General features: G+C 36.6%; 39 protein-coding genes and 1 pseudogene (1 of these 40 running past the window's edge). 23 read left to right on the top strand and 17 right to left on the bottom strand.

Going from position 1 to position 57,671, the window contains the following annotated elements; translation table 11 throughout:
• The 4 genes from QWY87_RS06095 to QWY87_RS06080 form a co-directional block, all read right to left on the bottom strand.
• Positions 1-554 carry the 5' portion of an adenylate/guanylate cyclase domain-containing protein gene (locus QWY87_RS06095; protein WP_290289491.1) on the bottom strand. It extends 1,144 nt beyond the left edge of the window, so 554 of the gene's 1,698 nt are visible here — the first part of the coding sequence; the start codon lies at positions 552-554; its stop codon lies off the left edge, out of view.
• A 2-nt stretch (positions 555-556) separates the two neighbouring features.
• Positions 557-934 (bottom strand): response regulator transcription factor, encoded by a 378-nt coding sequence (locus QWY87_RS06090; protein WP_290289489.1) that lies wholly within the window; start codon positions 932-934, stop codon positions 557-559.
• A gap of 35 nt (positions 935-969) precedes the next feature.
• The gene (locus QWY87_RS06085; protein WP_290289487.1) at positions 970-5,328 is read right to left on the bottom strand and encodes a response regulator; all 4,359 of its coding nucleotides are present in this window, start codon (positions 5,326-5,328) and stop codon (positions 970-972) included.
• Between the two features lie 117 nt (positions 5,329-5,445).
• Positions 5,446-6,333: an AraC family transcriptional regulator gene (locus QWY87_RS06080; protein WP_290289485.1), complete on the bottom strand. Its 888-nt coding sequence runs from the start codon at positions 6,331-6,333 to the stop codon at positions 5,446-5,448.
• Between the two features lie 229 nt (positions 6,334-6,562).
• On the opposite strand from QWY87_RS06080, the gene QWY87_RS06075 reads away from it, so the two are divergent.
• The 7 genes from QWY87_RS06075 to QWY87_RS06045 all read left to right on the top strand — a co-directional run bounded on the left by QWY87_RS06075 (position 6,563) and on the right by QWY87_RS06045 (position 15,660).
• Complete coding sequence (locus QWY87_RS06075; RefSeq protein ID WP_290289483.1) at positions 6,563-7,663, top strand: glycoside hydrolase family 26 protein; 1,101 nt, start codon at positions 6,563-6,565, stop codon at positions 7,661-7,663.
• A 29-nt stretch (positions 7,664-7,692) separates the two neighbouring features.
• Positions 7,693-8,868 carry a glycoside hydrolase family 130 protein gene (locus QWY87_RS06070; protein WP_290289481.1) on the top strand — a complete coding sequence of 392 codons (1,176 nt, stop codon included), beginning with the start codon at positions 7,693-7,695 and terminating at the stop codon, positions 8,866-8,868.
• A 27-nt stretch (positions 8,869-8,895) separates the two neighbouring features.
• Positions 8,896-10,131: an AGE family epimerase/isomerase gene (locus tag QWY87_RS06065; RefSeq protein WP_290289479.1), complete on the top strand. Its 1,236-nt coding sequence runs from the start codon at positions 8,896-8,898 to the stop codon at positions 10,129-10,131.
• A complete protein-coding gene (locus QWY87_RS06060) occupies positions 10,128-11,501 on the top strand; it encodes an MFS transporter (protein WP_290289477.1) in 1,374 nt (457 codons plus the stop codon). Before QWY87_RS06065 ends, QWY87_RS06060 begins: the two co-directional genes overlap by 4 nt.
• A gap of 43 nt (positions 11,502-11,544) precedes the next feature.
• On the top strand, positions 11,545-13,338 hold the full coding sequence (locus QWY87_RS06055) for an arylsulfatase (protein WP_290289475.1): 1,794 nt from the start codon (positions 11,545-11,547) through the stop codon (positions 13,336-13,338).
• A gap of 15 nt (positions 13,339-13,353) precedes the next feature.
• Positions 13,354-14,664, top strand: coding sequence for a glycoside hydrolase 5 family protein (locus QWY87_RS06050; protein ID WP_290289473.1), 1,311 nt, complete (start codon positions 13,354-13,356; stop codon positions 14,662-14,664).
• Positions 14,665-14,727: 63 nt separating this feature from the next.
• A complete protein-coding gene (locus tag QWY87_RS06045) occupies positions 14,728-15,660 on the top strand; it encodes an ABC transporter ATP-binding protein (RefSeq protein ID WP_290289472.1) in 933 nt (310 codons plus the stop codon).
• Between the two features lie 98 nt (positions 15,661-15,758).
• Here the strand turns inward: QWY87_RS06045 and QWY87_RS06040 are convergent, their stop codons facing one another.
• From QWY87_RS06040 to QWY87_RS06030, 3 genes are read right to left on the bottom strand one after another with little or no spacing between them, the layout of a single operon-like run.
• On the bottom strand, positions 15,759-16,709 hold the full coding sequence (locus QWY87_RS06040) for a hypothetical protein (protein ID WP_290289470.1): 951 nt from the start codon (positions 16,707-16,709) through the stop codon (positions 15,759-15,761).
• A gap of 58 nt (positions 16,710-16,767) precedes the next feature.
• Entirely contained in the window at positions 16,768-17,415 is a 648-nt protein-coding gene (locus tag QWY87_RS06035) for a hypothetical protein (protein ID WP_290289468.1), read from the bottom strand.
• Positions 17,402-17,947, bottom strand: coding sequence for an RNA polymerase sigma factor (locus tag QWY87_RS06030; RefSeq protein ID WP_290289465.1), 546 nt, complete (start codon positions 17,945-17,947; stop codon positions 17,402-17,404). Before QWY87_RS06030 ends, QWY87_RS06035 begins: the two co-directional genes overlap by 14 nt.
• 328 nt (positions 17,948-18,275) lie before the next feature.
• Here QWY87_RS06030 and QWY87_RS06025 point away from each other — a divergent pair, with 328 nt between their 5' ends.
• From QWY87_RS06025 to QWY87_RS05995, 7 genes are all read left to right on the top strand, one after another.
• Entirely contained in the window at positions 18,276-18,911 is a 636-nt protein-coding gene (locus QWY87_RS06025) for a (2Fe-2S)-binding protein (RefSeq protein ID WP_290289462.1), read from the top strand.
• 1 nt (position 18,912) lies between these two features.
• Positions 18,913-21,255 (top strand): xanthine dehydrogenase family protein molybdopterin-binding subunit, encoded by a 2,343-nt coding sequence (locus tag QWY87_RS06020; protein WP_290289460.1) that lies wholly within the window; start codon positions 18,913-18,915, stop codon positions 21,253-21,255.
• Positions 21,256-21,294: 39 nt separating this feature from the next.
• Entirely contained in the window at positions 21,295-22,311 is a 1,017-nt protein-coding gene (locus tag QWY87_RS06015; RefSeq protein ID WP_290289458.1) for an FAD binding domain-containing protein, read from the top strand.
• Positions 22,312-22,322: 11 nt separating this feature from the next.
• Positions 22,323-22,529, top strand: coding sequence for a hypothetical protein (locus tag QWY87_RS06010; protein WP_290289456.1), 207 nt, complete (start codon positions 22,323-22,325; stop codon positions 22,527-22,529).
• 349 nt (positions 22,530-22,878) lie between these two features.
• Positions 22,879-23,451, top strand: a complete 573-nt coding sequence (locus QWY87_RS06005; RefSeq protein ID WP_290289455.1) for a hypothetical protein — start codon at positions 22,879-22,881, stop codon at positions 23,449-23,451.
• Positions 23,426-24,277 (top strand): hypothetical protein, encoded by an 852-nt coding sequence (locus QWY87_RS06000; RefSeq protein WP_290289453.1) that lies wholly within the window; start codon positions 23,426-23,428, stop codon positions 24,275-24,277. The genes QWY87_RS06005 and QWY87_RS06000 overlap by 26 nt, the downstream gene beginning before the upstream one ends.
• 18 nt (positions 24,278-24,295) lie before the next feature.
• Positions 24,296-26,470 carry a caspase family protein gene (locus tag QWY87_RS05995; RefSeq protein WP_290289451.1) on the top strand — a complete coding sequence of 725 codons (2,175 nt, stop codon included), beginning with the start codon at positions 24,296-24,298 and terminating at the stop codon, positions 26,468-26,470.
• Between the two features lie 16 nt (positions 26,471-26,486).
• Here QWY87_RS05995 and QWY87_RS05990 read toward each other — a convergent pair whose 3' ends face one another.
• A complete protein-coding gene (locus QWY87_RS05990; RefSeq protein ID WP_290289450.1) occupies positions 26,487-28,268 on the bottom strand; it encodes a hypothetical protein in 1,782 nt (593 codons plus the stop codon).
• 280 nt (positions 28,269-28,548) lie between these two features.
• Here QWY87_RS05990 and QWY87_RS05985 point away from each other — a divergent pair, with 280 nt between their 5' ends.
• Positions 28,549-31,677, top strand: coding sequence for a thrombospondin type 3 repeat-containing protein (locus QWY87_RS05985; protein ID WP_290289447.1), 3,129 nt, complete (start codon positions 28,549-28,551; stop codon positions 31,675-31,677).
• 74 nt (positions 31,678-31,751) lie between these two features.
• Here QWY87_RS05985 and mnmE read toward each other — a convergent pair whose 3' ends face one another.
• Positions 31,752-33,158: a tRNA uridine-5-carboxymethylaminomethyl(34) synthesis GTPase MnmE gene (mnmE, locus tag QWY87_RS05980; RefSeq protein WP_290289445.1), complete on the bottom strand. Its 1,407-nt coding sequence runs from the start codon at positions 33,156-33,158 to the stop codon at positions 31,752-31,754.
• A 98-nt stretch (positions 33,159-33,256) separates the two neighbouring features.
• On the opposite strand from mnmE, the gene QWY87_RS05975 reads away from it, so the two are divergent.
• Entirely contained in the window at positions 33,257-33,595 is a 339-nt protein-coding gene (locus QWY87_RS05975) for a DUF4870 domain-containing protein (RefSeq protein ID WP_290290954.1), read from the top strand.
• Positions 33,596-33,598: 3 nt separating this feature from the next.
• Here QWY87_RS05975 and QWY87_RS05970 read toward each other — a convergent pair whose 3' ends face one another.
• Positions 33,599-34,180 (bottom strand): MiaE family protein, encoded by a 582-nt coding sequence (locus QWY87_RS05970; RefSeq protein ID WP_290289443.1) that lies wholly within the window; start codon positions 34,178-34,180, stop codon positions 33,599-33,601.
• A gap of 125 nt (positions 34,181-34,305) precedes the next feature.
• Between QWY87_RS05970 and QWY87_RS05965 the strand changes: the two genes are divergently transcribed.
• Positions 34,306-36,507 carry an amino acid permease gene (locus QWY87_RS05965; RefSeq protein ID WP_290289441.1) on the top strand — a complete coding sequence of 734 codons (2,202 nt, stop codon included), beginning with the start codon at positions 34,306-34,308 and terminating at the stop codon, positions 36,505-36,507.
• A 1-nt stretch (position 36,508) separates the two neighbouring features.
• Here QWY87_RS05965 and QWY87_RS05960 read toward each other — a convergent pair.
• Positions 36,509-38,261, bottom strand: a pseudogene (locus QWY87_RS05960) (DNA polymerase III subunit gamma/tau).
• Between the two features lie 203 nt (positions 38,262-38,464).
• On the bottom strand, positions 38,465-40,243 hold the full coding sequence (locus QWY87_RS05955) for an AMP-dependent synthetase/ligase (protein WP_290289440.1): 1,779 nt from the start codon (positions 40,241-40,243) through the stop codon (positions 38,465-38,467).
• 205 nt (positions 40,244-40,448) lie between these two features.
• Between QWY87_RS05955 and pheT the strand changes: the two genes are divergently transcribed.
• The 3 genes from pheT to QWY87_RS05940 all read left to right on the top strand — a co-directional run bounded on the left by pheT (position 40,449) and on the right by QWY87_RS05940 (position 45,021).
• Positions 40,449-42,881, top strand: a complete 2,433-nt coding sequence (gene pheT / locus QWY87_RS05950) for a phenylalanine--tRNA ligase subunit beta (protein WP_290289438.1) — start codon at positions 40,449-40,451, stop codon at positions 42,879-42,881.
• Positions 42,882-43,050: 169 nt separating this feature from the next.
• Positions 43,051-43,920, top strand: a complete 870-nt coding sequence (locus tag QWY87_RS05945) for a hypothetical protein (RefSeq protein WP_290289436.1) — start codon at positions 43,051-43,053, stop codon at positions 43,918-43,920.
• Positions 43,921-44,007: 87 nt separating this feature from the next.
• On the top strand, positions 44,008-45,021 hold the full coding sequence (locus QWY87_RS05940) for a quinone-dependent dihydroorotate dehydrogenase (RefSeq protein WP_290289435.1): 1,014 nt from the start codon (positions 44,008-44,010) through the stop codon (positions 45,019-45,021).
• 7 nt (positions 45,022-45,028) lie between these two features.
• Here QWY87_RS05940 and QWY87_RS05935 read toward each other — a convergent pair whose 3' ends face one another.
• The 5 genes from QWY87_RS05935 to uvrA form a co-directional block, all read right to left on the bottom strand.
• Positions 45,029-45,778 carry a murein L,D-transpeptidase catalytic domain family protein gene (locus QWY87_RS05935; RefSeq protein ID WP_290289434.1) on the bottom strand — a complete coding sequence of 250 codons (750 nt, stop codon included), beginning with the start codon at positions 45,776-45,778 and terminating at the stop codon, positions 45,029-45,031.
• Positions 45,779-45,931: 153 nt separating this feature from the next.
• Positions 45,932-48,382 carry an alpha-ketoacid dehydrogenase subunit alpha/beta gene (locus QWY87_RS05930; protein WP_435389513.1) on the bottom strand — a complete coding sequence of 817 codons (2,451 nt, stop codon included), beginning with the start codon at positions 48,380-48,382 and terminating at the stop codon, positions 45,932-45,934.
• Positions 48,383-48,503: 121 nt separating this feature from the next.
• A complete protein-coding gene (locus QWY87_RS05925) occupies positions 48,504-51,311 on the bottom strand; it encodes a gluzincin family metallopeptidase (protein WP_290289430.1) in 2,808 nt (935 codons plus the stop codon).
• Between the two features lie 31 nt (positions 51,312-51,342).
• Complete coding sequence (locus QWY87_RS05920) at positions 51,343-52,056, bottom strand: LOG family protein (RefSeq protein ID WP_290289429.1); 714 nt, start codon at positions 52,054-52,056, stop codon at positions 51,343-51,345.
• A 28-nt stretch (positions 52,057-52,084) separates the two neighbouring features.
• Complete coding sequence (gene uvrA, locus QWY87_RS05915; protein WP_290289428.1) at positions 52,085-54,925, bottom strand: excinuclease ABC subunit UvrA; 2,841 nt, start codon at positions 54,923-54,925, stop codon at positions 52,085-52,087.
• Between the two features lie 99 nt (positions 54,926-55,024).
• Here uvrA and QWY87_RS05910 point away from each other — a divergent pair, with 99 nt between their 5' ends.
• The 3 genes from QWY87_RS05910 to QWY87_RS05900 all read left to right on the top strand — a co-directional run bounded on the left by QWY87_RS05910 (position 55,025) and on the right by QWY87_RS05900 (position 57,213).
• Complete coding sequence (locus tag QWY87_RS05910) at positions 55,025-55,252, top strand: PspC domain-containing protein (RefSeq protein ID WP_290289427.1); 228 nt, start codon at positions 55,025-55,027, stop codon at positions 55,250-55,252.
• A gap of 69 nt (positions 55,253-55,321) precedes the next feature.
• A complete protein-coding gene (locus QWY87_RS05905) occupies positions 55,322-56,284 on the top strand; it encodes a potassium channel family protein (RefSeq protein WP_290289426.1) in 963 nt (320 codons plus the stop codon).
• Positions 56,285-56,295: 11 nt separating this feature from the next.
• Positions 56,296-57,213: an SDR family oxidoreductase gene (locus tag QWY87_RS05900; RefSeq protein WP_290289424.1), complete on the top strand. Its 918-nt coding sequence runs from the start codon at positions 56,296-56,298 to the stop codon at positions 57,211-57,213.
• The last annotated feature ends 458 nt before the right edge of the window (positions 57,214-57,671 follow it).

Here is a 57,671-nt window from a genome sequence, read left to right as displayed (position 1 = left end):
ATGAGCTCTTTTAAAAGATGATTTTGCTCCTCGATGTTTTTGGCTCTTTTAGCATCTTCCCCAAAGGCTGATAGAATGATAACTTTGTCAATATCTGTATCCAATAAAAGAAACATACCATGTGTGGTGTCAATGATCTGAGAAGCTTCTGTCAGGGCCATTTCTGCAATTGACTTCACTTCAATTTTTTCAGATAATTTTTCACTAAAATCATAGATCATATTGATTTCACGATACAAACCCAAGACTTCATTTCCAATATTTTTTTTCTCAAGGTCTTTTGATACCAATGTATTCAATAGGTTAACAATGATACTTGCTTTTTCTTCATTGGCTACTACCTGCCCATAATCAAGATCATGATCTTTGAGTGTCAGGTGTAGTGAATAATTAGTATCGTTACCCCACATTAAAACAGCATTGATATCAAGGATGCTGAATTCCAAGTCTAATTCTTTAGACAATTGTTTCAGCAGCGTATCAGTTCTAATATCCTTTAAGATATGTTTGAGCGCTCTTACTCTTGTTCTTACTTTTTTATCGAGGGTTATCATGTTTATATTTTCAGTACTTCTTCAGCAATAGAGAGCATCTCATCTGGATCAAAGGGCTTGGTCATATAGCGGTCAGCTCCCATTTCTAATCCTTTTTGCCGGTCTACTTCTTGTCCTTTAGCCGTCAGTAAAATGATATAGACATGAGAAAGTTTTAATTCTTTTTTTACTTTTTGACACACTTCCATGCCATTCATTTTTGGCATCATCACGTCTAGAAAAACAAGATTTGGTTCTTCTTTTTGTATCAGCTCCAGGGCTTGTTCCCCATTTTCGGCAAGCAAAAGTTCCACTCCTTCATCTTCGAGATCCTCAAGAGTTTGTTCAATGAGCATTCGGATATGTGCTTCATCATCTACGATTAATATTTTTTGGTCCATGTGCAATTCAATTTTTATTTGTTTTAGTTTTTCTTTTATTCATAAATAAAGAACATTGTGTTTTCCATGCCTTTTTGACCTTTTAGGTCTTTGATAATCTTTTGATCGGCATTATGAACAGAGTTTAGCATGATGATATCTGGCTTTGATTCAGTGGCATTTTTCAACAGGTTCTTGGGGTCACTTTCCATAACCTTATAGCCTCTGGCACTCAGTACGTCAGAAAGTGTCTTAACCGCCGATGTATCGTCATCAACTACTAATACTTTTTTCTTGGACACACCTTGTTCAAGTAGTTCATCTACTTCATGGAAGAGCTGCTCCGTGTTAATCGGTTTGGTAAGGTATCTGTCAACCCCAATTTTTAATCCACGCTCTTTGTCTTGAACAATAGATAAAATAATGATGGGAATGTCCATGGTTGCCGGATCGTTCTTCAAAACCGCTGCCACGTCAAAACCATTAATTTCAGGCATCATAACATCTAATATAATTAGATCAGGTTTTGAAAGCCTTACCATGTCAAGAGCTGCTTTTCCATTGGCCGCTTCTTTTACCTGATATCCGGCATCACCCAATTCTTGCCTCAAAAGAGACCTGATTGGGGTGTCATCATCAACCACTAAAATGGTAGGCACCTGCTTAACATTAGTCAGAGAAGAATGCTTGATTTGTTTTTTCAGGCTATTAAGAATTCTATCGAGTTGTATGGGTTGCTCACTGCTACCTTCACCCATCACTGGCATGGTAAAGAAGAATGAACTCCCAACACCATGTTCACTTTTCATCCAGATAATACCCCCATGATGTTCTATAATTTCACGACAAATAGGTAGGCCAAGTCCGGTGCCTTTTGGTTTGTCGGTAAGCGTGTCTCCGGCCTGACGGAATCTTTCGAATATTTTATGTCGGTCTTCTTCTGCTATTCCAATACCAGTGTCTTGCACCTCAACCATGATTTGTGCATTATCGATATAAGCTTCAACTGTTACTTTACCTTTGTCGGTAAACTTAACAGCGTTTGAAAGCAGGTTAATTACAACCTGGATTAATTTATCTTCATCTGCACTAATCAGCGGTAAGTCTGGAGAAATGTTTTTTACCAATTTCAGGCCTTTTTCCTCAAAAAGGGCAGACGTGCTTGCAATGGCCCGGCTGATTACATCCTGAAGGAAAATAGGCCGCATATGCCATTCCATTCTTCCTGATTCAATCTTAGCAAGATCAAGCACATCATTAATTAGGTTTGTCAAACGTTCTCCTTCAGAAACAACAACATTCAGGTTTTCACTGACCTGTTTCATAGTGCGTTTTATCTTTTGGTCATCAACAGTTACCGCCGGGAAAACTTTATCTTCTAAACGCTTTCTAATGATTTTAGCAAACCCCAAAACAGAAGTTAGTGGTGTTCTTAACTCGTGACTTACCGTTGATAAAAAGGCCGATTTCGCCTCATTGGCATCTTCAGCTTTCGCTTTGGCCTCTTTCGCTTCTTCATATAATTCAGCATTGTGCAAAGCCACTCCAACATTAATGGCAATAGTACTCAACAATCTTTCGTCTTCACTCGTAAATCGGCTGGCCTGTTTGGTGCTTTGGACACTTAAAACGCCAATAATGTTATCTTCAACAGGAATAGGTACGCCTAAATAAGACATAACATTCTTTCCAGTTTGTTCCACGCCAATTTTATCATACGTCGCGCTAATATCAGTATCGTGATTAATGAGCATAGAGTCTCCCGTTTTAATGATACTAGAAGTAAGGCCCTCTCCGTATGGCATAGGAGGCATGGCATCACCCTCTTGGTAAGGGAAATTTATAAACTCTTTGTCAGTATCCAATAAGGCCAAATAGGTAATGTCTGATTTAAAAAGATTTTTCATTTGGTTACCCACCATTTGGATTAATTCACTAAGCTCCAATTTTTGCGTTAATGCCTGGCTTACTTCATTTACTGTTGCTAATTCATCCAGTCTTTGATGAACTTCTTCCGTTCTTTGGTTCACCTTATCTTCTAGAACCTTTTGTTGGTTGACCAGTATTTTTGTTCTAGACCTGACGATGGTATAGATTAGTAAAATGAACCCAAGAATATAAAGAGCGTAGGCCCATAAAGTTTTATACCAAGGCGGCGTAATAGAAAAACTAGCCATGGCTTCATCGCTTATATCACCAAATACATTTTTGGCTTTGACTTTAAAGTCATAATCACCAGGAGGTAAATTGATGTATTCCCGTGTAGCCTTTTTAGTCCATTCTGACCATTCCTTATCTAGCCCAGCCAAATTAGTGCTGTATTGCATGTCTTTTTGGCTAATAAAGAATGGTGCGGCATAGTCTATAGAAACTGAGTTTAAATCAGCGGTAATTTTCAATTTATCTGGAAAATCAATTGAACCTGCATAAATAAGAGAGTCCCCGGCAATTGTCACGCTTCTGATAGCGACATCGAATTTGCCTGTAAAGTTTTTTTTGAGATCGCCTTCATAGCGAACCACTCCATCCGGACCTGAAAACCAAGCAATAGTATTCGATTCAGTAGAGGAGGGGTCGACATAGATGGAATAGATGTTCCTGTTTTTTAGTTCTTTAAAAGATTGTGTATTAAATTCGTAAGTATCGTCATTGTTTTTAGTCGCCACAGTGATTCCATGACCTATACTAAACCAGCGACGACCGAGGTGATCTGTATGTAAGGGAATTCCATCTCCTCTTTCTCCTTCCCATTTTATGAGTTCATCGAAGTATAACTTTTTTTTCTCGAAAACATCTTTTTCTGAATTATAAGTATAAGTACTTTTTGAGTCCCTATCCATCACAGCAATTTCATTTTCTGTATAACCCCAAAAGCCAAAATCTGAATCTGGAAGCCCTTTATCCGCACCATAAACGATTGTATCAGATTTTGAAAAATCCATTTTCCCATCTGTCATAATAGGTAATAAAAGATTTATTTCCCCGTCATTATCAGAATTGACCCAGATTCCTCCTTGTTTCCTTTCTAAAATATCTCGTCTTCCTCTGTAAGGGATGTATGATTCTTCCTCAAATTCCTGTGATTTATCATTAAAGTAAAAACTGGCCAAGCCGTCATTGGTGCGAATCAATAGTCTTTTTGGGTCTGAAACAGATAATTTTAAAAAGTTGACTCTAAAATCATAATTGTCATTACTTCTAATGGTTCTAAAAGATTTACCTATAATTTCGATGAGTCCAAGGCTACCTGAACCACTATAAAGCCTCCCATCTTTTTCTAAAAAATTAGCAAATTGACCTGCAGTACCTTCAACCAGAATCAGTTCTTTATTCTTTTCATCTAAATAAAACACGCCATTATTTGTGCCTAAATACAGCATCCCTTTAAATCGATAAGTAGAAAAAACCACCTTTGTAGATAGCCCCATGTTTGTGTCAAGTACCGTTATGGAAGAATTGAGGTTCACTTTTGAAATACCATTAAACAAAGGCATCCAAAGCACGCCTCTTGAATCCAGATAAACGTAACTCGTACTCCCATCTTGTAGTCCATTTGCTGTGGTATATTTTTGGATAAGTTTTCCGTTATGATCTATTAGGTAGGTTCCCTCCGCAAAAGTGTTGACGATGAAATTACCATTTTCAAGGGCAATACCTGGCAAATAAATAGCTTGTAGTACCTCTGGACTTAGATCTGTTTTGAAAGGTTTGAATGATTTTCCATCATATAAAAAGAACCCCATTAATCTGGAACCAAGGAGCACTTGATGGTCATCATAGGGTAAGATTAAATAGACTCTCTCATTTGCAAACATTTCACCTCCCGGTACCACTTCAAAAGTGTCATCTTCAGTCATATAGCACAATCCTCTATTCCAAATTCTGATATAATAAACATCATGAACGATCTTCCCTACATGAAATGCATCCTCCGAAACAATCACTTTCATTTTATCGCCATCCCAAATGTAGAGTCTGTTGGTCGTTCTGAAAATGATACGATTTTTATAATAATCTACCTCCCAAACAGTTCCAAATGATTGATATTCTTCTGGGATTTTATCTTTTAGTGAAATAAATTTCATTTCACCTTTAGAATCAGGTTCTAAATATCCAAGATCTCCTTGGCCTCCGGCATACATAATTCCGTTATCATCGTAAACCATGCATCTCGCGCCTCCTGTTGATTCAACAAGTTTCCAGTTGACACCATCATATTGCAATATTCCATCACCATTTGCAAAATACATATTACCTTTCTTATCTTCTAAAGCCCACCAGTTAACTGGAGCCGCTTCATAATTCTGATACGAGTAATTCGTAACCATTGGTCGGCCTATTTGTTCTTGCGCAAGTAAAAAATTACTGGAAATCAGGTATAATAATAAGGTTAATGTGAGCACAACATGTCTCATGAATTTGAGGTTAGTCGAATGTATCATAGGTAGAGAGAGAAGAAGATTAGGTTAATTGATTGCTTCTAATGCTTACTAAAATACAAATTTATTTCTTATGGTTTGGGACTGAACGTTTTAATACACATTCTTCACACCGCTGAAGCTTGTTCTAAATTCTGATGGGGTACAGTTTTGGTATTTTTTAAAAATGCGATTGAAGTTTGAAATATTATTAAATCCGCAGTCGTAACAAATGGTCGTGATATTTTCATTACTCTCAATCAACATTCTCGTGGCTGACCCTAATCTAATTTCAATCAGAAATTCCACAAAAGACTTTCCTGTTCTTTGTTTAATTAACCTACTGAATGAAATGACCGTCATATTAATTAATGCTGCCACTTCTTCAATTTTAATTTTTCGGTGATAGTTCTCTTTTAAAAAACCATATACTTTCTCTATTCGTTCACTATTGTAAAAGTCATTTTGATTTTGAAAAGACATGTTTGTAAGATAGGTCTGATCTCTTGAAATAGCCAGATCATATAGCAAGGATTGGAATTGAAGGAAACTGTCAAACCCGTTTGTTTTACTCAAGTTATGGATCTTTTTTTCTACTTGAACTATTGTTTGTTTAGAGAATAATATGCCGCGATTTGCATTCTGTAAAAGCGTTTTCACAACCTTTAATAGATTTCTGTCTAAGAGGGTTTCACCGAAAACATCTTTTGAAAATTGAATTGTTATTTCATGAAAATCTTGCTTTCCAGAATTCTTATAGTTCTCCCATCCATGATACAAGTTTGGCCCGGTTAACACCAATTCCTTTTGAGCAATTTCATCTATATGATCCCCGACAATTCTTCTTGCACCTTTAGCATTTTGGATATAATTTAATTCAAATTCTGGATGGAAATGTATAGGAAAATTAAACACTTTTCGCTTCCGATCGAATATCAAAAAACAGTCGTTTTTTTTTAGTGGCGTGATCTCTCGATGGATATTTTCTTTTAAGTCGCTCATAATTAATTATATACTAAACGATTTGTGCACCTTTCCATTAGAAGCTTTGTTTTTTATAAAAAAACGCATTTTAAAAGCATAAGAATAGTGGGTTGTAATAGTATTATTTTGTGTTGTAAAACTACTTGTTTGCGACGGGATTCAGGTCTAAATTTGAATAAAATTTTGAGAAAAGCACTTTGAAATCAATTTAAGGGGCTTTGAATCAAATCATTCTATAATTATGATTTTGAAATACAATATCAAAACAAGCTACTATTTACTATTGATCCTTTTTTTATCAAGTCAACCTTTCAGAGGGCAAAACGATGATTCAGCAGATAAGCATAGTTTGCGAAGTGATTTACAGATGATAAAAGGCAAAGGCATACTTTTCGGTCACCAGGATGATTTGGCTTATGGTGTGGGATGGGAATATATTCGGGGCGAATCAGATGTAAAAAGAGTATCAGGTGATTATCCAGCATTATTTGGATGGGAACTTGGTGGCATTGAAAGAGGCGATCAAGTGAATTTAGATAAAGTACCTTTTGATACCATGCGAGATCTTACCATTATGGGAGATCAGATGGGAGGAATTAACACCTTTAGTTGGCATCCTTATGCGGCAACAAAGGGCGAAAGTTCTTGGGATAAAGAGGCTATAGTAGTGGAGCATATTATTCCAGGCGGTTCTCATCATGAAGCCTTTAAACAACATTTGGATAAAGTGGCTTCTTTTTTTAATCAGTTAAAAGATAAAAATGGGCAAGACATCCCGTTTATTTTCAGACCCTGGCATGAAATGGATGGTTCATGGTTTTGGTGGGGAGATGCAAGCTGCACTAAGGAGGAGTTTAAAACCTTGTTCGAATTCACAATTCAGTATTTAAAGGAGGAAAAAGGTTTGGACCAAATGTTGGTGGCCTACTCTCCGGATAGAAATTTTGATTCAGAAAATGATTATTTGCAATGGTATCCTGGAGATAAATACGTAGATATCTTAGGAGTCGATAATTACGGAGACCTGAAGCAAGAAAGTGACGTTGAACAAGCCATTAAAAAATTACATATCGTGATTGAGTTGGCCAATAAGAAGGAGAAAATTGCGGCTTTTACGGAAACGGGAATAGAGAATGTAACGGATGAGAAATGGTACACCCAAAGATTAGGTAAAGTGTTGGCGGACCCAATTATTGCAAAAGAAATAAGCTATGTGATGGTCTGGAGAAATGACGGGAATGTACATTATTTCTTTCCTTACCCAGGTCAAAAAGGAGAGGCTGACGCCAAGGAATTGCTCAGTGATCCTCACATTTTATTATTAGAAGATTTCAATTCATTACAATAGCATCACTTGAGAAAATAATATTATTTACAATGGATCAAACAATTTTTAAAGAAAGGCGGGCCAGAATTTTTAAAGCGCATCAGGAATTTTTAAGCAAATCAAATACAGCGGTATTTAGCACTAATGGAATCTATGAAAGGTATGAACAACCGATTTTAACAAGAGATCATATTCCATTAGAATGGCGTTTTGACTTTAATTCTGATACCAATCCTTTTTTTATGGAAAGAATAGGATACAATGCAACTTTCAATTCAGGAGCCATTAAATTGAATGGCAAATATTTATTGGTGGCACGTGTTGAAGGAAATGACAGGAAGTCTTTTTTCGCTATAGCTGAAAGCGATAATGGTATAGATAATTTCAGGTTTTGGAAACGCCCCATAAGCATTCCTCAAACTGACAATTGGGACACGAATGTGTATGACATGCGATTAACCCAACACGATGATGGTTGGATTTATGGTGTTTTTTGCACTGAGAGAAAAGATACATCTGCTCCTGAAGGGGATACTTCAACTGCCAAGGCAGAAGCCGGTATTGTTAGATCCAAAGATTTAAAGTCATGGGAAAGGTTGCCAGATTTAATCTCAACTACAGGGCAACAAAGAAACGTAGTATTGTTCCCTCATTTAATCGAAGGGAAGTATGCTTTTTTTACCCGACCACAAGACGGTTTTATTGACACAGGTAAAGGAGGGGGAGTTGGTTTTGGACTTTCTGAGACCATAGAAAACCCTGAAGTAAAAGAAGAAATTATTGTTGATGCTAAAACCTACCACACCATCTATGAAGTGAAGAATGGCCTTGGGCCGGCTCCTTTTAGAACAGATAAAGGATGGTTGCATTTGGCCCATGGAGTGAGAAATACAGCGGCTGGTTTAAGGTATACCTTATATATGTTTATGACTGATCTGGATAAACCATGGAGGGTCACACATAAACCACACGGACATTTGATTGCTCCTTTAAAGGAAGAGCGCATAGGAGATGTGTCAAATGTGGTGTTTTCAAATGGCTGGATTCAGGATGAAGATGGAAAGGTTTTTATTTATTACGCCTCCTCAGATACAAGAATGCACGTTGCCACGTCAAGCATTGACAGATTGGTTGATTATTGTATCAATTCTCCTCAAGACAACCTCTATTCTCATTTATCTGTTGAGACCATCAACAAATTAATTGATAAGAATGAATCATTATAGAACTATACACTAATTTAGGTATCAGGCATGGCTACAGAATCTATTTTAGATGAAAATATAACAGGACGTTTACTTCGTATAAAGAATGAATTTTCGGAAGAATTAGTAAGCTTGCTTGACTTTTGGTCAAGTCAGGGCCTGGATGCAACTCATGGTGGTTTTGCAGGAAACATAGATCATTATGGCCATATTAATACTAGGGCAAATAAGGGTTGCATTTTGAATACCAGAATTCTTTGGGCCTTTTCTTCGGCCTATAGAACCACCAAAGATGAGCGGTATGGGCCGCTAGCAAAAAGGGCGTATACATACATTAAGGATTATTTTTGGGATAAAGAATTTGGAGGGCTTTTCTGGGAGTTAGATTATCTCGGAAACCCCGTAGATAAAAAGAAACAAGCCTATGTACAAGGTTTTGGAATCTACGCTTTTTCTGAATACTATCGAGCATCAGGAGCAGAAGAAAGTTTGAAATTGGCAAAAGATCTCTATGCTATTTTAGAAATGAATTTTTTGGAACCAGAACACGGAGGTTATGTGGAGGCACTGACAGAAAACTGGCACGCTATAGAAGATATGCGCCTTAGTGAAAAAGATTTGAACGCTCCTAAAACAATGAATACCCATTTGCATATTTTAGAACCCTACACAAATTTATTTAGGGTGTGGCCTGATCAAAATCTTAAAAAATCGATAGCATCTCTATTGAAATTATTCTCAGATAAAATTTATAACCATGACAGTCATCATTTGCAACTCTTCTTTGATCTGGAATGGAACTCTCAATTTGAAGAAGTATCTTTTGGTCATGATATAGAAGCTGCCTGGCTTATGAACGAGGCCAGTATGGTGATTAATCAAGGTGTTCTTGATAAAGAAATTTATAAAATCACCAATGAATTAGTCAAAGCTACTTTGGCTGAAGGGCTAGATACAGATGGTTCAGTTTTTAATGATAAAAAGGGTGATACTCTAGATACCGACAAACATTGGTGGCCTCAGGCAGAAGCCATGGTAGGCTTTATGGATGCTTTTGAAAATAATCAAGATTTAGATTACCTGATGCACGTTGAAATGCTTTGGAGTTTTATAAAGAATTATATGATCGACAGAGAAAACGGCGAATGGTTTTGGCGTGTAAATGCAGCTAATATTCCGATTAGCACCGAGGATAAATTAGGGTTTTGGAAATGTCCTTATCACAATGGGAGGGCATTAATGGAATTAATAGAACGAATTGATAAAATGACAGATAAATCATGAATGAACAAATTAAATTAAAAGAAAAAATAGGTTATGGTTTTGGGGATTTTGCCTCCTCAATGTTTTGGAAGCTATTCTCCATGTTCCTCATGATATATTATACGGACGTTGTTGAAATATCACCGGCATCTGTTGGAACCATGTTTTTGCTGACAAGGCTTTGGGATGGTTTGAATGACCCTATTATGGGTATCATTTCTGATAGAACCAGAACAAGTATGGGTAAATTCAGACCCTACCTTTTATGGGTGGCCATACCCTTCGGTATTATTGGGGTATTGACTTTTTCTTCACCTGATTTTGGACCTTCCGGCAAACTGCTGTATGCCTATGTTACCTATACCATGATGATGATGGTTTATACGGCTATCAACGTTCCTTATTCTTCATTGATGGGGGTCATGACATCTGATACAAAAGAAAGAACATCCTTAGCCTCATTTAGATTTATTGGCGCTTATTCCGGAGGTATTTTTATGACTGCAACGGTACCTTATTTATTAGATTATTTTAGAAACTCGGGGGCAAATGATGCACAGAGTTATCAGTATACCGTTGGTATTTATGCGGTGCTTGCCGCGTTCTTTTTTATAATGACTTTTTTATGGACCAAAGAGCGGGTAAAGCCTCTTGAGCAAAAAACATCTATTAAAAAGGATCTTAAAGATTTGGCGAAAAATGGCCAGTGGTTTATTATGCTGGGCGCTGGAATTGCGGTATTGATCTTTAATTCATTGAGAGATGGAAGTATTATGTATTACTTTAAATATTTCGTAAAAGACCAGACTTTGGCCTACTTTGGAGAGGTCCAGTGGGATAAATTGGCAGGGGCTTATATGACGCTGTGGTTGGTTACAAATCTGGTGGGTGTTTTATTGGCAAAGCCTGCTTCCGCAAAATTTGGTAAAAAAACGGTCTTTATGGCTGCCATGTTAATCGCTGCTATATTCAGTGTGTTATTCTATTTTGTAGATCCAAATTCCATTGGAGTTATTTTTGGATTGAATATAATTATGGGAGTGTGTTCTGGAATCGTGCTGCCGTTGATTTGGTCTATGTACGCAGATATTGCTGATTATTCAGAATGGAAAACAGGAAGAAGAGCAACTGGTCTTGTTTTTTCATCTTCTTCTATGTCTCAAAAAATGGGTTGGACTTTAGGAGGTGCCATTACGGGTTGGTTATTGTCAGCCTATGGATTTGAAGCTAATGCCGAACAGACCCTGGAATCTTTGGAGGGTATTCGCTTAATGATTACCATATATCCCGCAGCTGGAGCAGTGCTATCAGCTCTATTTTTAATAAAGTACAAATTGAGTGATAATTATATGAAGGGTATTAGTGATGATCTTGACGATAGAAGAAGCTAATATTTTTCATTATCTATTGACTTTTTATAAGAAAATATAATTTATGATGCATGTAAGCAAATTTTTCATCACTGTAGTTTTTAGCCTCTTATCTATTTTCTTTTTTTATAGTTGTGCTGAAAAGAAAACTGAAAAACCAGCAAGCAGTCATAAAAGGCCCAATGTTTTATTAATTCTTACTGATGATCAGGCTTATGGCGATCTTTCTTTTACGAATAATCCAATTAGTGAAACGCCACATTTAGATCGTTTGGCAAAAGAAGGCGTCTTTTTTGAAAATTTTTATGTCAGCCCGGTATGCGCTCCAACTCGGGCTAGTTTACTGACCGGTAGGTACCATCAAAGAACAGGAGTGCAGGGCGTAACCAGGGGTAGGGAGAATATGAATTTGAATGAAGTGACCTTGGCAGACATCTTGAAAGAGAATGGCTACCGAACCGGAATTTTCGGTAAATGGCATAATGGGGCTCATTATCCTTATCATCCAATGGGAAGGGGATTTAATGAATTTGTTGGTTTTACTTCGGGCCACTGGTCGAGCTATTTTGATACCACCATAGAAAAAAACGGGAAGCCGTTTTTGGCGAAAGGTTATCTACCAGACGCCTTGACAACAGAGGCGCTAGGCTTTATAAAGAATAGTGTTGATAATGATGAACCTTTCTTATGTTATGTTCCCTATCAGACACCGCATACTCCTTTGCAGGTTCCGGATGCCTATTTCGATAAATATAAAAATAAAGGGGCAGATGATTTTAATGCCACAATTTATGGCATGGTAGAAAATATTGATGACAATGTAAACAGATTGATCCAGGGGCTTGAACAGCTCAACATAAGGGAAGAGACTATCATTATTTACCTCTCAGATAATGGCCCTTTAAATTTGAGATTTAACCAAGGATTAAAAGGCAGGAAAGGACAAATTGATGAAGGTGGTGTTAGGGTGCCTTTTATAATGAATTGGAAAGGACAAATAGAAGCAGGTAAAACGATAAATTATCCTTTGGCACATATAGATGTGCTGCCCACCTTATTGGGTATGTTAGATATTGAATACACTTCTGAACAAGTGATAGATGGAATTGATTTTAAGAACCTCTTTGAAGATGCGTCTTCCATGAAGTCAAGAAACTTATTTGCTGAATGGGGTGGCAACAAACGGATCTTATCTGAAGATTATTTGATGATCAATGAAGCCCTTTTTAATTTAAAAACAGATCCTAATCAGACTTCGGATATTCGAGAAGAATTTCCTGGCACTTATGATTCTCTAAGAAAGAGTTATGATCTTTGGATCAATAGTATTCCTGTGACCGAATCAACTAATACCGTTCCGGTGGGTTACCTTGACCACCCTGAAACGGTGTTACCGGCTAATGAAGCCAATTTATATCCTGCTTTTGAATTTAGAAAGGATAGGCGGCATACAGGAATAGCCTATCACAGTTTGCACGGTTGGGCGCATGACTGGATCGATTTCTGGACCCAAACCAGTGCTTATCCAAGTTGGAATATAGATGTGGTATCAGCAGGTCGCTATGAATTGAAATTAAAGTATGCCTTAAAATCTGAAAATAAAGGAACAAAACTCAAGATAGAAATTCAAAATAAACAAAGAATTATAGATGAGGTTCCGGTATTTGAACATTCATTATTTGAGAATCATGACAGGGTGAAGCGAACTCAAGAAGCTCCTGAGACTGATTGGAATGTTCTTGACATAGGAGCTTTTGAATTGTTAGCAGGTCAATCCGAGATAAAGATCGAAGCGGTAGAAATTCCAGGTGAAGCGTCCATAGAATTAAAGGAATTGATTTTGATAAGAGTAGATTAATTAAAATTGTAAAAAATGAATAATAAGATAGATCACATGAAAAGTTTTCTCACAATTGTGATGATGACTTTCGTTTTTATTGGTTATGCCCAGAATGGAACTGCAGGATTTGTCAAAGTAGAACAAGGAGAATTTAGAATAGATGGCAAACCTTATGTGTTTATGGGGTCTAATTATTGGCAGGGAATGAACTTAGGGGCACCTGTCTCAGGTGATGTTGAAAGACTCAAACGAGAATTAGATCATTTGCAGGCAATGGGTGTCACAAATCTGAGGGTATTAGCTGCCAGTGAAGCAGATGATGAAATGAAATTCGCCATTCATCCTGCTTTACAGACTGCACCAGGTGTCTATGATGAAGATATATGGCAAGGGCTGGATGTGCTATTGGTCGAATTGGGAAAAAGAAATATGAAGGCGGTTATGGTCTTAGGAAACTTTTGGACCTGGAGTGGGGGATTTCCACAATACTTGAAATGGAGTGGAGCAGGTGATATACCATTTCCTCAGGAGGAGGCTTATAGTTGGCAAAATTTTGTGGATTATTCTAAATTATTCTATACCAATGATAAGGCTCAGAAAATGATGAATGAGCACATCAAAAAAGTGATCAACAGGAAGAACTCTATTTCTGGAGGTTTGTATAAAGAAGATCCTACCATTATGGCATGGCAGCTGTCAAATGAGCCACGTGCCTATGATGCCCAGGAGGTATTTATATCATGGACTAGAAAAACATCAGCTTATATAAAAACACTAGATGTAAATCATATGGTCTGTCTGGGTACCGAAGGGAATACAGCTAGTAAGGATGCGGGGGTTGATGTATTTCGAGATAATAACGATCCTAATGTTGATTATATTACCATGCATATTTGGCCACAAAACTGGGGCTGGTTCGAGCCAAGTCAAGGAGAAGAAGTATACCAAGAAGCCTTGCAAAAAGTCGATGCTTATTGGGACGATCATGTGATCGCAGCCAAGTCTTTAAAAAAGCCGATTGTGTTGGAAGAATTCGGAATTGCACGTGATAATTCTTCGTTTTCACCCGAAGCAGGAACAGAATGGAGAGATCATTTTTTCGGCTATCTTTTTCAAAAAGTTACTGAGTCAATCAAAGAAAATGAACCCGTAAAAGGATTGAATTTCTGGAGTTATTCCGGAGAAGTCAAACCAGTTACGCCAGGTGCTTTTTGGAAAAAGGGAGACCCGTTTCTTGGCGACCCGCCTCATGAATTACAAGGTTGGTACGGGGTGTATGATAGTGACGAGAGCACTTTGGGTCTAATTAAGAGATACAGCGACTTGATAGAAAGGTCTAAATAACAAGGAAACTGAAGTTTTCTTTATTTTTCTTCCAGATTTTAATTTTAAATCTATTTTTGTGGCATGCTAAAAGTAAATGATATTGCCTTTGCTTACAGTGAAGACAAGCCACTATTGAAAGATATCAGTTTCTCCGTTAATAAAGGGGAGCATTTATGTGTCATGGGAGAAAGTGGTTGCGGTAAATCAACTTTGTTAAAAGTAGTTTATGGTTTATTGGATTTGCATGAAGGAGCCATTTTTTGGAACGATGACCAGGTACTTGGTCCGGCCCATCATCTGATACCTGGAATGAAAAATTTCAAGTATGTGGCTCAGGATTTTGATTTGATGCCTTATACGACTGTTGCAGACAATATTTCTAAATTTTTATCTAGAATTTATCACGAAGAGTCTAAGAAGAGAACAGATGAATTACTCGATGTAATTGAAATGGCCTCTTTTGCAGAAGTAAAAGTAAAAACACTAAGTGGCGGACAACAACAGCGTGTTGCTATAGCAAGAGCCTTGGCTAAGGAGCCAGAATTATTGCTATTAGACGAACCATTTGGTCAAATAGATAATTTTAAAAAACGTTCCTTAAGAAGAATGCTTTTTTCTTACTTAAAAGAAAAAAACATTGCTTGTATCGTTGCAACGCATGATGCAGAGGATGCATTGTCTTTTGCCGATAAAATGATCGTAATCCAAAATAATCAAATCATTGCGGCAGGAACACCACAAGACTTGTATCAGAATCCTGTCAATAAGTATGTCGCATCTTTGTTTGATGATGTAAATGAGCTTATTATAAAAGGTAATAAGACGCTGATCTATCCGCATCAAATAAAAATAGTTGAGCATTCTGAGCTAAAAGCCACGGTGAAAAACTGTTACTTTAGGGGAACTTATTTGTTGCTAGAGCTCACCTTTGAGGGAGAGAAAATCTATGTCAATCATGATCGAGAAGTAAAAGTTGATGCTTCGGTGTGTTTGCAGTTTGATGAAAAAATATAAGAGGTTAATTAATAGCGAGTTATTTATTAGAATATAGCCCCTATGCTCTATTTTTCTTTATTCGCAATGAACTTGTTACAAGTCTTCTTTTGAATCATTTAAAATCCGAACCCAACACGTACAGCAGGGTAAGTAAGTTCTTTGGAAACGTATAGTTGAGGTGAAATTGAAATGTATTTTCCTACTTCCCAGTTTACACCAAATTTGAAGGTGTCTTCATTAAACAAGTCACCTTCTTGCGATACGAGGTATCCGAATTCTACCCCTAACCAATTATCATCATCTTTGTTTTTTGACAAGTTATATCGGTAACCCAAGTTGACAAAGTGATTCAAGTCAATTGTTGAATTGTCAACAAAATCAAATAATGGAGTATAGGAAAGGTAAAATTGGTTCTTTAAAATGCCTTTTTTACCAAATCCCAAACCTATCTCTGCGGAAAGATCCATTACAAGTTCTCCTTTAATGATACTAGCTCCTACGCCTCCCTTGATAAACAACATATCTTGTTGCCCGATATATTCATCGAGTTCCTGATGATGGACCAATTGTTCATCTTTAAATGAGTAATTGTAGGTTGAAGAAAATCTACCTTGAATAGCACTTGTGGTATCAATTACTTCTTTCAATTTCTCAATTAAATCAGTAGAAATCAAGCTCTCGAGTTCATTATATTCAATGTGCAATTGGTACTTTTCTGAAAGTATTTCACATTTATTATTAAATTGATATCTAGTCTGTTTCCCATTTTTCCAAATTATTCTTTCGGCGGGCCCTGACTGCTTAATAGATAGTTTTTTATTCGGTTTATAGACAATAGAATAGGGTGGCTCAGGAGTATCCTGATTACCTTTAAGAATTTCATGCAGACTTTTTAGATCATTTTCAACACTATTAACTAAATCTGAATAGTCATAAATGCTCATACCGAGTTCTATTTTATCCTCTATTTCGACGGATACTGAATCTAGATACGTTTTTTGACCAAAGCAAGTAATACTGCTCAATATAATAAGGAGTGTGATGTATGTTGTTTTAAAGTATTTCATTTTGTTATAGGTTAATGCATTAATAATTGACAGATATGAGTTGTCACCAAGATTTTTCCTACTTAGGTTTAGTTGTAAGCGCTAATGTTCCTTTTCTATTTTGAGATCGATTTCCCCCAAATTTTATTTTCATTTTTTTCGGTTTCTTCTTTTTAGCGGATTCATTGTTACTAATTATGATGTCTGATTGATAGTTGTTTTTGATTCTGATGCTGCTAGAATCTAAAGAAGAGGAGGTGTCATTTACTGTTATTAAATTCGCCTCTGGTTCTTTTTCGACATATATGATTTGTTTTATATAAACTGTGTCAGTAATATATTGGGTTGTAACTAGGGGTTTTTGCAGTACCTTCTTCTCTATATAGATCGTGTCATTAGCGAGCTTGTAAGATGCTGCCATAGTCTCCTTATTGGTGAGCAAATTTTGTTTGTATATCATAAGATCTTTTTTTAACAAAACATTTGATTCAACCAGTTCATTTATGGCAGACTTCTGCTTCATGTTGTAGAAAGTGACTGCAGATAAACCAATAAAAAGTAAAATACTGGCAGCGGCCAAAAACCGAATATAAAGTGGCTTTACTTGCTGTTGAGGGTGAATTTGATTCCAGATCCTATTCTCAGCTTTTATGGCTTCAGCATCATAGAAATTTCCTGATTCATTCAACGCTTTTTTCACAAGTGAATCTATTTTATGCTCCTCCATAATTCTTCATTTTATTAATTTTTTTAATAATGTTCATCCTTGCTTTTCTCAACTGCGATTTTGAGGTGCTTTCAGAAATTTGCAGTAATTCGGATATCTCTTTGTGCGAATAGCCTTCTATGGCAAATAAATTAAAAACAATTCTGTAACCCGTTGGCATAGTTTCAATTATGGCGTAAATATGCTCAACATCAATATCACTTAAATCAGTATTAAATTCTCCACTTATTTCAAGTTCGGGTATAGTATCATCGTATTTAATTTTATCTCTTTTCTTTAGGAACCTTAATGATTCGTTGATCATAATTGTTTTGATCCATTTAACCAGGCTATGATCTCCACGGTATTCGAATTTTTTAATATTCTTAAATACCTTGGTAAAAGAAATAATTAATACATCTTCTACATCGTTGTGATTTGCCAATATGCGCATTGATATATTGTACATATGCTTATAGTGTGTATTGAACAAGACGCTTTGAGCAATTTGATTTCCAGATTTACACCTTTCTAAAACCTCTTTAACTTCCAATTTTTATTTTTTAAGTCTGTTTAATTCTAATAACACATTAATTCAGGTTGAAGTTGCCTGAACAAAAAAAATAATGGTAAAAATTTAATTTCATGAACTGAATTAAGGATACCACTACGGTTAACAATTTATAAAAATACTATTTGCATTAAAAGTAAATAGGTAGAACAGGAATATTTTACTTTATTTAAATTCTCGTGAAGCACATTGGCTTGAATTTCTTTTTCACCTTCTTTTGTTAAAAACTCCTGTGGTTTTTTATTGAATAAAATTGTAACTTACTAGCTCATAGTTAGATTAAAATTTTAACAAACCATACTTTAATTTTATGGAAGATAAGAAACAAGGATCCGATCCGAATTCAAAAAAAGGTTTTAGCAGGCGTAGTTTTATCAGAGGAGCTGGATTATCCACCGCAGGAAGTGTATTATTGACAACAAATGCACTTGCTTTTGAGTTTGACGAAGGCTTTTCTAAAGGCAAAGAATATGGCCCAGGAGCTAACATTATTCAAATGAAAGTTAACGGTAGAATAAAGTCTTTAAGCGTTGAACCAAGAACCACTTTAGCTTCAGCATTAAGAGATCATTTAGAACTTACAGGAACAAAAGTTGTTTGTGACCGTGGCTCTTGTTCAGCCTGCACGGTATATTTAGATGGCGTTCCAGTGAATTCGTGTATGATGTCGGTTTTTGATGTCGGAGACAAGGAAATAACTACTATTGAAGGAATCGCTAAAGATGGGGTGCTTCACCCGGTTCAAGAGGCTTTTATCGAGCATGATGCATCACAATGTGGTTACTGTACGCCAGGGATGGTAATGTCTTGTGCACATTTGTTAGACAATAATTCAAACCCAACACTTGATGATGTGAAAAGTGCTACACGAGGCAATCTTTGCCGTTGTGGAACATATCCTCATGTATTTAAGGCAACTTTAGCTGCAGCAAAAAAAACAACTTGATATGGATACGAGAAAAGAAAAATTACCACACGGTATTCCAGGACATAATTTAGGTGAAATAGAAAGAGATATCCCTATTGGAGAGCCACCAGTATGGCCCATAAATGATAAGCTAAAAATTATTGGAAAAAGAGTTGAAAGAATTGATGCCCTTGATAAGGTAACAGGAAAGGCCAAGTATACTTCTGACATGAAATTGCCAGGTATGCTTTATGCCAAGATGTTGCGATCAAAGGTGCCTCACGCAGTTATTTCATCTATTGATATCAGTCAGGCTGAAAGTTTGAAAGGGGTTCATGCAATACACCTCATAGAGAATGCAGAGGATAAAGATGGCGAGAGTAAGCATGGAAAATACCCTATGGTTAAATATGTAGGGCAACCCATAGGAGGGATAGCGGCGGAGAGTTTAGCTATTGCTAAAGATGCCCTTGCCTTGATCAAGGTAAATTATGAAGAGAAACCATTTGTTATAGATCTTGATTCTGCCATGAAAATGGATTCACCTATTGTGTTTGATGCGCCAATAGTCCAACAGGAAGATGGAGGAGATGTAGGAGAAACGCATGATGGTAGTAAAGGAGAAGGTAATGTAAGAGGACCATCTACCAGTAGCTTTTTTGGTGGCCCAAGAGGTGATTTAGAAGTGGGTTTCAGCGAAGCTGATGTTATCGTAGAAAGAACATATCGCACACAAGTGCATACACATATGCCTCTAGAAACACATGGAGTTGTTGTTGATTGGAGACCTGACGTCATGATGGTTTATGCATCTACTCAGAACACAGCATCCGTGAGAAATGAAATGGCAAGTGTTTTTGGTTTGCCTAAGAGTAAAGTACGTGTTGTCTGTGAATTCATGGGAGGCGGATTTGGCGCCAAACACAGCGCCGGTAGTTTTGGACCAATGGCTGCAAATCTGGCCAAGAAAACTGGTAGACCTGTTTGGTTAATGTTAGACCGTCAAGAAGAACATATAGCCGAAGGAAATCGTCCAAATTCAATTCAATACTTAAAAATAGGAGCAAAGAAAGACGGTACTTTAACCGGAATTCAACAGCGTTCTCATGGAACTGCTGGTGTGGCATTAGGTGCAGGTGTAGGAAGGATTGCTCAGATCCTGTATTCATGTCCTAATTTTACAACAGAGCAATACGATGTATTGACCAACGCTGGCCCTGGAGCGGCTTGGCGTGCACCAGGTAATGTACAAGGTGCTTTCGGACTTGAACAGGCTATTGATGAGTTAGCAGAAAAATTAAATATGGATCCATTGACATACAGGGATCATATAGATAAAAGTGAGGTCAGAAAAGTAGAGCGCCAAAGAGGGGCAAAACTTTTTGACTGGTCCAGACGCCAAGCCGCCGGCTCCGGTAAAGGAGTTGTTAAAAAAGGGCTAGGAGTAGGTCAATCTACCTGGCCACGATTTGTCACCTTAGATTCATCCGTGGAAGTAAAAATTCATAATGATGGAGGTGTTGAAATAAGATCCAGTGTTCAGGATATTGGTACCGGGACTAAAACGATACTTGCCCAGGTAGTTGCTGAAGAGTTAGGCTTGGAAGTAAAAGATATTACGGTCAATATAGGAGATACCTTTTTTCCTGTAGGACCCGGCTCGGGAGGTAGTGTTGTAACCGGTTCTATTACGCCGCCAACACGTAATGCTGCTTTTGAAGCAAAGAAAGAACTATTGAAACTCGTTGCAAAGAAATGGGAAACAGATTCTTCTGAACTTTCTATAGCCAATGGGGAGGTAAGCAGTAAAAAAGATGCAGCGCTTAAAATGTCATTTAAGGATGCCACTAAATTGATGCGCACAAGTCAGATCAGTAAGGTCTCGAGTCGTTCAGATGATTATGGCGGATTTCAGCAACCCTGGGGTTTAGCCTATGGCGATTTAGGAGCCGTTCAATTTGCGGAGGTTAGTGTGAATACCGATACTGGATTTGTAAAAGTAGATAAGGTTGTAGCGGCACACAGTTGTGGAAGACCTCTTAATATAGGTCAGTTAGAAAGCCAGATTAATGGAGGAATTATCCAGGGTGTTTCTTATGCATTGTATGAAAACAGGGTAATGGATAATAGTACTGGCCATATGATGAATGCTAATGTAGACCAGTATAAGACTCCTTTCTCTATGGAAATTCCTGAGATTGAATCTATTATTGTAGAAGAGTATACGGGACGTTCATCAACAGATGCCTATGGCATTGGAGAACCCGCAAATATTTCAACAGCAGCAGCGATTGCCAATGCTGTTTATAACGCTATAGGGGTAAGAATTTATGAAATACCTATTACTCCTGCCAGTATTCTAAAAGCATTAAATAAAGTATAGCATGAGACTAGTAAGATAAAGTCTCTTAAAAACGAAGACATGAATAAATTTAGTTGGTATGAAGCCAAATCTCTTGAAGATGCGCTACAACAAGTAAATTCAACAGTATCTGAACAACTGTATGAGCCTACTAAGGGAGCCGCGGTATTCAAATCAGGAGGAGTTGATGTATTTGATTGGGCAAAAGAAGGTTTGCTTTCACCGGAAAAAATAATCAATATTAGGAATATTCCTGGTCTTGACCAGATCAGTTATGACCGGAAAGAAGGAATGCGTATTGGCGCGAATGTAACCTTGGCTGATATTGCTTCGAATGAAGAAATCAAATCAAATTATTTGGCCCTTCATCAAGCAGTAAATGATGCAGCCACACCGCAATTGCGCAATATGTCAACCCTGGGAGGAAATATTGTGCAGCGAAACCGTTGTTGGTATTTTCGATCTGCCGATCATCAATGTTTTCGCAAAGCTGGAGACCGATGTTTCGCAAGACATTCTGAAACAGGTGAAAACGAAAATCACGCCATCATTGATAATGGCTCTTGCGTAAGTATCCATGCTTCTTCTATTGCTACAGCACTTATGGCTTTTAATGCCAGTGTTGTAATTGTAGGTGCTGATGGGAAAAAGAAAGAGGTTCTAATGGATGACTTTTTTGTATCTGCAGGAAAAGATATATCCATGGAAACCATCTTGCAAGCCAAGGAGATTATTACGGATATTATGCTTCCTGCTCCTTCAAAAAATACAAAAAGCTTTTATATTAAAAATGTCGCACGTGAATCATATGACTGGTCTTTGGGAGATGTTGCAGTAGTTATGGAAGTTTCAGGAAACACCTGTAAATCAGCCAGTATCGTCTTAGGCGCAGCCGCTCCGGTTCCGTATCGCTCAATGCAGGCTCAGGAGGCTATGGAGAAAAAGGATATTAACCAGGAGAATGCAATGGCAGCTGCTAAAGCTGCGATGAGTATAGCACGACCTCTTTCAAAAAATGCATATAAGGTGCCCTTATTTGAATCGATTATTAAACAAGCCATTTTAGAAATCACCTAGTTATTCAATCTATGAAATCAAAAAATAATATATGTAAATTCCTTCGGGCCAGAAACCCATATGGGATGATGGAAGGAGGCGATCAGCCCTGGCTATTATTAGATGATGCCAATACAATCTGCTGGTGTATTCAATCAGCCGGAGCTTCGGGCCCTGACAATGGTTTGGTATCGACTTCAGGATGTAAGGAGGGTAGAAGCTGTTTTGTTTCAGATTAGTACTATTATTAAGCTATTCAATACAAGAACAATTCATGTAAACTAAGTTGTCGGTTAAGATTCTTTCATATTAAATAAATGCAAGAATCGATCGGTTATTAGTGTGAATTGACGTAGTCTATACAAATAAACTTCAGCTCCTGAAATTTGATGTTTCTTCCCAAGAGTTCCTACTACTAGACTCATATAATGAAGCGGCCAGATCATATATTCAGTAAGTTTTTTTAAGCTTACTCTAAGCCTTCAATTGTAATTTCTCAACGCTCCATAATTTTTTCGGTATGATTGTTGTATTATCCTTCGGTATAATGTTAAATTTTGTATAATTAAAATTCGTAAAGCTATGAAAATGAAAAAATTACACATTGTTTTATTTGTATTTTCCCTCGCAGCAATTAGTTGCAAATCAAAGAAAGAAATTACAAAAATTCAAGATTCCACTGAAGTTTCAATCCCGTTTTCGGGGAAACAATTCGAAAACAACAAGGACTTTTTCCGAGCCAAACAAGTAGGGGAAAGTACTGATCTGGCTACTGCAAAAAAAATTGCCGAGCAAAATGCCAAGGCTGAGTTGGCAAGTAATATTGAAGCTGTGATCAAGAGGGTCACGGAACAATATACCAACCAAAGGTCAGTAGGAAGTAATAAAGATTTTGAAAACAAATTCGAAGAAATGTCTCGCGAGATTGTTCGTCAGGATGTAAAAGACGTGAATATTATAGGTGAAAAGTTGTTCAGACAAAAAGATGGGCTATATAGTTATTGGATAGCTATTGAAAGCTCCAAAGAAACTACTTTAACTGGCGTATATGACGGAATTAGTAAAGATGCCCAGCTCAAACTTGATTTCGACAAGTATCAATTTGAAAAAATCTTCAATGATGAAATGAGTAAATATGAAGCGGAACACAGCATTAATTAAGCGCTGGCCCAATTCAATTTCACTTTTCATTTTATGTCTACTATTTAGTTCTATTCATGCGCAGGAGCAGATTACCGTTCATGCAAGTGGTATATCAGTAAGCCGGGATAAAACGCCCAAAGAAGCTCTGAATGAAGCCTTGATCGATGCTAAGAAAAATGCTCTTTTAAAGGCTGGGATCTTTGAGAATCTGGTTGTTTCTAATCTGTTGTATACCTATGGCAATGAACAAAATGTAGAAACATTTTTCCATGGAATTTCGAATTCTGAATTGACAGCCAATATTCTTATCGACAGTATTCATTCTGAAAGCAATAGGTTTGACGAGTATGGAAACATGATCATCTCGGTTGAAATTGAAGCAGTAGTTTATGCCTATGATCAAACGAGGGATCCTGGTTTTTTCTTTGACCTAAATGGACTTAAAGAGGTCTATTATGAAAATGAACACATTGCTTTTTCCTTTGTGCCATCACAGAATGGGTATTTGACAATATTTGCTTTCAATGAGAGCGAGTCATTTGTCTTATACCCTTTTGATAACAAAGAATACGAATATCTAAGCGATGAGAAAGAGCGCGTGTTTATCAAAGAAGTGATGGTCTCATTTCCGATTAATGAGGCATATGATCCGGGTTATGCTATTGAAATGAATAAGCCCTTAACTGACGAAGCCAGTTTGCTACTCTTTATATATACTAAAAATCATATCCCTTGGATTGATCAGCAGATAAGTCTTGAATCTGTGCGGTCTTGGATTTATGAAATTCCTATAAACGAGCGAGAAGTTGTTTATAGAAATGTATTACTTAAACAACTTGATTAAATTTTGAATTCAATAAAAATGAAAAATTATTCCCCTCTTTTGTTTCTCATTTTGATATCCGTTTTGGGATATGGACAAAATTACGCTAGTAAATATGCCGTCTTTGATAAAAAAATGCTGATGCTAAAAGGCGCTAGAGAAAATTCGGAGCTTGTCTGTGTTGTGCCAAAAGGAAACGCGATACGGATTATGGAAAAAGTGAACGGACCCATCTATAAAGCGCAGTACAAAAATTGGAATGGATACATCATTTCTTTTAATCTAAAAAATCGGTTAGAAACGAATTTAGTTCATGTAAAGAAGCCACAATTTGTTCCCAACTCTTCAAGGAAGAAATATGTTACACTTTCTCGAAAGACCTATATCACAAAAAAAACGAATTATAAAATGGTCATTGCTGTCCCAAAACGCGAAATCCTTGAGGTAATGGGGCGGGTTAAGAAGGGGAAGTATTTGGTGAGATATATGAATCATATCGGTTATACTGATTTAGGCAGGCATAATATTCATAATGAAGTTTCTCAGGCAATGCTTGCCACGATGAAGATTAATAAATCACCACAGGCAAAAAGGTTTGTTGAACAATACCCACCGATAATAAGCATAGACGATATTTCGTTTTCCAAAAATGTATTGTGCGCAGGTGAATCCAATCAATTGATGATCACTTTACGCAATACAGGTTCGGGGGATGCTAAAAATGTATTTGTGCGATTGACAAGTCAGAACAGGGGAATTACATATCCTCAGATAAGTCATTTCCCTGAGATAGGGGCAAACGGAGGTATGAGATCAATGACTATAAATGTTGATGGCAACCAATATCTAGAAGATGGTGTCGCGACTCTTTCCATTGAGGTAGTTGAACCAAAATTTAATGGTCAGGTACCTATACGGCAATTGAGGTTTGAAACCGAAGAACTTCCAAAGCCCATATTGGTCATAGCTGATTATAAAGTTCGTGAAATACCATCAGGACAAGCCAACAACAAAATTGACAATAATGAAATGATGGACCTGAGTTTTACCATTAAAAATGTTGGTAAAGCCAATGCTGAGCAATTGGAGATTGATGTCAAATGCGATCAACTAGGAGTCATGTTTCTTGGTCAGGTCAAAGATTATTCGATTAAGGAATCAAACCCAGAAATGAAATCTATCATCTCAGGAGATAACCGAACTTTGACCTATCGGTATTTCATTAATAGTGATTTTCATGGACAAAAATTGAGCTTCAAAGTACAGGCATCTGATCGATTTAACGGATTGGATTTTTCAGCGAATTTGAACATTCCAATTGATGAAAAAGCAGGATTTGATGAGGCTAATATTGTGGATGGCATGGTTGCTAGCTATGATTCAAATCAGCTCCTGTCATCAGAATTGACTGAAATTATCGATGATGTGGATAAGGATATTCCTGTAACGAAAGTCAGACAAAATAGTACCTATGCCTTGATTATTGGTAATGAGGATTATAAATCAAGACAAAGAACACTTTCGATTGAACAAAACGCTAGCTATTCATTAAATGATGCAGAAGTATTCAGGGAATACTGTCAAAAAACACTAGGAATACCTGCTAAGCAGATCAAAATTTTACGCAACGCAACAGCTGCTGAAATGAGTCAGGGTCTTGCCTGGATTAATAATCTGGCCAAAATAGAAAACGGCGATGCCAATCTTATTTTTTACTATTCTGGCCATGGTATGGCTAATGAAGAGACAAAATCACCAGTTATAATACCTGTAGATGTGTCAACGAATAACTTGGAGTATGGCATCCAGCTTTCAGATGCTTTTTCTTTATTGACAGAACATCCCTCACGTCAGGTTACCGTCTTTTTAGATGCATGTTTTAGTGGTGGAGGGCGAAATCAAAAATTGCTTCCAAGTAAAGGGATTAAGGTTAAAGCAAATAAAAATGTTATTCTTGGAAATATGGTTGTTTTTTCATCAAGCTCCAGAGAAGAGACCTCATTTATATACCGGGAAGCAAAACATGGATACTTTACGTATTTCTTGCTCAAAAAGCTCAAAGAGACGAAAGGTAATATTGATTATGATGAGTTGGGTAACTATTTGAATCGTTCTGTTCGAAAAGAAGCAGGTTTGAATGGGATTGTGCAAACACCAGAAGTATATTTCAGTCAAAAAGTAGCGAATAAATGGCAAGAATGGCAGCTAAAATAATAATACAATAAGGTTATTAATAAGGTAAATCCATTTTCTTTAAAATTTCAATATACCTGGGCTCATCCTTCAATAGCTCGTAATAATGATATTTTGGTGAAATATAAGGCATTAAAAACCACCTTTTTTCATAACCCTTATCAAGAACTTCCATTGCTTTGTCAATATTTTTCAACATAATATATCTTTCCGCTTTGACACCTTCACTCAGATAACAGTCTTTCCCGTATATCTCGTTCATCCTAATCATTTCCTCGATGGCTGCAATATGACCTCCTTCATCAAAAGATTTTAAAACAGCTTCTCTACCTTTAGTATTCCAATATCCAAGGCTCTCTACTTTTTTATTCCAAAATCCTATCCATTTTTCATATTCTCCATTTTTATAAGTATGCTCCATTTGAACCTCATACAAATCTCGATTTCCTAATCCAAAATTCGGATCTATAGAAAGAGATTTCTCATAGACTTTAATGGCACCTTGCCTATCATCATTGTTTTGCCACAGAACATTTCCATAAAGTCCTAGAATCAATGGTTTCATCGGATCTAATTCAATTCCAATATTCGCTTGTCGGTCGGCTTCATTTGTTTTTCGCAGGATCATTAGTAAATGGGCATAGTACATTCTGCATGATGCATCGTTTGGATCTAATTCAATGGATCTTAAAAATTCTCTTTCGCCTTTCTCCCAGTCCCATTCGGTCCACACTGCCAGAATAGCCGCTACATAATGAGCCTTTGCCGAATTTGGATCCAATTCAAGTGCCTTGTTTAGATACAGATATGTTTTTGGGAGGGTAACGGATTTTGGTGAATATCCAAAAAAGCCAAGTAAAGCCCATGCATTTGCAAGCCCTGCATAAGGATCTGCCCATTCTGGATCTAATTCAGTAGCCAGTTGAAAATACTCTATGGCTTTTTTCGCCGGCTGTTCATTTACTTTTTCCCAATAATAGGTGCCTTTTAAAAAAGCATCATAAGCTTCAGGATTCACTTTTCTTGATGTTGCCAACAAACGATCTTCTTTTGGAGTAAGTGCAATATCAATTTCTTTAGAAATTTGTTTGGTCACATTATTATAAAAATTCAATATTTCTCCTCTTTCAATCTTGTAATTCTGAACCCAAATTTGTTCTTCTTCAGGGAATGCGCGAATGAGTCTAATTTGAACGCAAATTGAATCCTCTCCCATACAGGTAATTTCACCTTCAATTGCTGCATCAACATTTAACTGATTGGCGATTTCTGGAATAGAGGTCTTGCTGTCTTGGAAAGAACTGGATGACGTTTTTGAAGATACGCGTAGTGCACTGACTTTTTGCATATCACCTATTAGGGATGATTGAATTCCGGCAACAAAATATGCTAAAGAATCATGACCAGTGAAATTATCAAAGGGCAATATAGCTAAAGAACTAATGCTTCCTTTTTTGCCTTTGGTAAATTCTTGTATAGACCATGTGCTGCCTATAACGAGTAGTATGATTAAAACAAGACTACCAATAACCAGCTTGACCGAAATGGGTTCGTCCTCTGTTGGCGCATTTACGTCTTTAGGCAGGGTTCGTTCAATCCCCTCCGGGCCGATGTCAAAAATCCAAGAAAGTATCAATGTGACGGGAAAGCCAAGAATTAAGATTGTGATAATGGTCTGCATCACCCACGGATCAGCTTCGAAACTTTCTGAGATGAGATCGGCTATTTGCGCGATTAACCATGCGGCAAAGCCATAGGCAATAGAAACCCTATAGACTTTACGCCTTCTAAGTTCTGATAAGAACTCCTTAAGATTCATCGTGACTTATTATATACTCTATAAAGTAAGACATCACTGACCTAAAATCCTATGATGCAGGTCAATTTGAAATTGATTTAAATCAATTGACGGCAATTGTGAATTGAAGGTTTAAGAATTCAATTGGGCATGTAACTATAACCTTTACAAATATTAATACTAATAGATAATTAATCAATGGAATTGATAAAAGTCAATTAGTGCGATGATTGGGGTCATTGATAGTTAATTGATTCAATTTTAATTTTATTATTTATTTAACTGACTCAATATATGTTATATGAAAGAAAAATACTTTTTCCCCGCTTTTTTATGCTTCATTTTTACATCGTCACTTATCCATTCGCAATTGACCTATGTTCCGGATGACAGCTTTGAGCAATTGCTGATCGAATGGGGTTATGATGACGTGTTGGATGATTATGTAGTTACTGAAAACATTGAAAATGTTGAAAGTTTGAAATTCCCGTCTGTATATATTTCCAAATATGTATGGGGTGGAATAAAGGATTTTACGGGGATTGAGAATTTTAAAAACCTTAAAAAGCTCTCCATTTCTGGTAATGCAATTGAAGTTTCTCTTGACTTATCAAAAAATATTTTATTGGAAGAATTGGTTATGTCGGATTTAATGTTAAAATCCGATGCACTCCGTTTTTTTGACCTTTCCAATAATGTGAATTTAAAACGAATAGAACTTACAGTAGTATCGATTGAATTTTTTAACCTCAAAAATGGCAACAACCAGGCAATCGAGAGTTTTTTTTTCTTTCCTACTGAATTGGGATGCATTCAAGTAGATAATGCCCAATGGTCAGAAGAAAATTGGGAACGCTTCCACAATTCAGAATATTCTGAAACGTGCTATGATGAGCGCTTTGGAGATTATTCAGATAATGACAAAGATGGAGTCGTAAATAGTCTTGATGTATGTCCGGACACTCCTTCTGGATTAGTCGTTGACGGATATGGATGCGCAATGTCTCAATTAACCTATGTTCCTGACGATCTGTTTGAGGTTAGATTGGCTCGTTACGATAATCGTATGGACGATTATGTGTATACTAAAGCGATTGAAGAAATTAAGGAATTGAGATTGGGAAGCGTCGTTAGTGACTTTTATTATGGAGGGGATTATATTCTTCAAGATATGACTGGAATTGAAGATTTTATTAATCTAGAGGAATTGTATCTAGAAGGCTGGTATTTGAATAATTTGAATCTAACAAACAATATTAATTTGGAAAAAATATCGATTCAAGGAGGCCAATTCTCTAAGATTGATTTTTCAAAAAATGAGAAATTGAAAAGTATTACGTTATGGGAGATGCCAATTGAGTACATGAACCTTTCCTCATTCCCTAATCTGGAGGAATTATATTTTATTAATCTTTCAAAACTTTCAATTTTAAATGTGCAAAATGGAAACAATACGGATATATCCAGATTTCAAAGTTTTGGGAATTCTAATTTGTATTGCATCACTGTGGATGATAAAGCTTATTCAGAAGAGAATTGGACTGATGTTGATTCCTGGACGGAGTTTTCTGAAAAATGTTATAATGAAGATTATGACGATGATAGAGATGGTGTTATGAACGATAAGGATACTTGCGCTGACACACCAGAAGGTGAAACTGTAGATGACACAGGCTGTTCTGAGTCACAAAAGGATGATGACAATGACGGTGTGATGAATGACGCGGATACTTGTGCTGATACTCCAAATGGTGAAACTGTTGACGACACAGGTTGTTCTGAATCTCAAAAAGATGATGACAATGACGGCGTGATGAATGACGCGGATACTTGTGCTGATACTCCAAATGGTGAAACTGTTGACGACACAGGTTGTTCTGAATCACAAAAGGATGATGACAATGATGGTGTAATGAATAACATTGATAATTGCGCTGATACGTCAGAGGGAGAAACTGTAGATGAAACAGGTTGTTCAGAATTTCAAAAGGATGATGACAAGGATGGCGTGATGAATAATCTGGACATTTGTGCTGATACGCCAGAAGGTGAAACTGTAGATGATACTGGCTGTTCAGAATCTCAAAAAGATCATGATAATGACGGCGTAATGAATAATCTGGATAACTGTGCTGACACACCAGAAGGTGAAACTGTCGATGAAACAGGTTGCTCAGAATCTCAAAAGGATGATGACAAGGATGGCGTGATGAATAATCTGGACATTTGTGCTGATACGCCAGAAGGTGAAACTGTAGATGAAACAGGTTGCTCAGAATCTCAAAAAGATCATGACAATGACGGCGTAATGAATAATCTGGATGACTGTGCTGACACACCAGAAGGTGAAACTGTTGACGACACAGGTTGTTCGGAATCTCAAAAAGATGATGACAATGACGGTGTGATGAATGACGCGGATACTTGTGCTGATACTCCAAATGGTGAAACTGTAGATGACACAGGCTGTTCAGAGTCCCAAAAGGATGATGACAATGACGGCATAATGAATAATCTGGACATTTGTGCTGATACTCCAGAAGGAGAATCCGTGGATGACACAGGTTGTTCAGAGTCCCAAAAGGATGATGACAATGACGGTATAATGAATAACCTGGATACATGTGATCATACTCCTAATGGCGAAACCGTAGATGAAACAGGTTGTTCAGCATCCCAAAAGGATGATGACAATGACGGTATAATGAATAACTTGGATACTTGCGCTGACACACCAGAAGGGGAATCCGTGGATGACATAGGTTGTTCAGAATCTCAAAAGGATGATGACAATGATGGCGTGATGAATATTCTGGACATTTGTGCTGATACTCCGGAAGGAGAAACTGTAGATGAATCAGGTTGTTCAGATTCTCAAAAGGACGACGACAATGACGGCATAATGAATAACGTGGATACTTGCGTTGAAACACCTGAAGGTGAAACTGTAGATGATATAGGTTGTTCTGAATCTCAAAAAGATGATGACAATGACGGTGTGATGAATAATCTAGATTCTTGTTCTGATTCACCTGAAGGAGAAACTGTAGATTCATATGGTTGTGCTGATTCACAAAAAGATGATGATAATGATGGCGTGATGAATAACATAGATACTTGTCCTGATACATCAGAAGGAGAAATGGTCAACACAAAAGGATGTTCAGCTTCTCAGGCTCTTGGCGTTGAAGATGAAAAATTGGATAAATCTATTAAGTTTTACCCTAACCCTGTTTATAATACTTTGACTATTAAATCAGAAAACATTCTTATTGAAAAAGTTATAATATACTCTTACTTAGGAATTAAAATTAACGAAATTGATTCCGAATTTGAGCATATTCAAACATTTAATTTATCTAAAGGAACCTACATTATAAAAATATACTCAGAAAGAGGTTCAACAATAAGAAGATTAATCAAACAATGAAAAATTAATAGGATAATATAATAAAGAATTGGATGATGTTTTTTAGAGATTTAGCAATTGCCAGTTTTGGGTCCTTACTTCCCGATACAGAAATTAGCAAAAATATTGCCCAATAAATCATCAGTGGTGATCTCACCGGTGATCTCTCCCAGATGATACAAGGCTTGACGAATGTCGATGGCCATAAGGTCACTTGAAATGTTTTGATCCATTCCTTTTTGTACTTCGCTTAAGGCAATGAAAGCTTTGTTCAGCGCTTCAAAATGCCGTGAATTACTAACCACCGTTTGTTGATTGCTCAATGAACCGGTATTGACCAGTTGCACTAAATGCTCTAGTAAATTATCCAAACCTGTTTTATGCTTGGCGGAGATAAGGATCCAATTTGGTTGGTTCGCTTGTACTTCAAGTTGTTGGGATTCATTTAAAGTGTCGGACTTATTGATAAGTGTCAATATCTTTTTTTTAGGATATTTTTCCTGAAGTTCTTGTGCTTCTTTAGACAATCCTGTCAAGTCGAATTCTCTGCTTGCATCTATTAAATGGAGCACCAACTGTGCTTTTTCAATATTTTCAAAGGTCTTTTTTATCCCAATATTTTCAATCACATCTTTGGTGTCGCGAATACCTGCCGTATCTATAAAACGATAGGTTACGCCTTGTAAGGCAATCTCATCCTCAATGGCATCACGTGTTGTTCCGGCAATGTCACTTACAATCGCTTTTTCTTCATTAAGAAGTGCATTGAGTAAGGTTGATTTTCCCACATTCGGTTCGCCGACAATGGCTACAGGAATTCCATTTTTTAAAACATTTCCAAGAGCAAACGAATCGATGAGTCTTTTGATCACATTGGTAATCTTGTTGATCAATTCCTGGAAAGCTGTTCTATCGGCAAACTCTACATCCTCTTCAGAAAAATCTAATTCCAATTCAATTAATGAAGCAAAATCCAATAATTCAGCTCTTAAAGCCGCAATTTCATTTGAAAAACCGCCACGCATTTGTTGCATGGCAATACTATGAGAACTCTGAGAATCAGAAGCGATGACATCCGCTACAGCTTCGGCCTGGCTTAAATCCATTTTGCCATTGAGAAAAGCTCTTAGCGTAAACTCTCCGGCTTCAGCATGTCTTGCGCCATTTTGTAAGAATAATTGTAATATTTCCTGTTGGATATATGCTGAACCATGGCATGATATCTCAACAACGTTTTCACCAGTGTATGAATGTGGCGTCTTAAAAACAGTAACCAAAGATTCATCAATGATTCTATCGCTATCCATAATATGGCCTAAATGAACTGTATGCGAGGCGACCGTTTGTAAGGATTTATCTTTTCCTCTGGGTTTAAAAAAATCACTGACCAAATCTATAGAGGTTGGTCCTGATAATCGGATAACGGCGATAGCTCCTACACCAAATGAAGTGGCGAGGGCAATTATGGTATCGTTTTTAATTCCTAAACCTGGTTGATTCATAACGTATTATCTCAAATATTTTGGCAAAGGTACGCACATTTGAGATGATTTCATTGTAACATTTTTGTCAACTATACGTCAAATAATAAAACATGAAAATGAGAGAAGACAGGCAAACCTTAATGTTAACACATCTTAGTCAATTACTTGACCTGATCACAGGTTTTGGAGGATTTATCGTTCCATTGGTTATTTGGATAACTAAAAAGGATGAAATCTATGACATGGATGAACAAGGTAAAGGCATTATCAATTTTCAATTGAGTATGTTTTTATACGCCTTAATTTGTGTTCCTTTAATTCTTTTGATTGGTTTAGGCTTTTTAGGATTAATTGCCATTGGAATATTGTGCCTGGTGTTTCCGGTAATCAACGCCATCAAAGTAAATAATGGTGAAACACCACATTATCCGTTATCCATTAAATTTATAGCATAGTGCTTAACCATGCACTCTTGCCGTTTTGCCCCGGTTTTTCATAAATTCAGCTTCGTAGGCCAGTAATCCATCCCATTTTTTATCTACAATGGCTCTGTCTTGATAGGCCCTGGCAAAACCGAGAAATACCGTATAATGGTTGGCTTCTGAAACCATAAGTTCTTGGTAAAAAGCAGCTAGTTCTTCATCTTCAATGTTTTCAGAAAAGACTTTGAACCTTTCACAACTTCGGGCTTCGATCAATGCGGCAATTAGCAACCGTTGAATCAAAGCATCTGTTCTGTCATGTGTCTTTATGAAAAATGAATGCAGGTGTTTGGCGTAATCATTTTTTTGTTCTCTTCCTAAAACCATACCTCTGGCCACCATGAAATCATGCACCATTTTGAAGTGTTCCATTTCTTCAATCGCGATATCGCTCATGGCCTGAACCAATTTGGTTTCCTCAGAATAATTGATAATAATAGATACTGCATTTGAAGCTGCTTTTTGCTCAGCAAAAGCATGATCAGTAAGTACTTGCTCTAAACCACTTTTAGCTATATCAACCCATGAGGTGGCTGTTTCGAATTTCAATCCTAACATAATTTATTTTATTGAATTCCCTGACGGATAATTATGTCAGCAAATTTAGAATTTAAATTTGATATGAATGCGAGACGCATTGGGTAGTTCTCAGAAAAAGGTTATTTTAGATAAAATTTGGAAAATTGAAGAAGTTAGAACGAAGTTTGAGTTTAACCTCTGTCATTGCTATAAGCATTGGAGGTATGCTCGGCAGTGGTATTTTTGTGTTACCCGGAATAGCTGCTGCTAAGACTGGTTCTTCTATTTGGCTGGCATACTTGCTTGCAGCAATATGTATTTTACCTGCTACCTTATCAAAATCAGAACTTGCTACAGCCATGCCTTCCTCAGGAGGTACTTATCTATATATAGAAAGGGCTTTTGGGCCTATATTTGGAACAATAGCTGGAATTGGTTTATGGTTGTCATTATTACTTAAAAGTGCGTTTGCTTTGGTTGGTTTTGGCGCTTATTTATCGGTTTTAGCCAATGCCTCTAATGGCTTTTCCCAGTATGTAGCTATTTTCTTTTTGGGAATAATCCTGCTTCTGAATATTTTTGGAGTAAAGAAAGTAGGGAAGGTACAAATAGTAATTGTCAGTATTTCATTAGTAACACTAAGCTTGGTGCTTATTTTTGGATTGCCAAATATTGACCCAGATTTACTGGATCCTTTTTATACTGATGGTAAAATGGGACTGGTTTCAACAGTTGCCTTTGTTTATATTTCTTATGCAGGCGTTACCAAAGTGGCTGCCATAGCTGGTGAAATAAAAAATCCCAGTAAAAATTTGCCAAGGGCGATGATTCTGTCCTTATTTATTATGACCCTTATTTATGTATTTGTGGCTTTTGCGCTAGTGGGAAATATCCCGATGGAACAATTATCAACTGATTTGCACCCAATTTATACGATCGCTACCATCCAAGGTGGTTCGACTATTGGGTATCTAGCTGCTTTTATAGGTGTTATTACTTTGATATCTATGGCCAATTCAGGTGTGCTTGCTGCTTCACGATTCCCTTTTGCCATGGCAATGGATAAACTGTTACCAGATTTTATGGGAAAAATACACCCCAAATATCTGACTCCGGTGGCTTCGATCATTGTTACTTGTATTACGATGACCTTGGTCATTCTGTTTCTCGATGTGGTTAAGATTGCAAAGCTGGCAAGCGCTTTTATGGTCATGATGTTTGTCTCGGTTAATTTTTGTGTTATCATTCTAAGAGAAACTTCCGCCCAATGGTATAATCCAAGTTATAAATCTCCACTTTATCCTTTTGTTCATATTTTTGGTATTGTATCAGGGATTATACTCCTGATATTTTTAGGACTGATTCCATTATTGGCTATTTTGACGATAGTGATTCTTGGTTATTTGATTTATTTAAAAATTGGAAAGAAGACGGCAAGAACAGGAATCTTAAGAAAGTATGGTCATCGACCAGCGCTCTATTTGTTGTACAAAAAGAATAGGTTTGAAGGCAGGGAGCCCATAGATATGACCAAGATTAATAAAGCCGTTCTCGATGGTGAGATAGCTTCTGACGCCGGAGTTGTTATTCCTTTGTTAGGAAATGAAAAATCACCTGAAATGCTCATTGAGATTGGGGCCGCCTTGAATAAGAAGGAGGTAACACAAGCAGTCAATATAACAGAAGTTCCAAATCAAACTTTTCTTGATGCAGTGATGGAGGACAATCCTAATATTCACTCTCTTGCGCGCAGAGTGTCACTCTTAGCTACAGCCAGAAAAGTTAAGATTGATTTTGAAGCGGTCGTTACACATGACTTATCTGAAACGATTCAGGAATTAAGTGATCAGACGCATGCAGACTGGATGGTGATGGGCTGGGATGCACGAGCTCATAAGGGTCTATTGGTTAGAAATCCTATAGGTTGGTTTGTAGACCATGTGAATTCTGATGTTGCCCTTTTCAGGGATAATGGCGTTCGCTATATTAGTAAGGTTGTCATGGCCTTAAGACCCGGAAGAAAGGACAAGAATTTTGTTGCCATCGCAGATAGAGTCTGCCAATTTTATGGTGCTTCGCTTACGCTTTTACACGTGGTTCCTGATAATATGTCTAAGACGGATATGAAGACGATTGAAGAGGCTTCAACTAAGCTGTTAACAAAGTCTGCAACTCAATCAACGGTCATCGTCAAACGCGCTAAAAAACCTATTGAAACCATTTCTTCCATCTCAGCTGAATATGATTTATTGATCATTGGTACTCCTGAAAAAGGAAATTGGCAAAATGTTCTACTTGGTAAGAATAAGGATAAGTTTGCTGATAGTTCAGCTTGTTCTGTCTTAAGACTGACAGTAAAAGGTTAGTCTAGAGCTCAAGGTTGAATTTTTTTCTAAGCAGCGCGATAACTTTGTTTTTCTCTTTGAGCAATTCGTATTTTTCCTGAGGGGTATAGGCAAAGCGTTTTGTATTGTCTTCATTAACTGTAATCACGAAATCTACTTCGTAATTATTAAGTTTTTCTCTTATGTATCGCAATACCCTCGGCCGCACTTTTAAAAGTTCGACTTTCATCAGCTCGTTAGGATAAGCAACATGTATCATGTGACCTTGTAATTTCGGAGAATCAGCCTTAAGAATTGAGGCCAATATTTTTTCTCCTTTTTGATGAAGGTCTTCAACATAGGTATTCCAGACTTCTAGGAATACCGCTTCCGTAAACGGGTCTTTAGCCTGATTTTTGGTGTCTGTTGTTTGCTCTTGGCCCTTTTTAAAATTGGCTGCTTCTTCTTTGTTTCTTTTTAAGCTTGATAAAGAAAGCGCTGAATTTCTTCGACCCGAATTTTTTAGATCTATAGGTTTGGGCTTGCTAATTTCTTTGGCTGGAGTTTGAGTTGGTCTTACAGGATTTTCTGGACTTGGTTTACTGCTTGGCTGAACTCGAATTTCTTTTTGTTGTGGCAGTTCAGTTTTTTGTTCAACTGCTGTTTTTGCCGCTGGATGCGTAGTTAGAAAGTGAAAAGAAGGGACTATGAACCTTTTAGATTTTTTTTTTGCCATCAAATGTGATGGAGGCGATTTTCATTAAGGTCAGTTCAACTAGCAGGCGTTGATTCTTACTGCTTTTAAAATTGAGATCGCAGTCATTCGCGATATCAATGGCTCGCATCAAGAACCTTAGGTCTGATTTTTTAGATTGCTCCAGGTAGAGCTTTTTTGCAGAATCACCTACTTCCAGTAATTCAATAGTGGCGGCATCTTTTGCCACCAGCAGGTCTCGAAAATGAGAAGCGAGGCCTATAATAAAATGGTGTCCTTCAAATCCTTTGGTCATTATATTATTCAGACTAATCAGCACTTGTGGAATATTATTATCCAAAAGTAAATCAGTCACTTGAAAATAAACATCATGATCAAGTACATTCAGATTATCCGACACTGCTTTTCGCGTGAGTTCAGATCCTGAAAAGCTCACTACGCGGTCAAATATTGATAAGGCATCTCTTAATGCACCGTCAGCTTTCTGCGCAATAATATGAAGGGCATCGTCTTCGGCATCCACTTTTTCACCCTCGGCTATTTTATGTAAATAATTTTTGATGTCTAAAACGCCAATACGTTTGAAATCAAAAATTTGACACCTTGATAAAATTGTAGGAATGATCTTGTGCTTTTCAGTTGTTGCAAGTATAAAGATGGCATGCGCCGGTGGCTCTTCTAAAGTTTTTAAAAAGGCATTGAAAGCAGACTGAGATAACATATGTACCTCATCAATAATATAAACTTTAAATTTTCCTGTTTGTGGTGGAATTCTTACCTGATCGGTTAGGGTTCTTATATCGTCTACTGAATTATTTGAAGCAGCATCCAATTCAAAGATGTTAAATGCAAAGTCTTCATCCTCTATAGCATTTTCCATACTTTCCTGATTGATCCTTTTCGCAAGAATTCTGGCACAGGTTGTTTTACCAACTCCACGAGGACCGGTAAAAAGTAAGGCTTGAGCTAAATGGTTATTTTTTATCGCATTCTCCAGCGTATTCGTAATAGCCTGTTGGCCTACGACATCGCTAAATACCTGTGGTCGGTATTTACGGGCTGATACAATAAAATGTTCCATTTGATCTCTACTTGAAGGAAACAAATGTATGAATATCCAAAGCTAATTACAACTAAAATATGTGCTGCTTATTTTGTCAAGAATCCTTAGTAAATAAATAATCCTAAAGTCATGACTTTGAGCAAAGGAGAGGCATAATTCGACATCATTATGAGATTGATGAATTGTCGAAAAAGCAATCCTCAGGTTATAATTACCTCATTTTATTGGTTATAAATCTTGTCGTAAAGGTGTTTGTACGTTTTTAAAATCACCACTCTTTTTGGTTTAAAAGTAGGCGTAAGCAAATCATTATCCACAGTCCAGGCTTCAGGGGTCATTTCAAATTTTTTGATTGTTTCCCATTTTCCAAATTGTTTGTTCCCGTGTTCAATCTCTTCTAAAATTCTGTTGTGAACGGCCTCATTTACCGCCATTTCTTCGGGTGTATTACCGCAGCTAACATTGTGTCGACGGGCCCATTCCTTGACAAATTCATAATTGGGCTGTACAATCGCGGCTGGCATTTTTTGACCTTCCCCAATAACCAGTATTTGCTCTATAAAACGCGACTGTTTCATTTCATTTTCTAAAAGGGTTGGTGAAATATATTTCCCGCCAGAAGTTTTAAATATTTCTTTTTTCCGTCCTGTAATCTTTAAAAAGCCTTCTTTATCAATTTCTCCTTTATCCCCTGTATGGAAATAATCTCCAGTCATTACTTCAGTCGTTTTCGCAGCATCTTTATAATAACCTAGCATTACATTTGGTCCTTTAACCAATATTTCACCGTCTTCTGCTATCTTAACCTCTACATTCGCTATTGCTTTCCCTACAGTTCCTACTTTGAAATTTTGATTTTCATAAACATTTACAGAGATCACAGGAGAAGTCTCTGTGAGTCCATAACCCTCAAGGATCTGCATGCCAGCCGCGGTAAATATTTTCGTAAGTCTCGGTTGTAATGCCGCTGAACCAGATACCATATTACTCAGATTTCCACCCAGTGCTGCTCTCCATTTGCTGAAAATTAACTTGTTGGCAAGGGCGAGTTTTTTTTCATACAACCAACCATTCCTTCCATAAGGCTCATAAGCCAGGCCTACGTTGACAGCCCAAAAGAACAAAGACTTTTTAATACCTGTAAGAGCGGTGCCTTTTGCAATAATGCTGTCATAAATTTTTTCAAGCAACCTTGGAACAACACTCATAAAATCAGGTTGGACTTCTTTTACATTATCAGCTATTTTTTCAATCGATTCAGCAAAATAAATGGTAATACCCGAATAGATGTATAAATAATGCAACATGCGTTCAAATACATGACATACCGGTAAGAAACTTAAAACATTATTAATGTCTTTCAAAAAAGGTAAGCCCTGAACGGTGTCTTTAACGTTGCTTACAAGATTGTTATGTGAGAGCATAACACCTTTAGGGACGCCTGTTGTTCCTGAGGTATAAATAATAGTGGCCAAATCTTCAGGCTTGACTTTATCTTTTAATGCATCAACTTTTTCTTGTAATGACTCTTCAGAGCCAAGCGTAAAGACTTCTTCCCAATAGGCACAATCTTTTATTTTATCAAAAGAAAAAATGCGCTTCAGACTTTTTACTTCTTTCTGCACAGCATTGGCCTTTTCAAAAAGTGCTTCATCCGACAGGAAGCAATATTTTACTTCGGCATGATTGAAAATGTACTTGTAATCTGACTCGCTGATTGTTGGATAAATGGGAACATTTACTGCACCAATTTGAAGGAGCGCTAAGTCTAAAATATTCCATTCGGTTCTGTTGGTAGAAGATATCAGCGCAATTTTATCTCCTGGTTTCACACCAAGAGCAAGTAATCCTCTACTGACGATATTTGCTTTTGCGATAAATTCTTGCGACGAAGTACTTATCCATTCTCCATTGACCTTTGATACCAAAGATTTGGCAAGGTTATATTTATCAAGTTGATAATATGCGAAATCAAATATTCTTGTTGTTTCTATAGACATGCCGTAAAATTATTAATAATGCAAAATAGGGAATTTAAATTAATATTTAAAATGAATAAAGACCTGGAAAAATTCTCACTTAAAAGCTATTCAAAACGTAGCACAATTGCCTATATTTGCAGCTGAAAAAATTAGAGAAAATCATAGGCTTATAGCCTCGTAAATGGTGATTTATACTTAATTTTGGAGTCTTAAAAAAAATAGAATGAAGATATCATATAATTGGTTAAAAGAATTTTTAAACATCGATCTCGATGTTGATAAAGTAAGTGAGATCTTAACTGATTTAGGATTAGAAGTTGAAGGAATTGAAACATTTGAATCTGTAAAAGGAAATCTTGAAGGAGTCATTGTTGGTGAGGTTTTGAGTTGTGAGCAACATCCAAATGCTGATAGGTTAAAAGTTACTCAGGTTGACCTTGGAGAAGACCTGCCGGTTCAAATTGTATGTGGAGCGCCTAATGTTGAGAAAGGACAGAAAGTTCCTGTAGCGACTATAGGTACAACACTTTATGATGAATCAGGAGAAGGATTTAAGATTAAAAAGGGGAAAATAAGAGGAGAATTTAGTCATGGAATGATTTGCGCTGAAGATGAATTAGGTCTGGGCAAAGGTCATGATGGCATTATGGTCTTAGAAGAAGACACTAAGATTGGAGCGAAGGCTTCAGATATCTTTGATTTGTATAGTGATAAGGTTTTTGAAATAGGATTGACTCCAAATAGAGCCGATGCAATGAGTCATTTGGGTGTAGCAAGAGATCTTTATGCAGGTTTGTTACAGGTAGAGGAGATGCAGACAAAAATGAATACACCTTCAGTGAGTGAATTTCATGTGGATGAGAGAACGTTTGCAGTGAAGGTAGAAGTTGCTGATCACAAACAAGTTCCGAGATACGCAGGAATAACCATTACAGATTTAAAAATTGAAGATTCTCCTGCTTGGTTACAAAACAAATTACGAGCAATTGGTTTGGTGCCCATCAACAATGTGGTGGATATTACAAACTATATTTTGCACGGACTGGGGCAGCCCTTGCATGCCTTTGATGCGGATAAAATAAAAGGGGAGAAGGTTCTTGTAAAAAACCTTCCAACGGGTACAAAGTTTTTAGGTCTTGATGGTGTTGAAAGAGAATTACATGAGGATGATATCATGATTTGTGACGGAGAAGATAACCCTATGTGTATTGGTGGTGTATTTGGTGGATTGAAATCAGGTGTAACAGAAAACACAAAAACTATATTTTTAGAAGCTGCGTATTTTAATCCGGTTTCCATTAGAAAAACGGCAAAGAGACATGCCTTGAACACAGATGCTTCTTTTAGATTTGAAAGAGGTATAAATCCTAATGCCGTAGTTTATGCTCTTAAGCGCGCAGCTATTTGGATTGCACAAATTGCAAATGGAAAGATAGTTTCTGATGTGATAGATTTATACCCGAATAAAATTGAAGATTTCCAGGTGAATTTTTCTTACGAGAAAGCCTTTAGATTAATTGGTGAAGAAATACCAACAGATACCATTAAAGACATTTTAGCTTCTCTTGATATTAAAATCAATCATCAAACAGAATCCGGACTTGGATTAACAATACCTGCCTATCGTGTGGATGTTACCAGGGAGGCAGATATCGTTGAAGAAATTTTGAGAGTATATGGATATAACAATATAGAAACTCCAGATAAGATAAAAACGTCTGTTTCAAGCTCCGATAAATCGAGCCCTGAAAAAATTGAGCAAGTTGCTTCCGGATTTTTAATTTCTAACGGAATATACGAGTCAATGAGTAATTCTTTGACAAAACCTGAGTACGTTGATGCTTCTGAATCAATAGACAAGGAGAAAAATGTGGAAATCCTCAATGCATTAAGTGGAGATCTTTCAGTTATGAGACAATCCATGGTTTTTGGTTTATTGGAGGGGCTTTCTTATAATATCAACAGGAAAAATTTAGATTTAAAATTATTTGAATTTGGTAATACTTACCACAAACATGAATCAGGATATACTGAAGACAAACACTTGTCTTTAATGTTTACTGGTAAAAGAACTGCTGATTTCTGGGCGCAGGCTAACAGACCTGCTGATGTGTTTTATTTAAAAGGGGTAGTACAAAGCCTTTTGGATAGACTAGGTGTTGCAGGACTTAAATATGCTAAAACGCAAAACGATATTTTTTCAGAAGGTCTTGCTATGAATCAGGGGAAAACCAAGATTGTTGAATTTGGATTTGTGAATAAATCCATCCTGAAAAAGTTTGGTATCAAACAAGAAGTTTTATTTGCTGATTTCAATTGGAATAATGTAATTAAAAGTGCAGGTAAAAGAAAAATTAAGATTACAGAAATGCCTAAATACCCTGAAGTAAAAAGAGATTTGGCATTGCTTTTAGATGAAAAAGTTGATTTTATTGATTTGTATAATTATGCTTTCCAGAGTGAACGAAAATTATTAAAAAATGTAGATTTGTTTGATGTTTATGTAGGGGATAAATTACCTAAGGGTAAAAAATCTTATGCACTGAGTTTTATTTTACAGGATGAGAATAAAACCCTAACAGATAAGCAGATTGATAAGATCATGAGTAAGTTACAACAAGGATTTAACAAGGAGTTTGATGCGGAGTTGAGATAGCCTTATGGTTTTGTGAGATTATAGGTAAGCCGCTTTTGCGGACGAAAATAATACAATGATGTATACCCTTTAAGAACGATAGTTCTTAAAGGGTTTTTTTATCATTTTGTATTGTTAATGGTTCATATTTTTTCTAATATTATAAAACAAAAGGACTTATTTTAAGTACATGAAAAACAGGGTTTTACAAATTATTTTTTGGACAATTTTAATATTTATTTCGTCTTGTTCAGAAGATGACGTGACTACGGTGCCAATTGAGCTAAAAGAAAGGGTTCTTAATGAAATTATTACGAGGGAATATAAAGACGGGGAGGAATCCAATAGAATTGAAGAATATTTTCTAAGCGGTAAGCAATACTTAAAATATACCTATGAAGGAAATACTTTGGTAGCTAAGGTTGAATATAAGTATAATAGCAGAGGGTCGATTGAAAGAATAAAGTATTACTATAATGATGTTTTTGAAGAGCAAGATGACTTTATCTATGATACGGAGGGCAGGTTAATTGAGTTTTATAGTGAAAATCGTACAGCACCAGAAATGGCTTATTACAGAGAATTTGAATACCCTGGAGATAGTACAATTCTTGAACAGCAAAAGGACAATTTAAAAGAACCATTGCCAGGTGGAACCTTTGTTTATAGTTTAAATGAATTGAATTTAATTAAAAAGATTGAATCAGAAGACGGTAAAATTTTTGAGGCTGATTATGAAGAAAATCAAATCATATCTGTGAGAACTCCTTCTGCTGATACATATAATTACACCTATGATGAAATTAATCTGGAGCATGGAGATTTTTATAAAAAATATTTTCAAAGTATTTATGGCAGGGAGGTAAATAATGCTGCCTTATCTCTAAGTTCATTACTTGACATTCCAATGGTTTACGCAGATAAATTTTTGCTGACAAGTACATCCGAAAATAGTGCCTTAAGATATGAATATGTTATTGATGATGAGGGGTTTCCTATTGAAAGGGATATTTTTTACAATGACATGCTAACTTCTAAAACAACCTATGCATATGAATAGGATTCATTCGTATTAATTTATTAAAAAGGAGTGATCAAGGCTGATGATTCCTTTTTATTTTCAATTATATTTGCAAAAAAAAGAGCAATGTACAAAGCAGTTATTCGAAAATTTCTTTTTCAATTCGACCCTGAAAAAATTCATCATTTCACTTTTTCTACGATCAAAACAGGTATGAAATTTCCTTTTCTGCCTTCAATTGCAGAAAGCATGTTTAAAGTGTCTGCGCCTAGTTTGGAAAAAGAAGTCTTTGGTTTAAAATTCAAGAACCCTGTTGGCTTGGCTGCGGGATTCGATAAGAATGCGGTGTTATTTGATGAGTTTTCTAATTTTGGTTTCGGTTTTGTTGAGGTAGGGACAGTGACACCAAAAGCCCAGCCAGGGAATCCTAAAAAAAGAATTTTCAGACTTAAAAGCGATGAGGCTTTGATCAATAGAATGGGTTTTAACAATGATGGGGTTGATGCGGTTGTTGAAAGGTTAAGAAAAAGGAAAACGGATATCATAATAGGGGGTAATATAGGAAAGAACAAAGTAACGCCGAATGAGAATGCTATTGATGATTACATGATTTGTTTTGAGAAGCTATTCGATGTGGTTGATTATTTTGTCGTTAATGTTAGTTCTCCCAACACGCCAAATTTAAGAGCCTTACAGGATAAGGAGCCACTTATGAAATTGCTGCAAACTTTGCAGGATAAGAATAACACAAAGGAAGCACCCAAGCCTATTTTACTAAAGATAGCACCGGATTTAACAGATAGTCAGTTGATGGATATTATAGATATCGTGAACACAACAAAAATTGCTGGTGTCATTGCAACGAATACGACAATTTCTCGAGAAGGACTTAGCGCTGAAAACAAAGAAGAAACTGGTGGATTAAGCGGGAAACCAGTGAAAAACAGATCGACTGAAGTTATTAGGTTTCTGGCTGAAAAATCGAATAAATCTTTTCCAATTATTGGAGTAGGGGGTATTCATTCAGAAGAGGATGCACGCGAAAAACTTGAAGCCGGAGCTGATTTAATTCAGTTGTATACTGGTTTTATATATGAAGGCCCTGGCTTGGTGAAGAGGATCAATAAAAGTTTGATGTAAATTAAATTTATTGACTCGTAAGAGGTCCGTTAAGTTTGGCTTCTTTAAGTATCGAATAATTGGCAAGCGATGAGTTTTTTAAATAATTATCCTCAGGATAATAAATAAAAAGCAAGGATCCATTCTTGATTTTATGGACAATTTGATTGTAGTCCTTTTTAGGTAATGAAGGACAGCCTAAACTTCTTCCTAGTCTGCCATTTTGCTTTATAAAACCCGCACTTACATAATCAGCTGCATGAATTACAATAGCCCTTTCTCTAGCATTGTTATTACTGAATTCTAAACCGTCAAGACGCAATGACAAGCCGTGCTTACCACTATAGGTTTCGGCCGTTCTATAAAAGCCAATGCTGCTTTTGAATGAACCTATTTTGTTTGAAAAATCTTTTGCAAATTCACCACCCGAATTTCTACCATGCGCAACAATAGACTTATGAATGATTTTTTGATTTTTAACGTCAATCAAAAAGAACCTGTTTCTATTTGCTGAAATACTCATGTCAATAACAGTCAGTAGGCTATTATCTTCAATCTGACCTTCTTCCTGTAATTTAAGGTATCCCTTTAAGGCTGTTTCAAAAGCTTTATAGTCAAGATCACTATCGCCAAGTGTATGGTAGAACCTTTCTGCGTAAGCTTTGAAATCCTCAAAATTTACAACGCCAATGTTGGGCCTTAAAGATGCTGCATTTATAGTCTGACCGCCTAGGTTAATGAGAAGAAAACAAAGCAAGAAGAATCCTTTTTTGATCATATTTCAAGTTTATAAAAGGGGCGGCGGTTGATATTATGATGCTTTAACAACACTTAAGTCATTCACACCAAGCTACAAAAGTAGTATTTTCCTGATAAAAACAATTCAATAAATTTTTTTTTAACGCTTCATTAAGCCTTTATGCAACTTTGGTTACGAAAACAGACTCTTAAATTTTTCAGGATCACTCTCATGCATGATTTTGTATACCCCTTCAAAAATATCATTTACGGATGGTTTTGAGAAGTAATCACCATCGGTACCATATGCAGGTCTATGCGGTTTAGCAGTTATGGTTGTTGGCCTGCTATCTAAATAATTGTAAGCTCCTTGCTTATTTACTATTTCATCAAGAAGGTATGCAGATGCTCCTCCAGGAATATCTTCATCTATAATGACAAGTCTATTTGTTTTTCTAACACTCAATAAAACGTTTTGCTCCAAATCAAAAGGCAATAATGACTGAACATCAATAATTTCAGCATCAATACCTACCTGAGACAGGTCTTTTGAAGCTTCTTCCACTAATTTTAACGTGGAACCATAAGACAACAAGGTAATATCGCTTCCTTCTTTGACTGTTTCAACTACCCCGATAGGAGTAGTAAATTCACCTAAATTGGTAGGCATACTTTCTTTAAGTCTATAGCCATTCAAATTTTCAATAACAATGGCCGGTTCATCTGATTTTAGTAAAGTATTGTAGAAGCCAGCTGCTTTGGTCATGTTACGAGGTACAAGGATATAAATTCCTCTAAAGAGATTAACCAAACTACCCATCTGTGATCCGGAATGCCAAATACCTTCTAGACGATGCCCTCTGGTTCTAATGATTAAGGGTGCAACCTGCTTGCCAAAGGTTCTGTATCTCAGTGTGGCTAGATCATCAGTTAATACCTGAGTAGCGTAAAAAATATAGTCTAAGTATTGAATTTCAGCTATCGGCCTTAAGCCTCTCATGGCCATACCTAAGCCTTGTCCAATGATGGTCACTTCCCTGATTCCGGTATCATATACTCTTTCTTCACCATGTTTCTCCTGCAATCCTTCGAGCCCTTGATTTACATCGCCAATCTTTCCAGAATCTTCTCCAAAAATGAGAACCTTATTATTAGTGCTCAACAAGGCATCAAAATTATTTCTGATAATCACCCTAGCATCAACATCTTCTGCCTCTTCGTCATATTCTGCCTCTATCTCAGCTATGTTCGTGGCTCTGGTATCTAATTCGCTATATAAATGAGAACTGTATTTTGGTTGTTGCAGTGCATGGTAGTCTTTCAACCAGTTCTGAAGCAGTTCTTTTTCTAAAAAATCTTCATCTCTGAGGTAAATTAAACTCCTACGCCCTATGGTGAGAATATTTTTTCGAATGGGTTCATCGATAGATTCAAGTTCTCGTTTTAACTTATCGATAAAAATCTCATTCTCACTTTTTCTGGCTGCTTTCTCCAGCAGTTTTACCAGTTCTTTTCTTTCTTGTAACATGGGCTGAACAAAATCATCCCAAGCTTCCTTCTTTGCATTTCTAACGGTAATTTTAACCTCTTTCTCAAGTTGTTTTAAAACATCTTCATTCTCCACAAATTTTAGCATTTGACCATCCTGATCTTCCAATTCAAAATTTAAAATCCACTCTCTCATTTTTGCATTACAGTCATGCTCTTTTTCCCACTCCAGTCGTTCTTTATCCTTATATCTTTCATGAGAGCCAGATGTAGAATGTCCTTGAGGTTGCGTGAGTTCTTTGACGTGGATGATCACAGGTACGTGTTCATCTCTTGCTATCGCAGATGCTTTGGTATAGGTGTCAACAAGTTGCGTGTAATTCCAACCATTTACAACAAAAATTTCATATCCAGATCCCTTGCCCTCTCTCTGAAACCCTTTGAGGATTTCAGAAATATTTTCTTTGGTAGTTTGGTACTTTGAGTGAACCGAAATTCCATATTCATCATCCCAAATACTTATTACCATTGGCACCTTTAATACACCTGCCGCATTAATTGTTTCAAAGAACGGACCTTCGGATGTACTGGCGTTTCCGATCGTACCCCAGGCCACTTCATTGCCTTTGGCAGAAAGGATTCCTTCTTTATCCAGATCAGGAATGTTTCTGAATTTTTTTGAAGCTTCAGCAAGCCCTAATAAACGCGGCATTTGACCCGAAGTGGGTGAGATGTCAGCACTTACGTTATATTGTTCTTTAAGATTTTTCCAGCTCCCGTCTTCATTGATGGAGTGTGTAGAAAAGTGTCCGTTCATTTGTCTGCCAGCAGAAAAAGAATCTGCTTTGATGTCAGCATGCGCATAAAGGCTGGCGAAAAAATGTTTTGGTTCATATTCTCCAATCGCCATCATAAAGGTTTGGTCTCTATAATATCCTGATCGCCAATCCCCTTTTTTAAAAGCCTTGGCCATCGCTAGTTGAGGAATTTCTTTGCCTCCTCCAAAAATACCAAATTTAGCTTTACCGGTTAATACCTCACGCCTTCCTATCATGCTACATTCTCTGCTAAGAACTGCAATTTTATAGTCTTTTAAGACTTCATTTTTAAATTCCAGGAAGGACAATTTTTTTGAGGATTGAACCGTCTTATTCATCATATATAAAAGGCTTTAGCAGTTGTGCAAATATACAAAAAATAAGAGCATTTTTTAGCAGAGTCTAAGTGCCTGAAAACGAGAGCGAAATCAAAATTGTCCTTTAGAAAAAAGAGTTGAATCAATAGAAGCCTCTTTTTACGAAATTGTAAATTCTTTCAAAATCCAGGGTCAGAACGAATCGAATTCTAGAGCTATAATCTGAGAAACCTGGTTCAAATCCTAGACTTGATTGCAAGGGGAAATAGACTTCGAGAAAATTATGGATAAAATTGAGCCTGACTCCGGTATCATATTTAAATCTTGCCGACTCGTTTCGGCTCTTTAAAAACCCTGCATCAGCATATAATTCAACAAATCTCCAGATACCTATGCTTCCGTTGGTGCTTAATATCCACTCATTGGCGTAAGGGTCTTCAAAAATACTTTTAAAGCCACCTTCTGTAATAATGATTTCCTGACTTAAAAATCCGGAGTCTTCTGAGCGGCCTAAATAATTCAAATCAAAAAGATAATCACTTGGCCTGTCTGCAGCATAACTAAAGAAATCACTCTCCGTATTATTAAATAAGAATGAACCAAAATATAATCTAAAATCTAAATAGCGATTGATATTGGTAAGTTTTCGATACCTAACATCAAGTGATACCTTACTGAAATCCGGGTGGAATTGAAAATCTGCAAAATACCGTAAGTCATTAATAATATCAGGTTTAGAAAACCCATAACGCACATTAAAAATATTATACTGAAAGGATTCGGGTTTTTCAATACCCGTGGGGAGTTCCTTATCAACCATGACATATCGAGCTATAAGGCTTTTACCTCCAACATCCCTAAGGCTTTTACGCTTGAAATTAATAGATACATAAGGGGTTATTTTATTGAATGCCAAATCATTATCGTAATGAGATCGATTGGCTACAATCCCTGCTCTATAGCGATATACGCTGCTTTTCTGGGGTAAGTGCTCATAGGCAAAACTAAACCCACCAGTTAGCGTGTTGCTCTTAAAACCATAAACAGGAGTGGCTGAAAACAGCCACTTCTTCTTAAAAAGTGCCTGGTTGTAGAAGGTTGGCCCCAGGAGGAGGCCATCATAAAAGTTATACCCAACATAAGGTTTGTAAAAAACCTGATTGTAATAAGGGTCTTCAATATCTCTGAAAAAAGTAAACTTTAGGGGCCTGTTCAGCAATTTCTTATCGAGTTTCTTCCAATTATCTCTTAGGTTAGACTCTGGATATAAGTATTCATAATTCAGGTTCAATCTGTCAATACCCTTTTTGGGAACTGTGATAGTTTGCTCATTTTCGATTGGTTCCAACCACTGTTTGAATTTGATATCCTTTTTGTTAACACCATATAGCGTAATGGGGGCCTTAAAATTACTTTTGTTTAGAACGGTTACATGAACAGAATCATCCGTTTTCTCAATTTCTTTTATGGTGTAATTGATTTTGTTATTGGTCCTTATATAATCTTCGAAGAACCAACTGAGATCCTTATTCGTTTTTGACCTAATAATTGCACCAAAATCATCTGCTTTTGTAAGTTTTAGTCGATTCGCCTTATAATAATCTTGCAGGCTATTTTCTATAATATTCTCATTCAGATAAGAATCAAGGTATCTTAAACCCAGACCAGATTTATATCTATTGACCAGTTTTTGGTTCAAATTAGATAGTGAATCAGTGGGTGTGATAAGAGATTGGTCTAATTCTTTCCTTGCCGAAAATTGATATACAAAGGGATACTTACCATTGAATTCTAATTTAGCAATATTGTATCTTCTTATACCCCATTTTTTTGAAACACTTCCGATAGCTTTAACCTCGGGGTAGTGTTTTTCAACATATTTCATCATCAAGTAGATTTGAATACCATCTGCAAGCCAGGCATCTTCTCTAGTATTGGTTAAGATGGTTTTGGCGATATACTGGTCTGAGATCGCTTTAAACATTTTAATATCCCATTCGAAAATATCAGAAAATGGGTTTAAAAATTTCGGTAATTGATTGAAACCATAAACCGGATATTTCAGGTAAGTAGCATAACTGATAAACATCTTAGGATGTGGGTAATCACCTAAATTCTCCTGAATAAAATTGAGTTGTCTTTGCAAAACATCCTCTTTAATATTTTCAATAAGATTTTTGGCCTTGATATTGGTGACCACAGTAGGCCCCTCTATTTTATAAACTGAAAAGTCGTTCTTGACTTGGATATTCAATTCAATATCCATTTGATTCTTTCCATGGAGTTTATACAAGACATGGTCTTCTTTGATCTCAGCCTCCTGTTCCAGTTCACTATGTAAACTATAGCCTAAAGGAATGGCAAACTCAATTTTGAAATCGGTAGGTTGCATATAGTAATCATCCATATTCAAGTTACTGAACAAGTGCCATTTTTTGTCAAAAACAGCAGGTGTCAGATGCCAATACCTTAAATTATAGGCCAATTCATTGCGCCCATAACGCGTATATTTGTCACTTGGAACTCTTAGCTCATAAACAATATGAATTTTTATGGATTCAGAAGGCTTTAGCGAGCCTGGCAAGACTACCTTGACAATGTCTGAAGCGTTATCAAGTTCATTAAATACCAATGCTGTGCCATTCGATTCTAATTTTTGAATAGTTGAATAACCCCGGTCTTTTCTCTTGGCAAAATATAAACTCTTGTCATAATCTTCAATCAACCTTTTGTTTAAAGGTGTTTTCTTATCTCTATAACCATTGGCCCAGTTCAACAAATAAATGGTGTCCATTGGTAAATCGGACGGATTGTAATAAGTGATTTCCTGATCAATTAAAATCTTATAATCCTGAACGACAACAGCTTTAATTGAAATTTCATTGTTTTGCGCACAAAGAAAAAATGGCATTAATAGTACTAATGCCGATATGAATTTTTTGTAATGCAAAATTAAATAGGATCTGTTACTAAGTAAATTACTAGAAATTCGGACTTAATTGATGACGGTTATAGAATGAATTGATAATATCAACAACTTCATCAGCTGTATCCACAATTGTAAACAATTCCAAATCCTCCTTACTGGCGTTACCATTTTTTTCAATCATCATTTGTTTGATCCAATCCATCAAGCCTGACCAAAAACGAGTACCTACCAAGACAATTGGAAACTTCCCTATTTTTTTGGTCTGAATAAGTGTGATTGCTTCAAATAATTCATCAAGTGTTCCAAAACCTCCAGGCATGGCAACAAAGCCTTGAGCATATTTTACAAACATTACTTTTCTGACGAAAAAATAATCAAATTCAAGACTTTTACCTTTGTCAATATACGGATTGTCATGCTGCTCAAATGGGAGGTCAATATTAAGCCCTACCGATAGACCACCGCCTCGCTGTGCTCCTTTGTTACCAGCTTCCATGATACCAGGACCACCACCGGTAATCACACCATAACCACTTTGCGTTAACTTAAACGCTACGTTTTCAGCCAATTCATAATACTCCTGACCAGGTTTTGTTCTTGCTGATCCAAAAACACTGACACAAGGACCAATTCGACTTAATTTTTCGTAGCCATCAACAAATTCGCTCATCACTTTGAAAATAGCCCAAGAATCATTGGTTTTTATTTCATTCCAGGTCTTTTGCTTTAATTTTTCCCTGATTTTCTTATCTTCATTTGGTGTCATAATCAATTTTTTTTTCCAATTTTGGAACTTATAAATTTAATTCTTTTTTTAAGAAACGTGCAGTATAGCTTTGCTTATTCCCGCAAATTTCTTCAGGTGTTCCTGTGCAAAGTATTTTGCCTCCTTTCATGCCTCCTTCTTTACCAATATCAATAACATGATCACATAGTTTAACCACATCAAGGTTGTGTTCAATAATCAATACCGTATTGCCTTTGTCTGTGAGCTTGTTTAATACTTTCATTAAAATATTAATGTCTTCAAAATGCAGGCCTGTTGTAGGTTCATCCAGAATGTAAAAAGTATTACCGGTATCTCTTTTTGATAATTCAGCGGCGAGTTTTATTCTTTGTGCCTCACCTCCCGAAAGCGTTGTGGATTGTTGGCCAAGGGTTATATATCCTAATCCTACGTCCTCAATTGTTTTTAATTTGATATATATTTTAGGAATAAGCTCAAAGAATTTCACAGCTTCTTCAATGGTCATATTCAGTACATCAGATATTGATTTACCTTTATAACGGATTTCTAAAGTTTCTCTTGTGAACCTTTTGCCTTGGCAAGTTTCACATTCCACTTCAACATCTGGCAAGAAATTCATTTCAATGACTCTAACACCACCTCCTTTGCACGTTTCACAACGTCCATCCTTAACATTAAAAGAGAACCTACCAGGTTTGTAACCCCTGATCATGGCTTCTGGAGTTTTTGCAAACAAACTTCTGATCTCTCCAAAAACGCCGGTATAAGTAGCAGGATTAGATCTGGGAGTTCTTCCGATAGCGGTTTGATTCACGTCAATAATTTTATCAATATGCTCTAGTCCACTGATAGACTTGTAGGGGAGTGGCTCTTTTACGGCTTTGTAAATATGCCTGTTTAAAATAGGGTAGAGGGTTTCATTAACCAATGATGATTTACCACTTCCCGAGACGCCTGTAACACCTATTAATTTCCCTAGAGGTACTTTTAACGTAACATTCTTCAGATTATTTCCTTTTGCTCCTTTAAGTATAATTTCTTTTCCACTGCCTTCCCTTCTGAGTTCAGGAATTTCAAAAGTTCTTGTTCCATTGAGATAATCTGCAGTGAGCGTTTTACTATTCAGTAATTCCTTCGGGGTACCTATACTGATGATCTCACCACCATGTTTCCCGGCTTCAGGCCCAATGTCAATCACATAATCTGAGGCGATCATCATGTCTTTGTCATGTTCAACAACCAGTACCGAATTACCTAAATCTCGCAGTTTTTGAAGCGATTCGATCAGTTTAACATTATCTCTTTGATGCAAACCAATACTTGGTTCATCGAGTATATATAAAACGCCTACGAGTTGAGAACCGATCTGTGTGGCTAAACGGATTCTCTGGGCCTCTCCTCCTGATAAAGTTTTGGATCCCCTGCTCAAGGCGAGGTAATTCAGGCCTACATCTAATAGAAATTGAATCCGAGTTCTTAGCTCTTTTATGATTTCAGACCCAATGATCAATTGTCTTTCACTTAGTTTTGGCTCTAATTCATCGAACCAATCAGCCAGATGATCAATATCCATTCCTGATAATTCAGCGATAGATTTTTCATTGACCTTAAAGTAAAGGGCTTCCTTTTTTAATCGGTCACCTTTGCAAACATCACAATTGACTTCATCCATAAAACCTTTGGCCCATCTTTTAATGGATCCAGACTGGCTGTCATTATATTGACTTAAAATAAAATTACTGATTCCTTCAAAGTCAATTTCATATTTTCTTGAAACACCAAGCTCCTTCGAGTTTATTTCAAGTTTGTCTTTACCTCCATACAAAATAAGTTGCATGGCTGCCTCAGGTATGTCTTTCATAGGGTCAGAAAGACTAAAACCAAATTTGTCTGCAATATGACCTAACTGCTTAAATATCCATGATTTTTTTTCTTCTCCTAATGGAGCAAGTCCGCCATTTTTAATCGATAATTGATAGTCAGGGATAATTTTGTCCAAATTGATTTCATGTACTTTTCCAAGACCATTACATGTACTGCAAGCTCCTTTGGGGGAGTTGAAAGAAAAAGAATTTGGTTCAGGCTTTGGATATGATATACCTGTTGTCGGGCACATTAAATTTCGACTAAAGTACCTTGGTTGGGTAACAAGGTCTTCTTCACTTTGCTTAACAATCATGAGGGTTTCATCTCCATGATACATGGCAGTTCTGATACTTTCCATCAGTCGCTTTCCAGAAGACTCATTTATAAGGAGGCGATCGATGACAATCTCAATATCATGTGTTTTGTAACGATCTAATTTCATGCCTCTCTCAATCTCTTTGATTTCTCCATTCACACGTACTCTAACAAAGCCTTGTTTTGAAATCTGTTGAAACAATTCACGGTAATGTCCTTTTCTTGATTTGATTACTGGAGATAAAACAATCACTTTTTGATCTGAAAAATCTTTCATGATGAGCTCATGAATTTCTTCATCACTATAACTCACCATTTTTTCATCCGTGTTATATGAGTAAGCTATTCCGACTCTTGCATAGAGCAGCCTTAAAAAATCGTAAACCTCTGTAATGGTCCCTACTGTAGACCTTGGGCTTTTACTTGTTGTTTTTTGCTCGATGGCTATCACAGGAGAAAGTCCTTCAATTTTGTCGACATCCGGCCTTTCAAGGCCTCCTAGAAATTGTCTGGCATAGGCAGAAAAAGTTTCAATATAACGTCGCTGACCTTCCGCATATATCGTGTCGAAGGCAAGTGAAGATTTTCCGCTTCCGCTAATACCAGTGATTACTACCAGCTTTTCACGCGGAATGCGAATATCAATGTTTTTTAAATTATGTACTCGTGCACCAAGTACTTCTATATATTCTTGCTTTCTACTCATAGGGTGGTGAAAAAAGAGCAAATTTAATTAATTGGAAGCAGTTTTAAATTATAGATGTATTGTAAATTTTATTTTTATAAATTGCGTTAAAAATTAAGCTTGCATTTTATTCATTCTATACGCCACTTTTTTGAGACCAGAGGTTTCGATGTTTCTGCAAGATTTGCGGATAAATTAGGGATGCGTGCTACTAATGTAAGGTTGTTTTTTATCTATATTTCGTTTGTAACTGTGGGTCTTTCTTTTGGGATTTATCTCACTTTGGCATTTTTGCTGAGGTTAAAAGATATGGTCTATACCAAGCGAACTTCTGTTTTTGATCTGTAACCCTTAAAATTTTACTATTTGGCTTTTAAAAGTGTATTTATAAAATCAAGGTTCTACATCGCGTTAAGCATGTTGTTTCTAATTATATTAGTAGGTACCATAGGTTTTGTTTTTATCGCAGATTACGGTTGGATTAATGCGCTTTATATGACCGTAATTACTATATCAACGGTTGGGTTTAAGGAGGTAGAGCCTCTGGATGCAGATGCCAAAATTTTTACCATTTTACTAATCATAACGAGTATTACGATTTTTGGTTATATTGTTTCTGTCATTACAGATTATATCGCAAACAATAAATTCATTGAAGAACTTAAATTTAAGCAAGTGCAAAAAAAAATACAAAAGCTAGATAACCACACGATTGTTTGTGGATTTGGCCGAAATGGCAAACAGGCAATGGCAAGGCTTAAGAGTTATGATCAAGGTTGTGTAATCGTAGAAAGTAATCATGAGTTGATCGAGGAAATCGAGGCTGATGGGTCAATGTTGTATATAAGAGGAGATGCTACCAGTGATGAGGCATTACTAGCGGCTGGTATTGATAGGGCCAATAGTTTGATTACAACGCTTCCTTCTGATGCTGATAATTTGTATGTGGTTCTTTCGGCCAGACAGCTGAATAGTGAATGTACCATTGTTAGTAGAGCTTCCATAGACACTTCCTATAAAAAGTTAAAAATTGCAGGAGCTGATAATGTAATCATGCCCGATAAAATAGGGGGAGCCCATATGGCTTCTCTGGTTGTGACACCTGATATTATTGAGTTTATCGACCGGCTGTCAATCGAAGGAGAAAGTTCTTCGAATATAGAAGAGTTGGTTATAGAAAACTTACCTCCTGAATATACTAATAAATCTATCTTTGATCTTGATCTAAGAAAGAGGACAGGATGCACAGTTATTGGTTTTAAAACTCCTGGCAGAGAGTATATTATTAATCCGGATGCTTCAACCAAACTCGTGCCAAAGTCTAAGTTAATTGTTATCGGAAATCCTGAAGAGATACAAAAGCTTAATAAATTATTCTAATTCTAAGAGGTTTGAAGAAAGTAGTTATTACAGGTAGTAATGGTCTGTTAGGTCAAAAACTTGTAAAATTGTTTTTGAGCAAATCAACTTATGAAATTCACGCCTTGTCTAGAGGTGAAAACAGACTTCATAATAAGGAGGGCTATACCTATTATAATATAGATTTGTTAGTCAAACCCGATTTACTAAAAGTTCTTGATCAAATACGGCCAGATGTAATCATTCATACAGCTGCTATGACAAATGTTGATGCCTGTGAGCAGCAGCAAGAGGAGTGTGATCGTATGAATATTGATGTTGTGGCAAATATCCTGAGCTATTGTAAGGCTAAGGAGGTTTATTTAGTGCATCTTTCTACAGATTTTATTTTTGACGGCACCAAAGGAGATGTATATAAAGAAGACGATGTGCCTCATCCGGTAAACTATTATGGTTTGTCTAAATGGAAGTCTGAAATCATGATTGAGGAGTCGAAAATTGATTGTGCTATCCTAAGAACTATCTTGGTTTATGGCTTGGTGGATGATAATGACAGGAGTAATATCGTACTTTGGGTTAAAAATTCACTCGAAAACGAAAAGGATATTTACGTAGTTACGGATCAGTTGAGGATGCCCACTTATGCAGAAGATTTGGCGGAAGCTTGTTGGCTTGCTGTTGAATCACGAGCGAACGGGGTATATAATGTGTCGAGCAATGAGCTGATGAGCATCTATGACATCGCTTTAACTATAGCAGATGCTTTTGTTCTTGATAAAAAATACATTCATCCAGTTGCCACAAAAGACCTGAGTTTGCCTGCAGAAAGGCCATTGAGTACTGGTTTCAATCTTAATAAGTCTATTGTCGATATTAATTTGCCGTCTTATTCTTTTACGGAAAGATTACAAGTTTTTAAGGGTCAGTTAGATAGCGGTTTGCTCTCATAACAGGCTTGAAAAAAAGTTGAATTGTTAATAAGTTTGACCGCCTTTTTATTTTCTATTACTCAGATTTGTTTTACATTTGCAGTCCCAATTTTTATGGGATCGTTCATTGTGAAATTCTGAGAGTAAGAAAAGGTAAATAAAATTGATATTTTATTTGCTGATTAAAGAAAAGGGTCATAAATTTGCATTCCCTTTTTTTTGTGACTACTACCTAGTAGTGGTTAGATTTCTTGCGGCAATTTTAAGCCTCAAAAAGCCATCAAAAAAATATTTTATTTTTTATTAGGTGGAAAGAAAAAAAGGTTTTATTTTTGCAGCCGCTTTGAGAGATAGATAAGAAGATGTTGAAGGGAAAAGAGCGAGAAAGAGAATAAAAGTTCATTGAAAATATTGAAGATTGACAGCGTAACAAAGAGAGTAAAATTATTTGTTTTAGTTTGTTAAATTTATTTAGCAGA

Origin of the sequence: Lutimonas halocynthiae, from assembly GCF_030409835.1 — a bacterium.
GTDB lineage: Bacteria > Bacteroidota > Bacteroidia > Flavobacteriales > Flavobacteriaceae > Lutimonas > Lutimonas halocynthiae.
The sequence above is the reverse complement of the archived record's forward strand: the minus strand, read 5'-3'. Positions and strand labels throughout refer to the sequence as shown.

Bases quoted from the DNA above. Each gene is read 5' to 3' on its own strand.
- QWY87_RS06090 (WP_290289489.1), bottom strand. From the start codon at position 934: ATGGACCAAAAAATATTAATCGTAGATGATGAAGCACATATCCGAATG.
- QWY87_RS06085 (WP_290289487.1), bottom strand. From the start codon at position 5,328: ATGAGACATGTTGTGCTCACATTAACCTTATTATTATACCTGATTTCC.
- QWY87_RS06080 (WP_290289485.1), bottom strand. From the start codon at position 6,333: ATGAGCGACTTAAAAGAAAATATCCATCGAGAGATCACGCCACTAAAA.
- QWY87_RS06070 (WP_290289481.1), top strand. From the start codon at position 7,693: ATGGATCAAACAATTTTTAAAGAAAGGCGGGCCAGAATTTTTAAAGCG.
- QWY87_RS06065 (WP_290289479.1), top strand. From the start codon at position 8,896: ATGGCTACAGAATCTATTTTAGATGAAAATATAACAGGACGTTTACTT.
- QWY87_RS06060 (WP_290289477.1), top strand. From the start codon at position 10,128: ATGAATGAACAAATTAAATTAAAAGAAAAAATAGGTTATGGTTTTGGG.
- QWY87_RS06055 (WP_290289475.1), top strand. From the start codon at position 11,545: ATGATGCATGTAAGCAAATTTTTCATCACTGTAGTTTTTAGCCTCTTA.
- QWY87_RS06050 (WP_290289473.1), top strand. From the start codon at position 13,354: ATGAATAATAAGATAGATCACATGAAAAGTTTTCTCACAATTGTGATG.
- QWY87_RS06045 (WP_290289472.1), top strand. From the start codon at position 14,728: ATGCTAAAAGTAAATGATATTGCCTTTGCTTACAGTGAAGACAAGCCA.
- QWY87_RS06040 (WP_290289470.1), bottom strand. From the start codon at position 16,709: ATGAAATACTTTAAAACAACATACATCACACTCCTTATTATATTGAGC.
- QWY87_RS06035 (WP_290289468.1), bottom strand. From the start codon at position 17,415: ATGGAGGAGCATAAAATAGATTCACTTGTGAAAAAAGCGTTGAATGAA.
- QWY87_RS06025 (WP_290289462.1), top strand. From the start codon at position 18,276: ATGGAAGATAAGAAACAAGGATCCGATCCGAATTCAAAAAAAGGTTTT.
- QWY87_RS06020 (WP_290289460.1), top strand. From the start codon at position 18,913: ATGGATACGAGAAAAGAAAAATTACCACACGGTATTCCAGGACATAAT.
- QWY87_RS06015 (WP_290289458.1), top strand. From the start codon at position 21,295: ATGAATAAATTTAGTTGGTATGAAGCCAAATCTCTTGAAGATGCGCTA.
- QWY87_RS06010 (WP_290289456.1), top strand. From the start codon at position 22,323: ATGAAATCAAAAAATAATATATGTAAATTCCTTCGGGCCAGAAACCCA.
- QWY87_RS06005 (WP_290289455.1), top strand. From the start codon at position 22,879: ATGAAAAAATTACACATTGTTTTATTTGTATTTTCCCTCGCAGCAATT.
- QWY87_RS06000 (WP_290289453.1), top strand. From the start codon at position 23,426: ATGAAGCGGAACACAGCATTAATTAAGCGCTGGCCCAATTCAATTTCA.
- QWY87_RS05995 (WP_290289451.1), top strand. From the start codon at position 24,296: ATGAAAAATTATTCCCCTCTTTTGTTTCTCATTTTGATATCCGTTTTG.
- QWY87_RS05990 (WP_290289450.1), bottom strand. From the start codon at position 28,268: ATGAATCTTAAGGAGTTCTTATCAGAACTTAGAAGGCGTAAAGTCTAT.
- QWY87_RS05985 (WP_290289447.1), top strand. From the start codon at position 28,549: ATGAAAGAAAAATACTTTTTCCCCGCTTTTTTATGCTTCATTTTTACA.
- mnmE (WP_290289445.1), bottom strand. From the start codon at position 33,158: ATGAATCAACCAGGTTTAGGAATTAAAAACGATACCATAATTGCCCTC.
- QWY87_RS05975 (WP_290290954.1), top strand. From the start codon at position 33,257: ATGAGAGAAGACAGGCAAACCTTAATGTTAACACATCTTAGTCAATTA.
- QWY87_RS05970 (WP_290289443.1), bottom strand. From the start codon at position 34,180: ATGTTAGGATTGAAATTCGAAACAGCCACCTCATGGGTTGATATAGCT.
- QWY87_RS05955 (WP_290289440.1), bottom strand. From the start codon at position 40,243: ATGTCTATAGAAACAACAAGAATATTTGATTTCGCATATTATCAACTT.
- pheT (WP_290289438.1), top strand. From the start codon at position 40,449: ATGAAGATATCATATAATTGGTTAAAAGAATTTTTAAACATCGATCTC.
- QWY87_RS05945 (WP_290289436.1), top strand. From the start codon at position 43,051: ATGAAAAACAGGGTTTTACAAATTATTTTTTGGACAATTTTAATATTT.
- QWY87_RS05940 (WP_290289435.1), top strand. From the start codon at position 44,008: ATGTACAAAGCAGTTATTCGAAAATTTCTTTTTCAATTCGACCCTGAA.
- QWY87_RS05935 (WP_290289434.1), bottom strand. From the start codon at position 45,778: ATGATCAAAAAAGGATTCTTCTTGCTTTGTTTTCTTCTCATTAACCTA.
- QWY87_RS05930 (WP_435389513.1), bottom strand. From the start codon at position 48,382: ATGAATAAGACGGTTCAATCCTCAAAAAAATTGTCCTTCCTGGAATTT.
- QWY87_RS05920 (WP_290289429.1), bottom strand. From the start codon at position 52,056: ATGACACCAAATGAAGATAAGAAAATCAGGGAAAAATTAAAGCAAAAG.
- uvrA (WP_290289428.1), bottom strand. From the start codon at position 54,925: ATGAGTAGAAAGCAAGAATATATAGAAGTACTTGGTGCACGAGTACAT.
- QWY87_RS05905 (WP_290289426.1), top strand. From the start codon at position 55,322: ATGTTGTTTCTAATTATATTAGTAGGTACCATAGGTTTTGTTTTTATC.